Origin of the sequence: Ancylobacter sp. SL191 (genome assembly GCF_026625645.1) — a bacterium.
GTDB lineage: Bacteria > Pseudomonadota > Alphaproteobacteria > Rhizobiales > Xanthobacteraceae > Ancylobacter.
The window spans coordinates 2,290,094-2,347,487 of sequence record NZ_CP113056.1; the positions used below are offsets into that span (position 1 = coordinate 2,290,094).

The 57,394-nt window shown below is 68.0% G+C and carries 49 protein-coding genes (2 of these 49 cut by a window edge); 28 read left to right on the forward strand and 21 right to left on the reverse strand.

The annotated features are described in order from the left end of the window. The 4 genes from OU996_RS10325 to OU996_RS10340 form a co-directional block, all read right to left on the reverse strand. A protein-coding gene (locus OU996_RS10325) for a hydrolase (RefSeq protein WP_267585503.1) crosses the window boundary here: on the reverse strand, positions 1-50 show its beginning. 604 nt of this gene lie to the left of the window's left edge; the window shows 50 of its 654 coding nt (coding positions 1-50); its start codon is at positions 48-50; the stop codon falls past the left edge of the window. A 117-nt stretch (positions 51-167) separates the two neighbouring features. Further along, the gene (locus OU996_RS10330; RefSeq protein WP_267585504.1) at positions 168-557 is read right to left on the reverse strand and encodes a response regulator transcription factor; all 390 of its coding nucleotides are present in this window, start codon (positions 555-557) and stop codon (positions 168-170) included. A gap of 93 nt (positions 558-650) precedes the next feature. Further along, a complete protein-coding gene (locus tag OU996_RS10335; RefSeq protein WP_267585505.1) occupies positions 651-1,283 on the reverse strand; it encodes a response regulator transcription factor in 633 nt (210 codons plus the stop codon). A gap of 11 nt (positions 1,284-1,294) precedes the next feature. After that, the gene (locus tag OU996_RS10340; protein WP_267585506.1) at positions 1,295-2,905 is read right to left on the reverse strand and encodes an ATP-binding protein; all 1,611 of its coding nucleotides are present in this window, start codon (positions 2,903-2,905) and stop codon (positions 1,295-1,297) included. Between the two features lie 351 nt (positions 2,906-3,256). Here OU996_RS10340 and OU996_RS10345 point away from each other — a divergent pair, with 351 nt between their 5' ends. The 6 genes from OU996_RS10345 (at position 3,257) to OU996_RS10370 (ending at position 11,524) form a co-directional block, all read left to right on the forward strand. Beyond that, on the forward strand, positions 3,257-4,270 hold the full coding sequence (locus tag OU996_RS10345; protein ID WP_267585507.1) for a Bug family tripartite tricarboxylate transporter substrate binding protein: 1,014 nt from the start codon (positions 3,257-3,259) through the stop codon (positions 4,268-4,270). Positions 4,271-4,377: 107 nt separating this feature from the next. Beyond that, the gene (locus OU996_RS10350) at positions 4,378-4,881 is read left to right on the forward strand and encodes a tripartite tricarboxylate transporter TctB family protein (RefSeq protein WP_267585508.1); all 504 of its coding nucleotides are present in this window, start codon (positions 4,378-4,380) and stop codon (positions 4,879-4,881) included. Between the two features lie 19 nt (positions 4,882-4,900). Further along, on the forward strand, positions 4,901-6,418 hold the full coding sequence (locus tag OU996_RS10355) for a tripartite tricarboxylate transporter permease (RefSeq protein ID WP_267585509.1): 1,518 nt from the start codon (positions 4,901-4,903) through the stop codon (positions 6,416-6,418). A 10-nt stretch (positions 6,419-6,428) separates the two neighbouring features. Further along, complete coding sequence (locus OU996_RS10360) at positions 6,429-7,715, forward strand: LVIVD repeat-containing protein (protein WP_267585510.1); 1,287 nt, start codon at positions 6,429-6,431, stop codon at positions 7,713-7,715. A gap of 5 nt (positions 7,716-7,720) precedes the next feature. Beyond that, positions 7,721-7,978: a hypothetical protein gene (locus OU996_RS10365; RefSeq protein ID WP_267585511.1), complete on the forward strand. Its 258-nt coding sequence runs from the start codon at positions 7,721-7,723 to the stop codon at positions 7,976-7,978. 300 nt (positions 7,979-8,278) lie between these two features. Then, positions 8,279-11,524: an autotransporter domain-containing protein gene (locus OU996_RS10370; protein ID WP_267585512.1), complete on the forward strand. Its 3,246-nt coding sequence runs from the start codon at positions 8,279-8,281 to the stop codon at positions 11,522-11,524. Positions 11,525-11,540: 16 nt separating this feature from the next. Here the strand turns inward: OU996_RS10370 and OU996_RS10375 are convergent, their stop codons facing one another. Together OU996_RS10375 and OU996_RS10380 are read right to left on the reverse strand one after the other, a co-directional pair. Further along, complete coding sequence (locus OU996_RS10375) at positions 11,541-12,443, reverse strand: proline iminopeptidase-family hydrolase (protein WP_267585513.1); 903 nt, start codon at positions 12,441-12,443, stop codon at positions 11,541-11,543. A gap of 86 nt (positions 12,444-12,529) precedes the next feature. Further along, positions 12,530-13,303, reverse strand: coding sequence for a helix-turn-helix transcriptional regulator (locus OU996_RS10380; protein ID WP_267585514.1), 774 nt, complete (start codon positions 13,301-13,303; stop codon positions 12,530-12,532). A 116-nt stretch (positions 13,304-13,419) separates the two neighbouring features. Between OU996_RS10380 and OU996_RS10385 the strand changes: the two genes are divergently transcribed. The 5 genes from OU996_RS10385 to OU996_RS10405 are packed head-to-tail and all read left to right on the forward strand — an operon-like array spanning position 13,420 to position 19,441. Then, complete coding sequence (locus OU996_RS10385) at positions 13,420-14,310, forward strand: proline iminopeptidase-family hydrolase (protein ID WP_267585515.1); 891 nt, start codon at positions 13,420-13,422, stop codon at positions 14,308-14,310. Positions 14,311-14,322: 12 nt separating this feature from the next. Continuing rightward, on the forward strand, positions 14,323-15,261 hold the full coding sequence (locus OU996_RS10390) for an ABC transporter permease (protein WP_267585516.1): 939 nt from the start codon (positions 14,323-14,325) through the stop codon (positions 15,259-15,261). After that, positions 15,258-16,085 (forward strand): ABC transporter permease, encoded by an 828-nt coding sequence (locus OU996_RS10395; protein WP_267585517.1) that lies wholly within the window; start codon positions 15,258-15,260, stop codon positions 16,083-16,085. Before OU996_RS10390 ends, OU996_RS10395 begins: the two co-directional genes overlap by 4 nt. Continuing rightward, on the forward strand, positions 16,082-17,857 hold the full coding sequence (locus tag OU996_RS10400; protein ID WP_267585518.1) for a dipeptide ABC transporter ATP-binding protein: 1,776 nt from the start codon (positions 16,082-16,084) through the stop codon (positions 17,855-17,857). Before OU996_RS10395 ends, OU996_RS10400 begins: the two co-directional genes overlap by 4 nt. Before the next feature lie 54 nt (positions 17,858-17,911). Continuing rightward, the gene (locus OU996_RS10405) at positions 17,912-19,441 is read left to right on the forward strand and encodes an ABC transporter substrate-binding protein (protein ID WP_267585519.1); all 1,530 of its coding nucleotides are present in this window, start codon (positions 17,912-17,914) and stop codon (positions 19,439-19,441) included. 103 nt (positions 19,442-19,544) lie between these two features. Here the strand turns inward: OU996_RS10405 and OU996_RS10410 are convergent, their stop codons facing one another. The 4 genes from OU996_RS10410 to OU996_RS10425 form a co-directional block, all read right to left on the reverse strand. Next, positions 19,545-20,222: an HAD family hydrolase gene (locus OU996_RS10410; protein WP_267585520.1), complete on the reverse strand. Its 678-nt coding sequence runs from the start codon at positions 20,220-20,222 to the stop codon at positions 19,545-19,547. Further along, a complete protein-coding gene (locus OU996_RS10415) occupies positions 20,219-21,727 on the reverse strand; it encodes an FGGY-family carbohydrate kinase (RefSeq protein ID WP_267585521.1) in 1,509 nt (502 codons plus the stop codon). Before OU996_RS10415 ends, OU996_RS10410 begins: the two co-directional genes overlap by 4 nt. A gap of 116 nt (positions 21,728-21,843) precedes the next feature. Continuing rightward, on the reverse strand, positions 21,844-22,644 hold the full coding sequence (locus OU996_RS10420) for a BtpA/SgcQ family protein (RefSeq protein ID WP_267585522.1): 801 nt from the start codon (positions 22,642-22,644) through the stop codon (positions 21,844-21,846). Positions 22,645-22,703: 59 nt separating this feature from the next. After that, positions 22,704-23,591 carry a DeoR/GlpR family DNA-binding transcription regulator gene (locus tag OU996_RS10425; RefSeq protein WP_267585523.1) on the reverse strand — a complete coding sequence of 296 codons (888 nt, stop codon included), beginning with the start codon at positions 23,589-23,591 and terminating at the stop codon, positions 22,704-22,706. A gap of 173 nt (positions 23,592-23,764) precedes the next feature. Between OU996_RS10425 and OU996_RS10430 the strand changes: the two genes are divergently transcribed. The 10 genes from OU996_RS10430 (at position 23,765) to OU996_RS10475 (ending at position 34,649) form a co-directional block, all read left to right on the forward strand. Continuing rightward, the gene (locus tag OU996_RS10430; protein ID WP_267585524.1) at positions 23,765-24,565 is read left to right on the forward strand and encodes an SDR family NAD(P)-dependent oxidoreductase; all 801 of its coding nucleotides are present in this window, start codon (positions 23,765-23,767) and stop codon (positions 24,563-24,565) included. A 116-nt stretch (positions 24,566-24,681) separates the two neighbouring features. Further along, entirely contained in the window at positions 24,682-25,818 is a 1,137-nt protein-coding gene (locus tag OU996_RS10435; RefSeq protein ID WP_267585525.1) for an ABC transporter ATP-binding protein, read from the forward strand. Positions 25,819-25,838: 20 nt separating this feature from the next. Further along, positions 25,839-26,636, forward strand: a complete 798-nt coding sequence (locus OU996_RS10440; RefSeq protein WP_267585526.1) for a carbohydrate ABC transporter permease — start codon at positions 25,839-25,841, stop codon at positions 26,634-26,636. 85 nt (positions 26,637-26,721) lie between these two features. Then, entirely contained in the window at positions 26,722-28,002 is a 1,281-nt protein-coding gene (locus OU996_RS10445) for an extracellular solute-binding protein (RefSeq protein ID WP_267585527.1), read from the forward strand. Between the two features lie 180 nt (positions 28,003-28,182). After that, entirely contained in the window at positions 28,183-29,064 is an 882-nt protein-coding gene (locus OU996_RS10450; protein WP_267585528.1) for a carbohydrate ABC transporter permease, read from the forward strand. 149 nt (positions 29,065-29,213) lie between these two features. Beyond that, the gene (locus OU996_RS10455) at positions 29,214-30,029 is read left to right on the forward strand and encodes a DeoR/GlpR family DNA-binding transcription regulator (RefSeq protein ID WP_267585529.1); all 816 of its coding nucleotides are present in this window, start codon (positions 29,214-29,216) and stop codon (positions 30,027-30,029) included. Between the two features lie 143 nt (positions 30,030-30,172). Next, the gene (locus OU996_RS10460) at positions 30,173-31,186 is read left to right on the forward strand and encodes an ABC transporter substrate-binding protein (RefSeq protein WP_267585530.1); all 1,014 of its coding nucleotides are present in this window, start codon (positions 30,173-30,175) and stop codon (positions 31,184-31,186) included. Positions 31,187-31,210: 24 nt separating this feature from the next. Next, positions 31,211-32,251: an ABC transporter ATP-binding protein gene (locus OU996_RS10465; protein WP_267585531.1), complete on the forward strand. Its 1,041-nt coding sequence runs from the start codon at positions 31,211-31,213 to the stop codon at positions 32,249-32,251. Further along, positions 32,248-33,930 (forward strand): ABC transporter permease subunit, encoded by a 1,683-nt coding sequence (locus OU996_RS10470; protein WP_267585532.1) that lies wholly within the window; start codon positions 32,248-32,250, stop codon positions 33,928-33,930. The genes OU996_RS10465 and OU996_RS10470 overlap by 4 nt, the downstream gene beginning before the upstream one ends. Beyond that, complete coding sequence (locus OU996_RS10475) at positions 33,927-34,649, forward strand: HAD family hydrolase (protein WP_267585533.1); 723 nt, start codon at positions 33,927-33,929, stop codon at positions 34,647-34,649. Before OU996_RS10470 ends, OU996_RS10475 begins: the two co-directional genes overlap by 4 nt. Positions 34,650-34,655: 6 nt before the next feature. Here the strand turns inward: OU996_RS10475 and OU996_RS10480 are convergent, their stop codons facing one another. The 6 genes from OU996_RS10480 to kdpF all read right to left on the reverse strand — a co-directional run bounded on the left by OU996_RS10480 (position 34,656) and on the right by kdpF (position 42,683). After that, complete coding sequence (locus OU996_RS10480; protein ID WP_267585534.1) at positions 34,656-35,339, reverse strand: response regulator; 684 nt, start codon at positions 35,337-35,339, stop codon at positions 34,656-34,658. Beyond that, on the reverse strand, positions 35,336-38,053 hold the full coding sequence (locus OU996_RS10485) for a sensor histidine kinase (RefSeq protein ID WP_267585535.1): 2,718 nt from the start codon (positions 38,051-38,053) through the stop codon (positions 35,336-35,338). Before OU996_RS10485 ends, OU996_RS10480 begins: the two co-directional genes overlap by 4 nt. A 9-nt stretch (positions 38,054-38,062) precedes the next feature. Then, entirely contained in the window at positions 38,063-38,644 is a 582-nt protein-coding gene (gene kdpC, locus OU996_RS10490; protein ID WP_267581550.1) for a potassium-transporting ATPase subunit KdpC, read from the reverse strand. 122 nt (positions 38,645-38,766) lie between these two features. Further along, positions 38,767-40,833, reverse strand: a complete 2,067-nt coding sequence (kdpB, locus tag OU996_RS10495) for a potassium-transporting ATPase subunit KdpB (RefSeq protein WP_267581551.1) — start codon at positions 40,831-40,833, stop codon at positions 38,767-38,769. 23 nt (positions 40,834-40,856) lie between these two features. Next, a complete protein-coding gene (gene kdpA / locus OU996_RS10500; RefSeq protein ID WP_267581552.1) occupies positions 40,857-42,566 on the reverse strand; it encodes a potassium-transporting ATPase subunit KdpA in 1,710 nt (569 codons plus the stop codon). 30 nt (positions 42,567-42,596) lie between these two features. After that, positions 42,597-42,683 (reverse strand): K(+)-transporting ATPase subunit F, encoded by an 87-nt coding sequence (kdpF, locus tag OU996_RS21440; protein ID WP_420712757.1) that lies wholly within the window; start codon positions 42,681-42,683, stop codon positions 42,597-42,599. 298 nt (positions 42,684-42,981) lie between these two features. Here kdpF and OU996_RS10505 point away from each other — a divergent pair, with 298 nt between their 5' ends. Continuing rightward, positions 42,982-44,088: a YihY/virulence factor BrkB family protein gene (locus tag OU996_RS10505; RefSeq protein WP_267581553.1), complete on the forward strand. Its 1,107-nt coding sequence runs from the start codon at positions 42,982-42,984 to the stop codon at positions 44,086-44,088. Between the two features lie 6 nt (positions 44,089-44,094). Here the strand turns inward: OU996_RS10505 and OU996_RS10510 are convergent, their stop codons facing one another. Further along, entirely contained in the window at positions 44,095-45,807 is a 1,713-nt protein-coding gene (locus OU996_RS10510; protein WP_267581554.1) for a GMC family oxidoreductase, read from the reverse strand. Further along, positions 45,807-46,517 carry an HAD-IA family hydrolase gene (locus tag OU996_RS10515; protein WP_267581555.1) on the reverse strand — a complete coding sequence of 237 codons (711 nt, stop codon included), beginning with the start codon at positions 46,515-46,517 and terminating at the stop codon, positions 45,807-45,809. Before OU996_RS10515 ends, OU996_RS10510 begins: the two co-directional genes overlap by 1 nt. Before the next feature lie 114 nt (positions 46,518-46,631). Here OU996_RS10515 and OU996_RS10520 point away from each other — a divergent pair, with 114 nt between their 5' ends. From OU996_RS10520 to OU996_RS10540, 5 genes are all read left to right on the forward strand, one after another. Then, the gene (locus OU996_RS10520) at positions 46,632-47,597 is read left to right on the forward strand and encodes a LysR family transcriptional regulator (RefSeq protein WP_267581556.1); all 966 of its coding nucleotides are present in this window, start codon (positions 46,632-46,634) and stop codon (positions 47,595-47,597) included. A 553-nt stretch (positions 47,598-48,150) separates the two neighbouring features. Continuing rightward, the gene (locus OU996_RS10525; RefSeq protein ID WP_267581557.1) at positions 48,151-49,254 is read left to right on the forward strand and encodes an ABC transporter ATP-binding protein; all 1,104 of its coding nucleotides are present in this window, start codon (positions 48,151-48,153) and stop codon (positions 49,252-49,254) included. Between the two features lie 55 nt (positions 49,255-49,309). Next, positions 49,310-50,356 (forward strand): ABC transporter substrate-binding protein, encoded by a 1,047-nt coding sequence (locus OU996_RS10530; RefSeq protein ID WP_267581558.1) that lies wholly within the window; start codon positions 49,310-49,312, stop codon positions 50,354-50,356. A 194-nt stretch (positions 50,357-50,550) separates the two neighbouring features. Next, positions 50,551-51,807, forward strand: coding sequence for an ABC transporter permease (locus OU996_RS10535; RefSeq protein WP_267581559.1), 1,257 nt, complete (start codon positions 50,551-50,553; stop codon positions 51,805-51,807). Positions 51,808-51,812: 5 nt separating this feature from the next. Continuing rightward, positions 51,813-52,640 (forward strand): ABC transporter permease, encoded by an 828-nt coding sequence (locus OU996_RS10540; RefSeq protein ID WP_267581560.1) that lies wholly within the window; start codon positions 51,813-51,815, stop codon positions 52,638-52,640. Positions 52,641-52,720: 80 nt separating this feature from the next. Here the strand turns inward: OU996_RS10540 and OU996_RS10545 are convergent, their stop codons facing one another. Continuing rightward, positions 52,721-54,016, reverse strand: coding sequence for an NAD(P)/FAD-dependent oxidoreductase (locus tag OU996_RS10545; RefSeq protein ID WP_267581561.1), 1,296 nt, complete (start codon positions 54,014-54,016; stop codon positions 52,721-52,723). Positions 54,017-54,055: 39 nt separating this feature from the next. Further along, complete coding sequence (locus tag OU996_RS10550) at positions 54,056-55,384, reverse strand: NAD(P)/FAD-dependent oxidoreductase (RefSeq protein ID WP_267581562.1); 1,329 nt, start codon at positions 55,382-55,384, stop codon at positions 54,056-54,058. 223 nt (positions 55,385-55,607) lie between these two features. On the opposite strand from OU996_RS10550, the gene OU996_RS10555 reads away from it, so the two are divergent. Continuing rightward, the gene (locus OU996_RS10555) at positions 55,608-57,212 is read left to right on the forward strand and encodes a gamma-glutamyltransferase family protein (protein WP_267581563.1); all 1,605 of its coding nucleotides are present in this window, start codon (positions 55,608-55,610) and stop codon (positions 57,210-57,212) included. 20 nt (positions 57,213-57,232) lie between these two features. On the opposite strand, the gene OU996_RS10560 is transcribed toward OU996_RS10555, so the two are convergent. Continuing rightward, positions 57,233-57,394: the end of an FAD-containing oxidoreductase gene (locus OU996_RS10560; RefSeq protein WP_267581564.1), read on the reverse strand. It continues 1,227 nt past the right edge of the window; the window shows 162 of its 1,389 coding nt (coding positions 1,228-1,389); the start codon falls outside the window, past its right edge; the stop codon is at positions 57,233-57,235.

Genomic DNA, 57,394 nt, shown 5'->3' on the forward strand with positions numbered 1-57,394 from the left:
TTGGTCGCGTCGATCAGGGCCTTGCCGGGGGTGGGGGTTGCGGTGGGCATGGGACTCGTCCTCGGATCCTCGTGGCGACAGCGGACCGTAGAAGTCGAGACGCGGTGGCAACAATTGTCCGGGGGAGGGGGGAGCCTAGCGCCTGAGGATAGGCCGACCGCACGCTCTCAGCTCATGCACGAGGTGAGCAGGGCGAGCAGGCGCTCGGGCTCCAGCGGCTTCGGCAGATAGCCGAGCGCGCCATATTGCAGGGCGCGCGCCTCGGTCGGCGCGTCCGGCGAGCCGACCATCACGATGACGGGCACCGGCAGGCCCCGCCCACGCAGCGTGTGCAAGAGGCCGAGCGCGGTCATGCCGGGCAGCCGCATCTCGCTGAGAATGGCGCGGATCTCCGCGATCCACGGGCAGGCGAGCAGATCGGCGGGGGTGGCGAAGGTGCAGGCGGCAAAGCCCAGCGCGTCAACGAGATCGGCAATGGCCGCCCGATGCGCCGGGCTGGTGTCCAGGATGGCGACGAGATCGCGCTGCCTTTCGCTGCCGGGCCTCGTGTCCGCCATCTGTCTCGCGGCTCCCCGCGGCGGACGACACGCCGCCGGGTACCAGCATCAGGCGCGTGAACGCGCGCCGCAACTATACGCCGGGGTAGTGGTCTACGCCTTCGCGGTATCGCGGCCGGTATCCTCGGCCAGCCGGTCGGCGATGCGCACCAGCTCGATCAGCGAGCGGGCCTTGAGCTTCTGCATGATCTGGGCGCGGTGGACCTTTACCGTCACCTCGCTGAGATTGAGGCCGAAGGCGATCTGCTTGTTCATCTGCCCGCTGGCGACGAGCGGCAGGATTTCCCGCTCACGCGGCGTCATGGCGCTGTAGCGGCGGCGCAGATCCGCCAGCGTGGCGTCCTTGTCGCGGCGGGCGCGGTCGAGCTCGATGCCCTGATGCACGGCGTCGAGCAGATCCTGGTCGCGGAACGGCTTCATCAGGAACTCGATGGCCCCCGCTTTCATCGCCGCGACCGACATCGGCACGTCGCCATGGCCGGTGATGAAGATCACCGGCGTGGCGATCTGCCGGCGGCGCAGCTCGCGCTGGAATTCCAGCCCGCTGGAACCGCGCAGGCGCACGTCCAGCACCAGGCAGCTCGGGCGCTCGGGCTTCTCGGCGTCCAGAAAGGCCTGCGGGGACTGGAAGGTCGCCACCTCATAGCCTTCCGAGGCCAGAAGGCTCTCGAGGGAGGCGAGCACGTAGCGGTCGTCATCCACCACATAGACCATCGACCGGGTCATTTCCCGACCTCCTATGCGTTGTCATGTGCCGGCAGGATGGCCGATGGCAGCGAGAATTGAAAGACGGCGCCTGTCGTTCCGCCCGGCGGCGTGGGTGCCGCCCACAGCCGGCCGCCATGCGCCTCGACCACGGCGCGGCAGAACATCAGCCCCATGCCCATGCCGCCCGCCTTGGTGGAAACGAAGGGGTCGAACAGGGTCTGCGCCACCTCGGGCGCGATGCCCGGCCCATTGTCCTCGACGCTGACCAGAACCTCGTCCGGGTCGCGGTGGCAGGTGCGGACCACGACCTGGCGCGGCCATGTCCCGCTGCCGCGCAGCGCGTCCATGGCGTTCTCGATCAGGTTGCGCAGCACCTGCCCGAGCTGCACCGCATTGCCGATGACCGGCGGCAGGTCGTCCGCCAGGACCGCGCGGATCTCGATGAATTCATGCGTCGATTCCGAGCGGGCGACCTCCACCGCGGCCGCGACGAGGCCGTTGAGGTCCAGCTCGGTGCGTTCCTGCAGCTCCTTGGTGAACATGGAGCGGATGCCGGTGACGATGCTGCTGGCGCGGTGGCCGTCCTCGACGATGTGGCGCAGCGCCGCCTCCGCCCGGTCGAGGCGCGGCTCGCTCTTGACCAGCCAGCGCAGACCGGCATTGGCGTTGGTGATCATGCTGGTGAGCGGCTGGTTGATCTCATGGGCGATGGAGGCCGACAGCGCCTCCATGGCGGTGAGCCGGCTGCGCCGCAGGCGCCGCTCGGCGGCGATGGTCCGGGCCAGCCGGCCATAGACCTGCGTGCTCTCCACCAGCAGGACGAGGAGCACGATGGACGCGGCGAGGAGCCCGTAGAGCCGCCCGGCCCACCAGCCGACGCCGAGGCGCACGCCGCCACCGAGGAAGGAGATCAGCAGCAGCTCGACCGCCAGCGAGAACATCACCAGCGCCACCCAGATGTCGAGCTGGCTCTGGCGGCGGGCCAGCAGCAGGGCGATGACGAGCAGATAGAGGCTGAGGGCGGCGATCGGCACGATCTGCCAGAGGGTCGCGACGTTGCGGCTATCCCGCATGAAGAGCGGCAGCGCCTCGCTCCCCCCGATGATCGCCGCCAGCAACAGCGCGGCGCCGCCGAGGACGAGGGCCAGGCTGAGGGCGATATGGTGGCCGGTGGCGGTGCTGGCCCGCGTCGCCCGTGGGGCCAGCGCGTAGGCCAGCACAAACAGCGGAAAGCCGATCCGGCGCAGCGCGGCGATGGCAGCCGTGGTCTGCAGGCCCATGTCGATGCCGTAAGCCGTGAACACGCCGGGAAAGGAGATCGCCCAGGCCGGCACCAGCACCGCCGAGAACAGATAGCCCGAGGCAAGACAGAGCAGCGCCGGCGAACGGCGCAGGCTGTAGAGCGCGAACAGCAGCGCGGCGGTGATGAGTTCGAGCAGCAGGATCGCCGCCGCATAGGCGGGCAGCAGCATTTCGGTGTGATAGGTCGGCAGGCGCGCGAAGGGCATGGTGAGCGCGAAGCTGGCGACGATCAGCAGCGACAGCGCCACCGCCACGCCGATCCAGGTGCCCTTTGCCAGCGAGGTGACGAGCGGCGACTGCACCGCCGCGCCGAGCGCGCTCTCATCCTTGTTCGGCACCGGGCCCCCGTCATCTCCGCCGCGCCGTTCGTCAACCGAGCAACAGGCGCGGGCGCCAGCCTAACATGCCGCCGCCGGCAGCGCCGCTTTCGCTGTGGGAGAGATGAGGAAAGCACCCATGTTTCCTACCCATACTCTATCAAATCAGCCATACCAATACGGCATTGGTTCATGCCAAATCGTACATTTTAATGTACTTATCGGTCTATGGCGGCGGGTTTAAGCCTGAGAGGTTGACTAAAGGTTCAACCAATATATAACCAAATAAAAATCGGTATGGTTCGATCCAGCCGGCGGGCCGCGAACGGTCCGGCAAGATCACGGCGCGTCCAGCGCCTCGGGAGGAAGCCAATGACCATCACTTTCGATCGTCGTCAGATTCTCGTCGGCGCGGGCGCCCTTGCGGCGCTGGGGCCAAGCCTCGCGCTCCCGCGCGCCCAGGCCGCCGACGGTTTCCCCGCCAAGAACATGCAGGTGCTGATCCCGACCGGGGAGGGCGGCGGCGTCGATCAGGCGGCACGCGCCTTCAACCGCATCTGGAGCAAATATCTCGGCGCCAATTTCGAGTATTCCTACTTTCCGGGCGCCTCCGGGCAAGTGGGGTACGAGGTGTTCGTCGCCAAGCGCGAGCCGGATGCTTACAATATTCTCTTCGGGAATATCGGACCGGAAATGATCATGTACGCGACCCAGAAGGTCAAGTACAAGTACCCGGAAGATTTCACCTATATCGGCAGCATGGATGTCGATGATTCGGTGATTTGGGTTGCTGGCAACAGCAAGTTCAAGACCATTGGCGATCTGGTCGAGGAGGGCAAGAAGCGCGAGATCACCCTTTCCACCAGCCGCCTGCCGCACCCGTCCACCATCGGCGCGCTGGCGCTGGCGGAGGCCACCGGCATGAAGGTGCGCATGATCCCCTATGGCGGCGGCGGACCGGCCCGCTCGGCGGCGATCACCGGCGAGGTGGATGGCTGCGCGACCTTCCTGTCCTCCTCGCTCGGGCTCGGCGATCAGGCGCGCTTCCTCACCGTGTTCAACGAGACCAACCGGACGCCGGAGCTGACCAATAATGCCCCGCCGGTGAACCAGGCGCTCGGCACCAAGATTCCCCCGCTCTCCGGCCAGCGCGCCATCGCCATCCACACCAAGGCGGTCGAGGCCTATCCCGACCGGGTGAAGAAGCTCTCCGACACCTTCAAGCAGGTCTTCGCCGATCCCGACTACAAGACGGTCGCCGAAAAGGCCGGCACGCCCTGGGAGTTCATCCAATACGGCGACGCGGCCTCCTGCCAGGAATCGGCCAAGGAGTTCGTGGAACTCGCCGAGCGCTTCCGCCCGCTGCTCACCGCCTCGAAGGGCTGAGCCGGCGCGCGCCGCGTGCGGGGGCCTTGCGGCCCCGTGGCCGCATTGCTGCGGCGTCCTGCCCGGCGGGTCCGGGCTTTTTCCGCATCACCGCGCAGGACATCGCCATGCATGAGAACCGTGACGGCAAGGTCGCGACCGGTGCCGACTGGATCATCCCCGGCCTCGGCGCCGCCTTTGCCACCTATTACCTCTATTCGATCAAGGATCTCGACTGGGAGGCCAAGGTCTCCGGCGTGTTCTGCGCCGTGGTGCTGTTCCTGCTTATCGGTATCTTCACCCTGCGCACGCTGATCGGGCTGGCGCGCGGCACGCATTATGTCGAGTGGCGCAGCCTGTGGGAGACGCGCCAGCTCGCCATCATCCGTGGCGCCCTGTTCGCCCTGACCGTTGCTTCGGTGGCGATCATCCCCTGGGCGGGCTTCACCATCTCCACCTTCCTGTTCCTGTTCTTCGCCTTCCTCTGGCTGCAGCGCATGAGCGCGCGCAATGCCGCGATTACCGCCGGCGCGCTCGCGCTCGGCGGCTACATCCTCTTCATCCTGATCCTGCGCACCGCGTTTCCGACCGGCCCCTTCGAGCGCCTTGTCGCGGCGCTGACCGGCCTGTGAGCCGCCCGAGGGGGCCGTCATGAATCTCAGCTTCAGCCTGCTCGCCGACCAGTTCCTGCTGAATTTCAGCTATCTCTGGCTGATCGTCATCGCGACGACCATCGGCATCATCATCGGCGCCATGCCGGGCTTCGGCTCGGCCAACACCATCATCATGCTGCTGCCCTTCACCCTGGCGGTGGATGTGGACGTCGCGATGATCTTCATGGTGTCGCTGTTCGTCGCCTCGCATATGGGCGGCGGCATCACCTCGATCCTGCTCAACATTCCCGGCAATGGCGGATCGGCGGCGACCTGCCTCGACGGCTATCCCATGGCCAAGAAGGGGCTCGGCCAGCAGGCGCTGGTGCTCTCCTTCGTCGCCTCGACGGTGGGCGGCATGGTCACCGCGCTGCTGTCGATCTTCCTGCTGCCCTACATCGCGCGCCTCGCCTACTACATGCACAGCGTCGAGATGGTGGTGATCCTCCTGTTCGGCATCACGCTGATCGCCTCGGTCGCCTCGGACAACATGCTGAAGGGCCTGATCGCCGGCTTCCTCGGCCTGCTGATCGGCGCCATTGGCGCGGATCACATCTACTCCACGCCGCGCGGCACCTTCGGCTTCATCGAGCTCTATGACGGCGTGCCGCTGATCGCGGTGCTGATCGGCGTCTTCGCCATCTCCGAGGCGCTGATCATGATGGAGCAGAGCTCCGTGCTCAGCGAAACCGGCATGCAGATGATGAAGCAGTCGGGCTGGAAGGAGACCTGGGAAGGCGTGGTCATGTCGTTCCAGCGCACCTGGCACATGATCTGGACCGGCATCATCGGCCTCATCATCGGCATCGTGCCGGGCGCGGGCGCCTCCATCGCGGCCTTCGTCGCCTATCAGCAGTCGCGGCTTTATTCCAAGACGCCGGAGAAATACGGCACCGGCATTCCCGAGGGCGTCATCGCCCCGGAATCGGCGAATAATGGCTGCGCCTCGGGCGACCTCATCCCGCTGCTTGTCATCGGCGTGCCCGGCGGCACGACGGCGGCGGTGATGCTGATCGTGATGACCTATCACGGCGTGCAACTCGGGCCGCGCCTGTTCATCCAGAACCCCGGCCTCGGCTATGGCGTGTTCATCACCATGCTGGTCGCCTATGCGGTGATGCTGTTCACCACCCTGCCGCTGACCCGCTGGGTCTCCAAGCTGGTGATGATCCCGACCCCGGTGCTGGCGCCGATCATCATCGCCTTCACCCTCGTCGGCGCCTTCGCCCCGCGCGCCTATATGTTCGACCTGTGGCTCACGCTGCTATTCGGCGCCGTCGGCTATGTCTGCCGCAAGACCGGCTTCAACGTCGTCGCGCTGCTGATCGGCGTGATCCTCGGGCCGATGCTGGAGGCCAACGTGATGCGGGCGCTGCGCATCAGCGGCAACGACCCGTGGGTGTTCTTCTCCTCGCCGGTCGGCAACATCCTGTGGGCGGCGCTCGCCATCTCCCTCGCCATCCCCTCCATCGTGCAGTGGCGGCGCAACCGCGCCACCCGCATCGCCGCCGCGTGAGGGCCGGCCGATGACCGTGCGCATGCCCGCGACGCCGCTTGCCAGCGCCAATATCCGCCCTCTCGCCCGGCTCGACCTGCCGGGCGGGGGCGAGGTGACGATCAAGGATGGCTACGCCTTCATCGGCCACATGTCGCCGCCCGATGGCACGACCATTCTCGACATACGCGACCCCTCCGCGCCGCGCATCGTCGCCCGGCTGGCGCCGCCGGACCCGTTCTCCCACACCCATAAGGTGAAGGTGGCGGGCGATCTGATGATCACCAATGTCGAGCGGCAGCGCCGGCATTTCTACCGCAAGGGTGAACGGCTGGAGGCCGCCGCGGCGGAGCTGGCGGCCCGCCTCGGCCACGCGCCCTCGGAAGCGGAGCTGGCGGCCGCGCTGGGCGTGGCGCCGGCCGACATGCCGGAGCTGCGCGCCGGGCTCGCGCGCGGCTATGAGGCCGGCGGCTTCCGCGTGTGGGACATCGCCGACCCCGCCGAACCGCGCCTGCTCGCCTCTGTGAAGACCGGCGGCATCGGCGTCCACCGCTTCGACATGGACGAGCGCTACGCCTACATTTCCACGGAGATGGAGGGTTATGTCGGCAACATTCTCGTCATCTACGACCTTGCCGATCCCACCCGCCCGCGTGAGGTCTCCCGCTGGCACATGCCCGGCCAGCATGTCGCGGCGGGCGAGACGCCCAGCTGGCCCGGCCAGCGCCACCGCCTGCACCACGCGCTGCGCGTCGGCGACATAATGTGGGCGTCGTGCTGGTATGCCGGCGCTTTCACCATCGACGTGTCCGACATCACGCGGCCGCGCACGCTGGGCAGTTACAATTACCACCCGCCCTTTCCCGAGCCGACGCACACGCTGTTCCGTCTCGCCGCGCCGATCGCCGGGCGGGACATCGCGCTGATGATCGACGAGGAGCATGATCATACCCCCGGCCAGCCGCATGCCTTCCTCTGGGTGATGGATGCGTCCGACCCCGCGGCGCTTCAGCCGATCTCGACCTTCCACGTGGCGGAAAGCGCTTCGCCCTATGCGCGGGCCGGCGGGCGCTTCGGCGCGCACCAGTTCCAGGAGCGGCAGGTCGGCAGTCTCGTCTTTGCGAGCTGGTTTGCCGGCGGGCTGCGGGTGATCGACCTCGCCAATCCCGAAGAGCCACGCGAGGCCGGCCATTTCATCCCCGCGCCGGCGGCCGGTCACAAGGCGCCGCAGAGCAACGACGTCGATGTCGATCCGCGCGGCATTGTCGCCCTGCTCGACCGCGACCGGGGGCTCGACCTTCTCGCCTTCGAGGACTGAGCGCCATGTGCACGGACTGTTTCGACGAGGATGAGGACGATAGCGGGATCGCGCCGGAGGAGATCACCCGCCTCGCCCGCCATATCGAGGCAGAGATGAGCGGGCCACCGCTGACGCCCCGCATCTGGGCGGTCTATCTCGGAGAGGCAAGCGGCGCGCTGGACTGGAAGAGCCTCGAGCGCATCGGTCGCGCCCTGGAAGGCGCCCGGCTGGTTGCGGCGATTGCCCATATGCCACGCCCGACCGAAGGTCGCGGGCGGTGAGAACGCTGGCCTCCCGATGCGCAGCCTCTGAGCGACGTCGTCCCTCAAGCGCTCCGTTACGGGAGGTGACAGTACGTATCTGATGGTATCCAATAACGGCGCAACGTTGCGACGCGCAGCGTCGTGCCAAGGGGCCGTGGGGGATTGAGAGTGTCGCGTCGGCAGCCGGCCGGCGGGCCGCTGTCCTGTCCGTAAGTGCCCCGAGCGGAGGGGAGCGGCGGGGTGGCCTATCGGAACGCGGGTTTGCGAATGCGCGGGCGCGGCGCGTTTGCGAGCGGTGTGTCGGCGCTGGCGCTTTTCATGGCCGGTGGGCTGGAGCCCGCGTGGGGCCAAAGTTGGTCGAATTACGACGCCTACACCCAATCCTACACCATCAATTACGCGCCGGGCTCCGGGGTCAGTGACGGCGCGTTGCGCGTCAATGTCGAGGTTGCCGGCAATCCGCTGACCGTTCAGCTCGATACCGGCTCGCGGGGCTTCTGGATCAACCAGCGTTATGCGCCGGCGGACGTGACCTCCGGCGTGCCCGGCTACATCTTCTATTGGAGCAGCGGCATCGCCCATAAAGGCTATTGGGCGCCGCTGGAGGTGACCTTTACCGATGCGGTGGCCAGCGGCGGGGCCAGCGTCACGGCGACGGCCACCGTGCCGGTGCTCATCGTCACCGAGGCGGTCTGTCTGCCCGGCAACTGGCCGAATGCCTGCAACCCCAACGTGCCTCTCACCATCGGCGACGGCTTCATGGGCATCGGCTTCGACCGCACCGGCCACGGCACCGGCTACGGCACCGATGTCATCGACCCGTCGGGGCCAGGAACCAGCGACAATCTGCAGATCGTCAATCCTTTCCTCAACCTCTCGGACATGACGGCCGGCACGATGCGTTCGGGCTACATCCTGTCCGAACAGGGGATCACGCTCGGCCTGACGCCGAGCAACACCGCCAATGGCTATCAGGGCAGTTCCTCGCCCTATGCCTATGCCCAGCTCGTGCCGACCGGCACGCCATCGGTTGCCGGCGCGCCACCGGACTGGCAGGTGATGAGCGGTTCGGTGGTCATTCAGGGCCAGACCTATGAGAGCCAGCAGGCGGTGGTGGATATCGGCATCACCAATATGCTGCTCACCACCGACGCGTCGTCCTTGCCGGGTGAGGTGACGGAGGACGGGCAGCTTTATCTGTCGAGTGCCACCGGCACTCTGCAGGTCAATCTGCTCGGCGTGCCCGGACTGGTCGGCTACAGCTTCCACGTGCCGGATCCGCCCGCTGGTGGTGGCCTTCCACCGGGCCACAGCTCGGTGACGCCCTCCAATGTCGCGCTCTCCCCGGCGCAGGATGTGTGGTGGACCGGGGAGGCCCCGGCGACGCTGGTCAATACCGGCATCTACGCGCTCAACGCCTTCAACTACCTCTACGACGCCGATGGCGGCTATATCGGGCTTCAGCTCAATGGCTCGGCGCAGACGTCCAGCGCCTTTTTCCAGCCGGTGATCTCGGCCATCGGTACGCTGTCGCTGGCCAACGCGTTCTACACCGACCTGCCGGTCTATCTGCGTGGCGATAGCACCGTGGATACCAGCACCACGGCTATGTTCGCCGGCGACTTCACCGGGCCGGGCGGCCTGACCATCACCGGCGGCGGCGTGGTGACGCTGGCGGGAGCCGCGACCCATGACGGCGGCACCGAGGTCGCGGCGGGCACGCTGGTCATCACCGGAGCGCTGGCGGGTGACGTCTATGTCGATGCCGGGGCCACTTTCAGCAATAGCGGCAACTATGTCGGCTCTCTCGCCACCAGCGGGACCGTGACGAACACTGGCAACATGGTGGCGGGCGTCGCCGTGCTGCCGGGTGGCCTCTTCACCAATGATGGCACGCTGCTCGGCGCGGTGATGAATGTCGGCACGGTGGAGAACGCGGGCATTCTCGCCGGTGATGTCGCCAATAATGGCAGCTTCATCAATGATGGCGTTGTTTCCGGCACCCTGTTCAACAATGGAACCCTGTCCGGCAACGGCACGGTCGGCACGCTCAACGTGCTCGCCGGTGGCGTCGTGGCACCCGGACATTCCATCGGCACGGTGACGGTGACGGGCGATCTTCTGCTCGAACCCGGGGCGATCTATGTGGCCGAGCTTGGGGCGCCTGGCCAGAGCGATCTCATCACCGTGGGAGGCACCGCGACGATCACGGGCGCGGTGCTCGAGCTGCTGCCGGATGCGAGCTTCGCCCCCGCACTCGGCGCAAGCTACACCGTGCTGGAGGCGAGCGGCGGGATCACCGGCAGCTTCACTCTGGGCTCGTCCGTCACCGCCCTGATGGGCACCGCCAGCTCGGCGCTGCCTTTCCTGACGCCGGCCTTCTCAAGCGCCAGTGACGGGGTCGCCTTCGAACTCGTGCGCAGTGCCGTGCCCTTCGCGGCGCTGGCGCAGACGCCAAACCAGCGGGCGGTGGCGGCTGCAGCCGATACGTTACCGACCAGCGATCCGCTAGCCGCGCAGATCATCGCGCTGTTCGGCAGCGACGTGCCGGCGGTGATGAACAGCCTGTCGGGCGAGGCCTATGCGTCCGCCCAGAGCGTGCTGCTCGACCAGGCGAGCTATGTGCGCAGCGCCATCCAGAGGCGTTTGCGGCAGGCGGAGGCGGGGGCGCAGGCCGACGGGCCGGGGCCGCAGCTCGCCACGCTGATGGGGCTCACCCTGTGGGCGGAAGCCTTTGGCGGGCTTGGTGATTTCGATGGATCGACCGGCGTGTCCGGCGTCGACAGTACCATCGGCGGCTTCACCGGCGGCGCCGATGCCGACTGGGGTGGCTGGCGTACCGGCCTTGCGGTCGGCTATTCCCGCTCGACCTTTGACGATGACGGCGTGGCGTCGTCCGGCAGTTCCGCCAATTACGATATCGGCCTCTATGCCGGCCGGCGGTTTGAGGTGGCGGGGCCGGGCGAACTGGCGGTCAATCTGGGCGCTGCGTATACGTGGCATGATATTACCATGAGCCGCAGTGCCAGCCTGCCGGCCGGTAGCCAGGCACTCGGGGCGGATTATGGCGGCTGGACCGGACAAGTGTTCGGCGAGGTGAGCTACCCCATCGCCTATCAATGGGCTGGCCGCGACGCGACGGTCGAGCCCTTTGCCGGCCTTGTCTGGCAGCGGCTCTCGACCGAGAGCTTCACCGAAAGCGGCGGTTCGGCGGCGCTGGCGGGCGAGGCGTCGAGCTTCGAGACCGTGAATTCGGTGCTCGGCCTGCGCGGCTCGGTCCGGTTCACGCCCGGAGGTGGCAAGCCGCCGCTGGTGCTTTCCGCCGGCCTTGGGTGGCAGCATGCCTTCGGTGACATTATACCGTCGCAGGCTCTGGCCTTCGCCTCGGGCGGCGCCGGCTTCAGCGTGACCGGCGTGCCCTTGGCGCGCGACGCGGCGCTCGTCGAGCTCGGCCTCGCCACGGCGATGACCGAGAGCGTCGAGATCGGCGTGTCCTATCGCGGCCAGCTCGCCAGCGACGTCACCGACAATGCGGTGAAGGCGACGTTGCGCTGGGCGTTCTGAGGTAAACGGGCGTCGCTCAGTCGTGCGTCTTCAGGAACTGGGAGACGACCGCGAGGCACGCTTCCTTCTCTTCCACATGCGGCATGTGGCTCGACTCCGGGAACAGCGTCCAGGCGCAGTTCGGTACGCGCTCGCGGTAGGGACGCACCACTTCCGGTGTCGCCTCGTCATGCGCGCCGGAGATCAGCAGCGTCGGCGCCTCAACGAGGTGCAGCCGGTCCTCGATAGTCCAGTCCTTCATCGTGCCGATGACGTGGAATTCCGTCGGCCCGTTCATGTTGCGGTAGACGGTGTTGTCCTGATCCATCGCCGCGAAGGTGCGCGCGACATCGTCCGGCCAGGGCGTCACGCGGCAGACATGCCGGTCGTAGAACACGCGGGACGCGGTAATATATTCCGGGTCGGTCAGCGTGCCCGCCGCCTCGTGCCTCAAGAGCGTTTCCTGCACGTCGGCCGGCAGGTCGCGGCGCAGGCGGTTCGCCTCAGATACCCAGGTGTGCATGTTGGCGGGCGAATTGGCGACGATGAGCGCCTTCAACCCGGCCGGGCGGCGCACCGCGTGCTCGGCGCCGAGCATCCCGCCCCAGGACTGGCCGAGAAAGGCGTAGCGGCCGGCAATGCCGAGATGGGCGAGCAGCGCGTCGAGCTCGGCGAGGAACAGATCGACCGTCCAGAAGTCCGGCCCTTTCTCCGGCAAATGGGTCGATTTGCCATTGCCGAGCTGGTCGTAATGGATGACGGCGCGGCCATCCAGAACGCTGATTCCCTTGAAGGAATCGACATAATCATGCGTGCAGCCCGGCCCGCCATGGGCCACCACCAGCGGCAGGGGCCCGCTGCCGAGATCGCCCGTCACGCGGTACCAGGTCTCGTAACCCCGGAAGGGCATGCGCCCTTCCATGCTCGCCACGGCACTCATGCCGATTCTCCTGCGGCTCATCGTTCGATAGCGCAGGAAAATAGAAAGTCGCAGCCGGGCGCGGCAGCTATCAGAAGTGAGGGGTTCTAGTCGAGCAGGCGCAGCCGGGCGGCGCGCACGGCGGCCTGGGTGCGGTTCTTGGCTTCCAGCTTTCGCATGGCGGCGTTGAGATGCATCACCACCGTCGGCACGGAACGGCCGAGAACGCGGGAAATCTCCTTGGCGGAGAGCCCATCGGCGGCGTGACGCAGGCATTCGCGCTCGCGAACGGTAAGATGCGGCAGGCCTTCGATGCGGCCCTCGACGCTGCGATTCTGGGCGGCGTGCTGGAAGAGGTGGGCGATCAGGCCGAAATCGCCGAGGCAGGCGGGGGCCTCGCGCTCGGTGAAGCGCCCATCGCCGCAGCGAATGCCGGTCACCGTCGCGTAGTCGCCGCCGGGCAGGTGAATCGGTACGGTAACACCGGCGCTCAGCCCGCGCTCCGTGAGGAAATCGGCTACCGGGGCGGCGTCCTCGGTCATGAAGCGGCTGATCAGCGTCTGCGCCCGCTTGTCGTAGTTCCACACGAAGGGGCGGGTGGTGCCGAGGGCCACCTTCTGCACCGGGTCGAGCCGGAAATAGCCATGGCCGAACCAATAGTCGCGCATGGTCTCGTCGACATTGCGCAGCTCCAGCACAGTGGGCAACATCTGCTGGCCGCTCAGGTCATAGCGGGCGGGCGTGTAGTCGTAGATCAGCGTGTCGAAGCCAAGCGCGCCGACCGCCTCGAACAGGATATCCACCTGTGCGCCCAAGGACTTGGCGGCACCGAACCGCGCCTCCATGGCCTCGATATGTGTTGCGCTCTGCGCGCCCATCATGATGCGCCTTCCTGCTGCGACAGCCGCTGAACCTATCACTTCTGATAGCTGGTTTGGACTCCTGATTTCTCTAGGAATTGAGCATGCCTCATTGTTGAGCAGGGATTGGCAGCACTATGTGGCGCGAGATCGAGCCGGACCAGCGGCAGGACATCACGGTCGATGGCCACCGGATCGTCACTTACAGCTTCGGCACGGGCGCGGAGACGGTGCTGCTGCTGAATGGCGGGCCGGGCCTGCCCAGCGACTATCTGCGCGAGGCGCATTCCTGCCTGATCGACCAAGGCTACCGAGTGGTAACATTTGACCAGCTCGGCACCGGCGCCTCCGATCGCCCGACCGATGAGGGGCTGTGGACCATTGCCCGCTATGTCGAGGAAGTCGAGGCGGTGCGCACGGCGCTCGACCTCGGACGGGTGCATCTGCTCGGCCATAGCTGGGGCGGCTGGCTCGCCATCGACTACGCGCTGACCTATCCTAACGCGTTGAAAAGCCTGATCCTTGCCGACACGGTGGCGGACATGCCGCATCTCGTCAGCGAGCTGGAAAAGCTGCGCGCGGCGCTGGGGCCGGAGACGGTTGCCATGATGCAGAAGCACGAGGCGGCCGGCACCTTCGACCACCCGGAATATCAGGCAGCGATTACCCTACTAAATTACCGCCATGTCTGCCGCCTGCCGGAATGGCCGGCGCCGGTGAAGCGCTCGCTGGATGACTGGAACATGGGCCCCTACATGACCATGCAGGGCCCGAACGAGTTCCTCTACACCGGCAATCTCAAGGACTGGAACCGCATCCCGGAGCTTCACCGTATCACAGTACCTACGCTGATCGTGGTCGGCGAGCGGGACGAACTCACGCCGGCCTGCGCGATGAAAATGAAGCACGCGCTGCCGCAGGCGCGGCTCAATCTCGTGCTCAATGCCAGCCATATGCCGTTCTATGAGAACCCGGCCGGCTACTACCCGGTCCTGCTTGATTTCCTCGCCAGCGCCTCGGGCGCGTGACGCATCCCGGACATGCACCGCTATTCCTTCATCCTCCGGCGTCCGCTGCAGTTTCTGCCGGTGATCTTCGGCGTCAGCCTCGTCACCTTCATCCTGGTGCGGCTGATCCCCGGCGACCCGGCGCGGGTGCTTCTGGGGGCGCGGGCGACGCCGACAGCGATCGCCAACATCCGCGCGCAATATGGGCTCGATGAGCCTATCTGGCTGCAATATCTCTATTTTCTCCGTAACCTCGTCCATGGCGAGATGGGCACCTCCATCGTCTACAAGATCGACGTGCTCCGGCTGATCGCGACCCGCATCGAGCCCACCTTGGCGCTGGTGCTGGCGAGTGTCGTGCTCTCCATCCTGATCGCCGTGCCGCTCGCAGCGCTCGCCGCCCGCAATCAGGGCCGGCCGATCGACCACGCCATCCGCGTCGTCTCGACCTTCGGCATCGGCTTTCCGCCCTTCTGGCTCGGGCTGATGCTGATCATCCTGCTGGCCGTCACAGTGCCGATCTTTCCGGTGTCTGGGTACGGTGACACGCTCGGCGACAAGCTCGCCCATCTGTTCCTGCCCGCCCTCACCATCGCTTTGTCGCTCTCCACCGTGCTGCTGCGCTCGCTGCGGGCGGCGATGATCGACTGGCTGAAATCGGATGTGGCGACCGCGGCGCGGGCGCGCGGCATGCCGGAATCCATCGTGTTCTGGCGCCATGTGCTGCCCAACGCCATCGCCCCCTCGATCAATCTGCTGGCCGTGAACATTGGCTGGCTGATCGGAGGCAGCGTGGTGATTGAGAGCATCTTCGCCCTGCCGGGCATGGGCCAGCTTCTGGTCCGGGCGATTTTCTCAAGGGATTACATGGTGGTACAGGGCGTCGCCATGGTGTTCGCCTGCGCCACCGTGCTGGTGAACTTCATCGCCGACATCGCCACCGTCGCCGTCGACCCGCGGGTGAAGCTGTGAGCGCCCCGCTTCTCACCACGCTCCGGCGCAACCCGACGCTGATGGCGGGGCTGGCCATCATCGGCCTGTTCGCCCTCGCGGCGCTCGCCGCGCCGGTGATCGCGCCCTATGACCCAATCTTTCAGGACGCCACGGCGCGGCTTCAGGCGCCCTCGCTGGCCCATCCCTTCGGCACCGACAATTTCGGCCGCGATATCCTCTCGCGCATCATCCATGGCGCGCGGGTGGATTTGCAGATGGCCGCCATCGGCGTGCTGTTCCCGTTCCTCATCGGTACGGTGATAGGCGCGGTGGCCGGCTTCTTCGGCGGCCTCATTGATGCCCTGCTGATGCGGCTGATCGACATCATCCTCGCCTTCCCCTTCCTCGTGCTGATGCTCGCCATCATCGCCATCCTCGGACCGGGATTGTCGAGCTTTTACATAGCGATGGCGCTGGTCGGCTGGGTCTCCTACGCCCGCCTCATCCGCGCGCAGATCCTCGTTCTGAAGACCGCCGACTATGCGGTGGCGGCGGTGAGTCTGGGCTTTTCCCGCCCACGCGTGCTGTTCCGCCACCTCCTGCCCAATGCCGTCGCCGGCTCGGTGGTGTTCTGCATGTCGGATGCGGTGCTGGTGCTCTTGTCGGGCGCGGCGATCTCCTATCTCGGCCTTGGCGTCCAGCCGCCGACGGCGGAGTGGGGTATCATGGTAGCGGAAGGTCAGTCCTTCCTGTCGCAGGCCTGGTGGATCACGGTGTTTCCCGGCCTCTCCATCGTCGTGCTGGCCTTCGGCTTCTCGCTGATCGGCGATGCGCTGGGCGAGCTGTTGGGGGTGCATCAATGAGCACGCCCGGCACCCCCAACCCGCTGCTGTGCGTCCGCGATCTCACCGTCACGGTGCGGAGCGAGGAGGGCACGCGCACGCTGATCGACGGCGTGTCGCTCGATCTCAATCGCGGCGAAGTGCTTGGTCTTGTTGGCGAAAGCGGATCGGGCAAGAGCCTCTTGTGCCGTTCGCTGGTGAAGCTTCTGCCCTCCCGCGCGCTGGCCATCACCGGTGGAACGGTGGAGCTGGACGGGCGCGACATCACCCAGGCGGATGCCGCCGCCATGGAGCAGATCCGCGGCGGCGCCATCGGCATGATCTTCCAGAACCCCACCAGCCATCTCGACCCGGTGATGCGGGTGGGGGACCAGATCGCGGAAGGGGTAATATTTCACCGCAGGCTCGACCGCGCGGCGGCGAAGGCGGAGGCCATCGCCATTATGGGGCAGGTCGGCTTCACCGATCCGCCGCGCCAATATGGCAACTATCCTCATGAATTCTCAGGCGGAATGCGCCAGCGGGCGATGATCGCCGTGGCGCTGGCCTGCGATCCCGACATTCTCATCGCGGACGAGCCGACGACCGCGCTCGACGTCACCATCCAGGCGCAAATCCTGCGTCTTCTCATGGAGTTGCGGGAGAAGCGCGGGCTCTCCATCATCCTCATCACCCATGATCTCGGCGTCGTCGCGCAGACCTGCGACCGCATCGCGGTGATGCGGCAGGGGCGGATCGTCGAGACCGGCCCGAAGCGGCATCTTCTTACCGCTCCGACGCATCCCTACACCCGCGCCCTGATCGCCAGCCACCCCTCCATGCCGGCCCTTGAGGCGGTGGCCGGTCAGTGCAGTGAGGTGGACGATCAGGCCAGTCAGACCAGCCAGATGACCGGTCAGGCCAGTGTGTCCACGCCCGCCGCAACGCCCGCTGGCGCCCCTGTTGCACCTCCTGCCGCCCCCCTCCGCCCGCTGGTCGAGATCGACGAACTTCAGGTGCGCTATCCCATCGGTGGCGGCTGGTTCACCCGGAAGCGGCACTTCAGCGCGCTGGCCGGCGTCTCCTTGCAGATCATGCCCGGCGAGACGGTGGGCATTGTCGGGGAGAGCGGCTCCGGCAAGTCGACGCTGGCGCGCGCCATGCTCGGCCTCGCCCCGATCTCCGACGGGCATGTGACTTTCGACGGCGACAGCCTGCGCCTCAAGCCCGGCCCGACGCTCGCCCGGATGCGGCGAGAGGCGGCGATGGTGTTCCAGGATCCCTACAACTCGCTCAACCCGCGCTTTACCATCGGCGACAGCCTTGCCGAGGTGCTGCGCGTGCAGGGCAAGGTGCCGGCCGCCGCCATTCCCGCCCGCGTCGCGGAATTGCTGGCGTTGGTCGAGCTCGACCCGGCGCTGGCCGGGCGGCGGCCGCGCGAGCTCTCCGGCGGCCAGTGCCAGCGCGCCGGCATTGCCCGCGCGCTGGCGGTCGATCCCCGTCTGATCGTCGCGGATGAATGCGTGGCGGCGCTGGATGTCACCATCCAGGCGCAGATCATCGCGCTGTTCCAGCGGCTGGTGGCGACGATGGACCTGACGCTGGTGTTCATCGCCCATGACCTCGCCATCGTCCGTAACCTGTGCGCGCGGGTGGTGGTGATGCATCACGGCCGCATCGTCGAGGAGGGGCCGAGCGCCGAGGTCTTCGCCCGGCCGCGCGAGGCCTACACCGCCGCCCTCATCGCCGCCATTCCCGACATCGACCCGGACCGGCCGCTTCTGGCCCCGGCGCCGACCGTGCTGTCCCCCTGACGTCTTTGCTTCCCGACTTGCCGTTCTCACCAACAAACCTTCCGAGGAAGAACGATGAAAACCGCCTTCAGGACATCCCGCCTCGCGGCCTTCGCCGCGCTGCTGTGCCTCTCCACCAGCTTCGCGCCGGTCGGCGAGGCTCATGCGGCGGGCGTGCTCTCCATCGCCCGCAACGAAGATTCCACCACCTTCGACCCGATCAAGTCGGCGCAGAATGTCGATAACTGGGTGTTCTCCAACGTGTTCGACGTGCTGGTGCGGGTCGATGCCACCGGCACCAAGCTGGTGCCGGGCCTCGCCGAGAGCTGGAGCGTCTCGGATGACGGGCTGACCTACACCTTCAAGCTGCGCGACGCGAAGTTCTCCGACGGCGCCCCGGTCACCGCCGAGGACGCGGCCTATTCGCTGATCCGCATCCGCGACGACAAGGGCTCGCTCTGGTCGGACAGCTTCAAGATCATCGACACCGCGACCGCGTCTGATGCCAGGACGCTGGTGGTGAAGCTCAAGAGCAAGTCGGTGCCGTTCCTGTCCATGATGGCGCTGCCGAACGCCTCGGTGCTGCCGAAGAAGCTGGTCGAGGGCGCCGCCGCCGATACGTTCGCCGAGAAGCCGGTCGGCTCGGGCGCCTTCAGCCTGGTCGAGTGGCGCCGCGGCGACCGCATCATCCTGAAGAAGAACCCGAATTACTGGGACGCCGCCAAGGTGAGCCTCGACGGCGTGGAATGGCTGGTCATTCCCGACGACAACACCCGCATGCTGAAGATCCAGGCCGGCGAGGTGGATGCCGCCATCACCGTGCCGTTCTCGCGCGTCGCCGAGCTGAAGAAGAACGCCGACCTCACCGTCATCAGCGATCCCTCGACCCGCGAGGACCACATGCTCATCAACCATGAGCATGGCGCGCTGGCGAAGAAGGAGGTGCGTGAGGCGCTCGATCTCGCCATCGACAAGAAGGCGATCGTCGAGGCCGCGACCTTCGGGCTGGGCGAGGTCGCCTATTCCTATGTGCCCAAGGGCTCGCTCTACCACTATGCCGACAATCTCCAGCGCCCCTATGACCCGGAGAAGGCCAAGAAGCTGCTGGCGGATGCCGGCGCCTCCGGCCTCACGCTCAACTACATCGTCAATGCCGGCAAGGAGACCGACGAGCAGATCGCCGTTCTCGTGCAGCAGCAGCTCTCCAAGGCGGGCGTGACGGTCAATCTCCAGAAGGTCGATCCCAGCCAGAGCTGGGACATGCTGGTGAACGGCGATTACGACATCTCGGTGATGTACTGGACCAACGACATTCTCGACCCGGACCAGAAGACCACCTTCGTCCTCGGCCACGACACCAACCTGAACTACATGACCCGCTACAAGAACGAGGAGGTCAAGGCGCTGGTGGAAGCCGCGCGTCTGGAGACCGATCCGGCGAAGCGCGAGGCCATGTATGTGACGCTGCAGAAGATGGCCAAGGCCGACGTCAACTGGATCGACCTCTATTACAGCCCCTATATCAACGTCACCCGGAAGAACATCTCCAACTTCCACCAGAACCCGCTCGGCCGCTTCTTCCTCGAAGAGACCGTGAAGAACTGACGGGGAAAGCTTCACGCGCCACGCCTTCACGCGTGACGCATCAAACGGAAATGGCCGGCGGTGACGCCGGCCATTTTGCGTTGGGGGGCTATGATCCGGCCGGTCAGGCGGGCGGGAACAGCGCCAGCACCTGGTCAATGGCCTCGATGGCGTGGTCGATATCGTCAAACGCCGCGCTGCCATAGCCGATGACGTGCAGCCCGGCGGCGCGGGCGGCGCGGGCGCCGGCGAGGCTGTCCTCCACCGCCACCACCTGGTCCGGCGGCAGGCCGAGGCGGGCGCAGGCGCGGGCATAGGGCTCCGGGTTCGGCTTGCCGTGCTCGACATCGTCGAGGCTGATGGAGAAGGCGAGCTTATCGGCGATGCCGAGCGCGTCGATATTGGCGTCCACCACGCGGCGGCTGGAATTGGAGACGCAGGCCTGCGCCACGCCGCGCCCGGCCAGCGTGCGGATGGTGGCGACCGCGCCGGGCAGCAGCATCAGCTCGGCGCGGTTCTCGACATAGAAGCGGTTGATGGCGGCGATCCACTCGGCCTCCACCGTGCTCTCCGGCAGGCGCGGGCGCAGGATTTTCCAGACATCGCGAATATGCGTGCCGCAGAACGCCTGATCCGGCAGGTCCGACAGGTCGGCGCCGAGCTCGCCGCAAATGGTGAGGAGGGCGCGGTGGTGCAGCGGCTCGCTGTCGATCAGCGTGCCGTCAATGTCCCAGGCGACGGCGCGGAAGCGGCGGGCATCGTTCAGGCGGGCATCGTTCAGGCGGGCATCGTTCAGGCTCATGCTTTGGCCTTTCCAGCCGGCGCCGACAGGCGGCGGTAGAGGTCGCGGTAGCGGGCATAGCCAGCGCGGTAGGTCTTGGTGTTGGCGAGGTTGGGTTCTATCACCTCATCCTCGCTGACGAAGCGAGAAATGCCGGCCCAGTCGGCAAGGCCGACGCCCACCGCCGCCGTCCAGGCCGCGCCGAGCGAGGAGCCGGGATGGCCCTTGAGGCGATGCACCGGCTGGCCGAGCACATCGGCGACGATCTGCATCCACACGCGGGAATTCGAGCCGCCATCGGAAACCATGACGCGGGTCGCCGCATGGCCCATGTCGCGGAGCACCTCGACATGGTGCGCGCCGGCATAGGCATAGGATTCCAGCAGCGCCCGCCAGAGATGGCCGATGTCGTGCGAGAGGGTGAGCCCGTCAATCACGCCGCGCGCGGCGGGATCATGGATCGGGGTCTTCTCGCCGAGGAAATAGGGCAGGATGGTCAGCCCGTCCGCCCCGGCCGGGCGCGTCGCGGCGAGCCGGTCGAGATGCTGGTGCAGGCTCAGCCCGGCGCGGGCGGCGGCGTCCGCCTCGCCGCCGGCGAAGTTGCGCACGAACCAGTTCAGCCCCGAGCCGCCGGTCGCCATGCAACCATTGGGCATATAGAGGCCGGGGATGAGGTGATAATCGAGATAGAGCCGCGGATCGGGCTTCACCTGATCGGTGGCGACGAGAATATCCACCGCGCCGCCGAATTTCAGCAGGATGTCGCCTGTGCGGGTGACGCCGGCGCCGAGCGCCGAGGCGATCATGTCCGCCGCGCCGCCAATGACCGGCGTGCCGGCGGCAAGGCCGGTCGCGGCCGCGCCCTCGGGGCTCACATGGCCCATGATCTCGTGCGAGGCGGTCTTGCGCGGCACGGCGCTGCGCGGAATGCGCGCCCAGGCGACCAGCTCGTCGTCGATCTCATGGCGGGAGACATCGACGAAGCCGGCCTCCAGCGCCCAGTTCTGCTCCACCGCCCGCTCGCCGGTGAGGCGCCAGTTCACATAATCATAGGAACCGAAGACGGTGGCGATGCGGGCGAAAATGTCCGGCTCGTGCCGGGCGATCCAGCGCAGCTTGGCGGTGACGAGCTGCTGGTTGATGCCATTGCCGGCCTTCTTGATGAAGGCGGCCTCGTCCTTCTCCGCGCGCAGTTCCGCGACTTCCGCGCCGCAGCGCCCGTCGCTCTGCTGGATGGAGGGGCGCAGTACGCGGCCGTCCGCATCCAGCAGCACCACGGCGGGCAGCATGCCGGTGACGCCGATGGCGGCGATCTCCGTGGGGTCGATGCCGATGGAATCGATGAGCTCGTGGGTGATGGCGCCGACATTCGCCCACCACTGCGCCGGGTCTTCCTCCGCCCAGCCGGCATGGGGCGAAGACAGGGTGACCGGGCGCGAGACGACGCCGAGCACCTCACCGGGCAGGCGCAGCAGGAAGCCGATGGTGGAGGTGGTGCCGATGTCGAGGCCAAGAACACAGGTCATTGGGCTGAGCTCATCGGGGGAGAACCTCTCGGGCGCGGTGGGCAAGGTCAATGCCGGAAAAAGACGTCATCCCGGCGACGGCGTGAGCCGGCCGGGATGACGGGGAGCGCGGGCGATCAGCGGATCGCGTTCACCACATCCATGAAGCGGGCGACGCGGCCGGCTTCCACCGGGTTCCAGGTGTTGCCGTCGACTTTGAAGTGGGTGCCGATGACGACGCCCGAGGCGACCGAGAAGATGTCGCGGATATTGTCGATGTTCACGCCGGTATTGGCGAAGATCGGCACGTCCTTGACCGTCTCGGCGACCTTGCGCAGATGCGACTGGTCGGCCGGCTGGCCGGTGAGCGGGCCAGAGACCAGGATGGCGTCGGCGAGCGAGGAGAACACCGCGCTCTTGGCGCGCAGCTCGATCGGGCGCTGGTCGAGCGAGTGGGCGAACTCGGCGTTGATGTTGAAGAGCATCTTCATGTCGTCGCGCTTCAGGTCATGGCGCAGCCGCGCCGCCTCGGCCGCGTTCGGCTCCCACAGGCCCATGTCGGAGGCGAACAGGCCGGTGAAGATCTCGCGCACGAAGCTCGCGCCGGTGATCGAGCCGATGGCGACGGTGGCGACCGGATCCCACAGATAGTTCACGCCGAACGGCACCTTCAGGCTCGGCTTCACCGCCTGCACGATGGCGCTCATGGCGGCGATGGAGGCCGGCGAGCCCTTGAAGACATAGGGGCGGTCGTTCTCATTGCCGAACATGATGGCGTCGACGCCGCCAGCCTGCAGCTTCTCGACATCGGCGAGCACGCCCTCGATCAGCTTGTCGAGGCCGCCATCGGCGTCATAAAGCGGCGCGCCGGGCAGGGCGCCGATGTGGGCCATGGCGATGACGACCTTCTTCTTGTCGCCGAAGCACTCGAAAACCATGCGATTCACTCCTTGAGAACAGGCAGGCGGCGCCGTGGCGCCGGAACGGGACAGCGCCGTCAGGCGCCGGAGACGGGTGAGGCGATGCGCACATCCACCCGCGCGGCCGCGAGGGCGGCGGCGATGCGCGGGGGCGGCTCGGCATCGGTGACGAGCATGTTGATGTCGGCGAAGGCGCCGACCTGAACCAGCGACATGCGCTGGAACTTGGCGCTGTCGCAGAGCAGGATCTTGAGGCCCGAACGGCGCAGATAGACGCGCTTCATGTCGGTGTCCTCGAAGGAATAGTCGAAGAACCCCTCCGCCGTGATGCCGGAGGTGCCGATCACCGCCGCGTCGAACCACAGCTTTTCGAACTGGGCGACGGCGGTCGGGCCATAGACCGACATTTCCTCCGGCCGCACGCGCCCGCCGGCGACGTAGATCTCCGGGCCGGCGCCATCGAGCGCGGTGGAGACGCGCAGGCTGTTGGTGAAAATCTTGAGATGGGCGACCTCGCGCAGATGCGCGGCCATCAGGAAGGTGGTGGTGCCGACATCCAGCGCCAGCGTGCGGTAGCCGGCGACGATGTTGGCGGCATAGGCGGCAATCGCCGCCTTGGCGTCGGCCCCGCGACGCAGGCGCGCGTCGAAGCTCGGCTCCTCGCTGTCCATGGCGACGCTGGCGGGCATGTCGTTGAGCACCGCGCCGCCATGCACGCGCACGAGGCGCCCCTCGCGCTCCAGCTCGACCAGATCGCGGCGGATGGTCATGTCGGAGACGCCGAGCGTGGCGGCGAGCGCGCTGACGCTGACCGAGCCGGCGAGGCTGAGTTGGTCGAGAATGCGGGCGTGGCGGGTGGGCGAGAGCAGGCGCTGGCGCTCATCGCCAGCCTCGGCCCGCGCTTCCGGCGGGACGGGCAGGGGCGGCTCGGTCCTGTGAGTGTCGGGCAGTCGGTCCCCGGCCATGCTCGCTCCTGCTCAATTGGACGTCCCGGTCGCGCCAGTGGCGGCTTTGCGGACCCGGATACGCCCCGGCGTCGGGAATCTGTAGCCGAGAGATCGAACATAATCAAACACATTTTAGCCCTTGATGTGCGTTCATGTTTGTTACATTCTCCCGACAACCTCAGGAGCCGAACATGATCCCGTTGACCGCGCCGACCCCCGTCTATGCCGAGCTGAAGGGCCGCAAGGCCTTCGTTACCGGCGGGGCGACGGGTATCGGGCGGGCGATCTGCGCGGCGCTGGTGAAGCAGGGCGTTGAGGTCGCGATCGGCGACATCAATCTCGACGCGGCGCAGGCGGCGGCGTCCGCCCTCGGTGCCGGCACGGTGGCGGTGGCCATCGATGTGCGCCGGCGCGAATCGGTCGAGGCGGGCTTCACCGCGGCGCTCGAGGCGCTCGGCGGCTGCGACCTGCTGATCGCCAATGCCGGCGTCTCCACCATGAATCCGGCGCTCGACCTCACCGACGAGGAATGGGATTTCAACTTCGATGTGAACACGCGCGGCGTGTTCCTCACCAACCAGATCGCCGCCCGGCACTTTGTGGCGCAGGGCAAGGGCTGCATCGTCAACACCGCCTCGCTGGCGGCGAAGGTCGGCGCGCCGCTGCTGGCGCATTACTCCGCCTCGAAATTCGCCGTGCTCGGCTGGACGCAGGCGCTGGCCCGCGAGCTCGCGCCGAAGGGCATCCGCGTCAATGCGGTGTGTCCGGGCTTCGTCGCCACCGGCATGCAGAGCCGCGAGGTCGAGTGGGAGGCGAAGCTGCGCGGCGTCACCCCCGAGCAGGTGGTCGCGGACTACATCGCCCAGACCCCGCTCGGCCGGCTGGAGCACCCGGAGGACGTCGCCGATGTCGTCGTCTTCCTCGCCTCCGAGCAGGCGCGCTTCATGACCGGCCAGGGCGTGAACGTCACCGGCGGCGTCTACACAACCTGATGCGATTCCTTACAGGCGGCCCCAGCGGGTCGCCTGTTTGCGTTAGGCGAAATGTTTGAATTTGTTTCTTCTGGCGGTCGGTCGCGCACAGGCCGGCGCCGGACAAGGGAAGTCTGATGGCGTCGATCGAACTCGATCATGTCTCCAAGCTCTACGCCAACGGCGCCTATGGCGTGCGGGACGTGGACCTGACGATTGAGGATGGCGAATTCGTCATCTTCCTCGGCCCGTCGGGCTGCGGAAAATCCACCACGCTGCGCATGATCGCCGGCCTCGAGGGCATCACCTCGGGCGATCTGCGCATTGGCGGGCGCAGCGTGACCAATGTGCCGCCGCGCGACCGCAACATCGCCGTCGTCTTCCAGTCCTACGCGCTCTACCCGCATATGAGCGTGCGCGAGAATATGGGCTTCGGCCTGAAGATGCGCGGCGTCGCCCGCCCCGTCATCGAGGAGAAGATCAAGGAAGCGGCCGGCCTGCTCGGCCTCACCTCCTATCTCGACCGCAAGCCCGCCGCGCTTTCCGGCGGCCAGCGCCAGCGCGTCGCGCTCGGCCGCGCCATTGTGCGCGATCCCGTCGCCTTCCTGCTCGACGAGCCGCTGTCCAATCTCGACGCGCAGTTGCGCGCCGAAATGCGGCTCGAACTCGTGAAGCTGCACCGCCGGCTCGGGCGCACCATCGTCCATGTCACCCATGACCAGGTGGAGGCCATGACCATGGGCGACCGCATCTGCATCATGCGCGACGGGCGGATGATCCAGGTCGGCAAGCCGCTCGATGTCTATGCCGACCCGGTCGACACGTTCGTGGCCCGCTTCCTCGCCACGCCGCCGATGAACCTCATCCCGGCGCGGCTGGAAGGGCAGGGCGACGGGCTGGTGGTGCGCGCCGACGGGCTGAACATCGCCGTCCCCGCCCAGCACCGCGACGCCTATGCCCCGGCGGCCGGGCGCGCGGTGATCTTCGGCCTGCGGCCGGAAGACCTGCATGAGGCTCCCGCGCCCGGCTACCAGCCGATCGAGGTGACGGTGGTGGCGATGGAATCGCTCGGCGTCGAGAACATCCTCGTCGGTCAGCTCGTGGGCACGCAAGGCGGCGCGCCGGTGGAAGTCGCCGCCCGCCTGTCGCGCCATTTCACCGCGCCGGTCGGCGCCACCGTGCCGCTCTATGTCGATGCGCGGCCCATGCATCTGTTCGACCCGGAGACGACGCGGGCGCTGCCCCGCCCCTCGCTCCGGCGCGTGGCCAACTGAGCGGGCGGGGGAACGGGATCATGCGGCGCATCGCTCTCCATGCCGGCCTTTTCTTCACCTGCGCCGTCATCCTCATTCCGCTGCTCTGGGTGGTGCGCACCAGCTTCCTGCCCGAATCCATGTCCTACTCGCCGGAGCTGATGCCGGCGGCGACGCTCGACAATTACGTCGCGCTGTTTACCTCCACCCGCTACGGCCAGTCCTATCTCAACAGCCTGATCGTTTCCGTCGGCTCGGTGATCGTCGCGCTGCCCTTCGCCTGCATGACCGGCTATGCCTTCGCCCGCTTCAAGACCAGCGGGCAGGGCGGGCGCTTCGCGGTGCTGGCGACGCAGATGCTGCCCCCCGTCGCCATCGTGCTGCCGGCCTTCGCGCTGCTGCGCATGGTGGGGCTGACCAATTCGCTGACCGGCCTGATCATCGTCTATGCGGCGATCAACCTGCCCTTCCTCATCTGGGTGCTGATGGGGTTCTTCGAGGGCATCCCGGTCGATCTCGAATGGGCGGCGCAGACCGATGGGGCGACGCCCTGGGGCGCGTTCTGGCGCATCGTGCTGCCGGTCTCGTTGCCGGGCATCGCGGCGGCCGGCGTGCTCGGCTTCATCATGACCTGGAACGAATTTCTCTTCGCGCTGGTGCTGAGCGGACCGCAGACGGCCACCGTGCCCGTCGCGCTCGCCTCGCTGCAGACCTCCAATGGCGTGCAGATCGCCAAGGTCTCGGCGGGCGTGGTGCTGGCGGTGCTGCCGCTGGTCATCGCCTCGCGCTTCATCCAGCGCTTCATCGTTCAGGGCCTCACCTTCGGCAGCGTGAAATGACCGCCGCCGGATACCGACCGCCGTGCCTTCCGGCACGCGCCAAGCCAGCGGGCGAACCCGCTCCAGACGGAACAGGAGAGACGACATGCAGATGAGACGCCGTATCGTCCGGGCGCTGCTCGGCGCCAGCATGCTGGCCGCCGCCAGTCCCGCCTTCGCCGACCCGATCACCCTGCGCGCCCTCATGGAGGACGTGCCGGAGACGCAGATCATCGAGAGCCTGCTGCCGGAATTCACCAAGGAAACCGGCATCAAGGTCGAGTTCGAGAAGATCGGCTATGGCGACATGCACGACAAGCTGGTCGCGCAGCTCGTCGCTCCCGAAAGCTATTACAACGTGCTGGAGGTCGACTTCCTCTGGGCCGGCGAGTTCCCCGCCGCCGGCTGGCTGGAAGATCTCAACCCCTATGTGCAGAAGTCCGGCTTTGACCTGAAGCCGTTCATCCCCTCGATGCTCGATCTGCTCGGCCGCACCCCGGACGCGCTGCCGATCCTGCCCATGTACAATTACTCGATGGGCCTGATCTACCGCACCGACCTCATCAACGATGCCAAGGTCAAGGCGGACTACAAGGCCAAGACCGGCAAGGAGCTGGCTCTGCCGGCGACGCTCGCCGACTATGTGGCGCTGTCGAAGTTCTTCAAGGCGCAGGGCGGCGACGTGGTCGGCGCGGCCATGCAGGGCCAGCGCGGCGACCCGAACGCGATGGAGTTCTCCAACTACCTGTTCTCCTCGGGCGGCGCCTATCTCGACGGCAGCCGCAAGGTGGTGCTGAACAGCGAGGCGGGCCTCACCGCGCTCAAGCTCTACGCCGACAACATCCAGAACGGCGCGCAGCAGGGCGCCCTCTCGGCCACGCTCGACGACACGATGCGGCTGATGTGCGCGGGCAAGGCATTCAGCATGGTCACCTATTGGTGGATGCTGCCGCAGCTCGACAATGCCGAGAAGTGCCCGGCGGTGGCCGGCAAGCTGGCGCTCAGCGTGATGCCGGGCGGCCATGGCGAGAGCGGCGGCTGGGGCTGGGGCATCCCGAAGAACACCTCGGATGAGTCCAAGGCCGCGGCCTGGAAGTTCATCGAGTGGGTGCAGGGCAAGAAGACCTCCATCGCCCGCGCCATGCAGGGCCATGCGCCGGTGCGCTCGGACGTGTTCGAGGACGCGGCGGTGCTGAAGAAGTACCCGTTCTACAAGACCGGTCTCGACATCGTCGCCACCGGCAAGTCCTTCCCGATCTTCGCCTATTCGGCGCAGTACGAGGACGTGCTGGGCACCCAGCTCTCGCTCGCCGCCGGCGGGCAGGCCAAGCCCGAGGAGGCGCTGAAGGCGGCTGCCGATGGCCTGACCCAGCTCATGAGCAAGTGAGCCTGTTCGCCTGAACATCGCGCGGGGGCTGTCGTGCAGCCTTGCGGTCCCCGCGTCCTCTTCCTCGCATCCGCGAGGCATCTCGGCCGACCCCTTCAGGCCACGGTGCGCCGGCCTCCCCCTCGGTCCGGCGCACCGTTCTTTTCCGAAGTTTCACGCAAGATCCAGGGACTCTCACCTATGGCACGACCGGCTTTCGCGGATCGGGACTGGCGCACCGGCTGGGCCTTCGCCGCGCCGGGGCTGCTGACGCTCGCCGTGGTGATGGGCTTCCCGCTGGTCTATGCGGGCCTGATCTCGATCTCCTCGCTCACCTTGCTGAAGCCGATGCTGACGCCCTATGTGGGGCTGAAGAACTTCATCGTGGTGATGAGCGAGCCGATCTTCTGGAGCGCGGTCTGGCTCACCATCAAATACTCGGTCGTCACCGTCGCCGCCGAATTCGCCATCGGTCTCGGCATCGCCCTGATGCTGAACCGCACCGTGACGATGAAGCCGGTCTATTTCGCCGTGCTGACCATTCCCATGGCGATGTCGCCGGTGAGCGTGGCGCTGATCTGGCGCATGCTGCTCCAGCCCAATCTCGGCATCGTCAACCAGACCTTGGAGGCGATGGGCCTGCCGCGCGTCGACTGGCTGGGCGATCCGGGCCTTGCGCTGTGGACCATGGCGGCGATCGATGTGTGGCAGCAGACCTCCTTCGTGGTGCTGATCCTCGCCGCCGGCCTCGCCGCTTTGCCGCGCGATCCCTATGAGGCGGCGGAGGTGGACGGGGCGAGCCCGTTCCAGCAGTTCTGGTTCATCACCCTGCCCATGCTGCGGCCGGTGGCGGCGATTGCCGTCATCATCCAGCTCATCAACGAGTTCCGCACCTATGACCTGCCCTACATCCTCACCAAGGGCGGGCCGGGGAATGCGACGGAGGTGCTGAGCTTCTTCGCCTATCGCCGCGCCTTTCTCGGCCTGCACCTCAATGAGGGCGCGGCGGCCGCCTTCGCGCTGCTGCTGATCGTGCTGAGCCTCACCGTGCTGTTCTTCGCGGCGCTGGAGCGGCGGCGCTGAGCCGCCGCGTGAGATGCTTGACCGTGCGGCGGCGCTGAGCCGCCGCGTCTGGAACCGTGCCTGCGGCGGCGCTGAGGCAGGCCCGGCTTGAAAGCGGGGGCGCTTCGGCGCCATAAGGGCGTGTCCTTTCCTGCGCGCCCGGTCCAGCGATGAACATCTCTCCACCTGCCCCCCGGCCCGGCGTTCCCGAGCCGGTGGCCGGCGACAAGAAGAGCCGCCGGCAGAACGCGGTGCTGCTGCTGCTGGAGCAGGTCGGCTACGCCTCGGTGGAGCAGCTCGCCGAGCGTTTCGGCATCACCACCCAGACCGTGCGGCGCGACATCGCCGAGCTCTCTGCTGCCGGCAAGGTGCGCCGCTATCATGGCGGCGCCGCCATCTCGATGGCCGCCATCGACGCGGTGACCTACCGCCAGCGCCGGGTCGAGCGCGTCGAGGCCAAGCGCCGCATCGCCGCCCGCGTCGCCGAGCTGATCCCGGACGGCGCCTCGCTGTTCCTCGACACCGGCACGACCTGCGAGACGGTGGCGGAGGCGCTGGTGGCGCGCTCCAACCTCAAGGTCGTCACCTACAGCCTGCGCGCGGCGACGCTGCTGGCGGATCGCACCGATTTCACCATCGCCGTGCCCGGCGGCTTCGTGCGCAATGTCGATGGCAGCGTGTTCGGCGAGGGCGCGGTGGACTTCATCCGCCGCTTCCGCTTCGACGTGGCGATCATCGCCGTCTCCGGCGTGGAATCGGACGGGCGGCTCTCCGATGACGACCATAACGAGGTCGCGGTGGTGCGGGCGGCGATGAAGCTGGCGCGTTCGATCATCCTCACCGCCGACAGCAGCAAGTTCGACCGCACGGCGCTGGTGGAGCTGGGCAATGTGGCCGATGTCTCGGCCTTCGTGACCGATGCACAGCCCGGCGGCGCGCTCACCGCGCTGATGGCGCAGGCGGGCGTGGAACTGCACATATCCTGAGCGCGCGCCGCATCGAAGTTGGACTTTACACCCCGCTGATTCGATTCTAGCGTTCGGAATGTTGGAAATATTACATTTTGATCGACATTTGATCGAAATGAGACTTTCCGGCGCAAAGAGCCAATAAAAACCGGAGTGGGACCATGCTGACGATGAAGGCCGGGCGTGCGCTGCTGACGGCAGCCGCTCTCACCATGCTGGGGGGCATCGCCTCCGCCGAGACGATCACGGTGTACACCGCCTATGAGGAGGACGAGGCCGCGGCCTTCCTTGCCGAGGCGAAGAAGTCGCTGCCGGACCTCGACGTGAAGATGCTGCGCATGTCCACCGGCGACCTCGCCGCGCGCATCATCGCCGAATCCGGCAACCCGCAGCATGACGTGCTCTGGGGCTTCGCCGTCACCTCAATGGTTGATCCGCGCATTGCCGCGACGCTCGAGCCCTACAAGCCGAAGGGCGTCGAGGCGATCGCCGAGCGGTTCCGCGACAAGGACGGCAAGTGGTTCGCCGTCACCGGCTACATGGCCGCCTTCTGCGTCAACAAGGACCGCCTCGCCGCCAAGGGCCTGCCCATGCCGACCTCCTGGGCCGACCTCACCGACCCGAAGTTCAAGGGCGAGGTGGTGATGCCGAACCCGGCCAGCTCCGGCACCGGCTATATCCAGGTCGACTCGCTGCTGCAGATGATGGGCGAGGAGAAGGGCTGGGCCTTCCTCGAAAAGCTCGACAAGAACGTCGCGCAGTACATCAAGTCCGGTTCCAAGCCCTGCAACGCCGCCTCGGCCGGCGAATATGCGGTGGGCGCTTCCTTCGAGCTGCGCGCCATCAAGAACATCGAGGAAGGCTACCCGATCGCCATGGTGATCGCCTCGGAAGGCGCCGGCAACGAGCTGGAGGCCAATGCGCTGATCGCCGCCTCCAAGCACAAGGACGCCGCCAAGCGCTTCCTCGACTGGACGGTGAGCAAGAACGCCGCCGATTCCTACTACAAGTGGAAGGCCATCGTGACCGTGCCCGGCGGCACCATGCCGGAGCGCTTCATCAAGGCCGGCCTGCCGGCGGATGTCTCCAAGGTGCTGTTCCCGGTCGATTTCGCGGCCGCGGCCAGCGAGCGGGCGCGCATCATCGAGACCTGGCAGAAGAAGTTCGAGCGCTGATCGCGGGGCGGGGGAGATACGGCCATGAGTCTCGCGATCCGGGAGGTGTCGAAACGGTTCGCGGGGGTCACGGCCCTCGACCGTGTCTCCCTCGACGTGCCGAACGGCACCTTCGTCTGCTTCCTCGGCCCCTCCGGCTGCGGCAAGACCACGCTTCTGCGGGTCATTGCCGGGCTGGAGAGCGCCGATAGCGGCGAGATCCGCCTCAACGGGACGGATCTCATCCACACACCCGCCAAGGACCGGAATTTCGGCATCGTCTTCCAGTCCTACTCGCTGTTCCCCAATATGAGCGCGGCGCGCAACGTGGCCTATGGCCTCGAATGCCGCCGCTGGCCCAAGGCCGAGATCGGCCCGCGCGTCGATGCCATGCTCAAGCTGGTGCATCTGGCCGAGCACGCGCCGAAGCTGCCCTCGCAGCTCTCCGGCGGCCAGCAGCAGCGCGTGGCGCTCGCCCGCGCCATGGCGCCCGATCCGGGCCTCCTGCTGCTCGACGAGCCGCTCTCGGCGCTCGACGCCAAGGTGCGCGAGGAATTGCGGGTGGAGATCCGCGCCGTGCAGCGGCGGCTCGGCATCACCACCATCATGGTGACGCATGACCAGGAGGAGGCGCTCGCCATGGGCGACCTCGTCGTGGTGATGAGCCGGGGCGTGATCGAGCAGGCCGGCGCGCCGCGCGAGCTCTACGACAACCCGGCGACGCCCTTCGTCGCCAGCTTCATCGGCGGCATGAACATTCTCGAGGTGACACCGGGGAGCGAAGGCCGCCCGGTCTTCGCCGAGGTGCCGCTGGTCGTCGCCAACTCTGCCACCGGCGCCGCGCGCAGCGTCGGCCTTCGGCCCGAGCAGGTGGTGATCGGCGGGCCGGAGGCGCGCGGCGAGAACATCGTGCCCGGCCGCATCCTCGATGTCGCCTTCCTCGGCAATCTTACGCGGGTCTCCGTCGAAACCCCCGCCGGCGGCGCGCCGGTGATCGCCGAGCTGCATGGCCGCTCGCGCGTGCCGGCGGCCGGCCAGGCGGTGACGCTGCATCTGCCGGCCGATGCGCTGCGGGTGCTGGCATGAGCGTGATGTCGGACGCCTATCCTGCCGCCGGTCGCCGCCGCTGGTTCACCGATGCGCGGGTCTCGCGCCTGCTCACGGCGGCGGTCGCCCTTCCGCTCGCTTTGTTCTTTCTGCTGCCGCTGCTGTCGATCCTGCTGCGCAGTTTCGACACGGCAGCGGGCTTCGGCCTCGGCAATTTCGCCGCGACGCTGTCCACCGCGCGGTTCTGGGAGCTGGTGCGCAACAGCGTCGCCATGTCGGCGCTCGCCACCGTGCTCGCCGTGTCGCTGGCCTATCTCTACGCCTATGGCATCCAGCGCACCCAGGTGCCCGGCAAGAGCGTGCTGCGCATCATCGCGCTGATGCCGCTCTTCGCGCCGTCGCTGGTGCAGGCGCAGGGGCTCATATTGCTGCTCGGCCGCAATGGCGCGCTGAACCGCTTCTTCGATGCGGGAATCGAGATCTACGGCTTCTGGGGCACGGCGATCGCCAACCTGCTCTACGCCTTCCCCTATGCCTTCCTCATTCTCTCCGCCGCCCTCGCCATCGCCGATGGCCGGCTCTATGAGAGCGCCACCGTGATGGGGGCCGGGCCGCTGCGCATCTTCCGTACGGTGACGCTGCCGGCGACCCGCTTCGGCCTCGCGGCGGCCGGTTTCGTCGTCTTCACGCTGGTGATGACCGACTTCGGCAATCCGATGGTGATCGGCGGCGATTTCAACGTGCTCGCCACCGAGATCTACAACCAGGTGATCGGCCAGGCGCAGTTCGGGCTGGGCGCGGTGATCGGCGTGGTGCTGCTGGTGCCGGCGGTGATCGCCAAGGTGCTGGAAAAGCGCCTGACCCGCGCCCAGCACGCGCTGCTGACCGCGCAATCGGTGCCGCTGGTGATACGCCCGAGCTGGCGGCGCGACCTCGGCTTCGGCGTCTATCTCTACACCGTGGCCGCGCTGATGCTGTCCGTGGTCGGCGTGGTGATCTTCGCCAGCTTCGTGCGGCTGTGGCCGTACAACATGCAGCTCACGCTGAAGCACTACCAGTTCGACGTGCAGAACGGCATCGCGCCCTTGTGGAACAGCATCGCCGTGGCGCTGGCGACGGCCCTGCTCGGCGTGCTGCTGGCGGGCGCGGCGGCCATTGTCGTCAACAAGTTCCGCAATTCCTTCACCGGCGCGCTGTCGCTGCTGGCGGTGCTGCCCTCGGCGGTGCCGGGCATGGTGCTCGGCCTGGGCTATGTGCTGACCTTCAACAACCCGATGAACCCGCTGAACCTGCTCTATGGCGGCTTCGCGCTGATCATCATCCTCAACGTCTATTACAACCACAGCCAGGCCTTCCTCATCAGCTCCACCAGCCTCGGGCAGATTGGCGGCAGCTTCGACGAGGCCTCGACCATGCTCGGCGCGGGGGTGCTGCGCACGCTGTGGAAGGTGACGCTGCCGCTGATCTGGCCGACGCTGCTGGGCATCGGCGTGTTCTATTTCATGCGCGCCATGGTCTCGCTCTCGGCGGTGATCTTCCTCATCACCCCCTCGACGCAGGTGGCGGCGGTCTCCGTGCTCCAGCTCACCGATCGCGGCGCGGTGAACCAGGCGGCGGCCTTCTCGGTCTGCATCATGGCGGTGGTGGTGGCCTGCCTGCTGCTGGTGCGGCTGGTGCTCGTGCTGGCAGGCGTGCGCAACGTGACGCTGATCCGATGAGCGAGGCGCGTATGCTGCGGGCCATCCTGTTCGACAAGGACGGGACGCTGCTCGACTATGAAAAGACCTGGGGCGGCATCAACCGCGCCGCCGCCGCGCTCGCCGGGGCGGGCGATCCCGATCTCGCCGCGCGGCTGCTCGATCTCGGCGGCGTCGACCGGTCGAGCGGGCGCACGCGGGCCGACAGCCTGCTCGCGGCCGGCAATACCCGCGAGATCGCGCAGGCCTGGGTGGCGGCCGGCAGCCCGCATGAGGTGGGGGCGTTGACCCGCCAGCTCGACGATCTGTTCACCCAGTCGGCCGCCCTTGCCGTGCCGGTGACCGACCTTGCCGCGCTGTTCGGCCGGCTGACCGCGCGCGGGCTGGTGCTCGGCATCGCCAGCAGCGACAGCGAGGCCGCCATTCTCGCCACGCTGCGCACCTTCCGCATTGAGGCCCATGTGCGGGTGGTGATCGGCTATGACAGCGGCTTCGGCAGCAAGCCGGGGCCCGGCATGGTGCTGGGCTTTTCCGCCCTGACCGGCATCGCCCCGACGGAGATCGCGGTGGTCGGCGACAATCTGCACGACATGGAAATGGCTCGCGCCGCCGGGGCGGGCTGGCGCATCGGCGTGCTCACCGGCACGGGGAGCCAAGCGAGCCTCGCGAGCGCCGCCGATCTGTGCCTGCCGAGCATCGCCGCGCTGGAGAGCGACTTCCTGCCCGCGCCCGTGGCGTGAAACCGGTTACCCGCCCATGCGGTAACCGACGCCCGGCTCGGTGACGATCAGCGCGGGATTGGTCGGGTCGTCCTCGATCTTGGCGCGGAGCTGGCCGACATAGACCCGCAGATATTGCGTGTCGTGCTCATGCGCCGGGCCCCACACCGCGCGCAAGATGTGGCGGTGGGTGGCGACCTTGCCGCCATGGCGGGCAAGGAAAGCGAGGAGGTCGAACTCCTTCGGCGTCAGCTTCACCTCCGCCCCCTCGCGGGTGACGCGGTGGCGGGGAATGTCGATCTCGACCGCGCCGAGCCGCAGCACCGGCGTCTCGCCCTTCTCCTGCATGCGGTGGCGCAGCGCCGCGCGCAGCCGGGCCATCAGCTCGCCCATGCTGAAGGGCTTGTTGATGAAGTCGTCGGCGCCGAGGTCCAGCGCCTCGATCTTCTCGGCCTCGCGGTCGCGGGCGGAGAGCACGAGGATGGGTACCGCCGACCATTCGCGCAGGCGGCGGATCACCTCCTTGCCGTCCATGTCCGGCAGGCCGAGATCGAGGATCACCGCGTCCGGCCGGCGATTGGCGACCTGGGCGAGGGCCTGCATCCCGTCCTCCGCCCGCAACGCCTCATAGCCGTTCGCGGCGAGTGCTGGCGCCATGAAGCGGTGGATCGCCGGTTCGTCATCGACCACCAGAACCGTGCCCGCGCTCATGACGGCTCCTCCGCTCCCGCCTCCTGCGCCGCCTGTGCCGGCAGCGGCAGGCGCAGCGCGATGCGCGTGCCGTTGCGCTGGCCGGGCGCCGGGCTGCGGGCGGAGACCGAGCCGCCATGCGCCTCGACCACGCCGCGGGTGATGGCAAGGCCCAGCCCCGAGCCGTCGCCACCATCGCCGGCCCCGCGCGGGGCGCGCACGAACTTCTCGAACACATGCGGCAGCGTCTCGGCGGGGATGCCCGGCCCGTCATCGGTGACGGCGATGACCATCTGACCCTCGATGACGGTCGCGGAGAGGCCGACGCGGGCGGTCGGCCCGGCATAGCGCACCGCATTGGCGACGACATTGCCGAGCGCCTGGTCCATCAGGTTCGGGTCGGCCTCGATGAGCGGCAGGTCGGGCGCGGCGGTGACGACGAAACGCTGCGTCGCCCCGCGCTTCTTCACCGCCGCCACCGCCCGGTTCATCAGCTCCACCACATCCACCCAGTCCCGCCTCATGTCGAGCGCGCCGGCTTCCAGCCGCGTCATGGAGAGCAGGTTGCGCACCATGAGGTCGAGATTTTCCGCCTCGTCGCGCATCTGCGCCAGAAGATCCTGCCGGGCCTCGGCGGGAATGTCCGGGCCGTAGTCGAGCAGGCTGGTGGCGGCGCCGAGGATGGAGGCGAGCGGCGTGCGGAAATCATGACTGATCGAGGCGAGCAGGATGTTGCGCACCCGCTCGGTCTCCGCCGCCGTCCGCACCCGCGTGACTTCTGCCGACAGGCGCGTGCGCAGCAGCGCGGCGGCGGTCTGTTCGGCCAGGGTGCCCAGCAGACCCTCGCTCTCCGTGTCGAGCGGCGGGGCGGCGCTGTCCTGCTCGATGCCGATGACGCCGATGCGCGAGCTGCCGGCCGGGCTGCCATCCGTGCCGCCGAGCGGGCGGAACAGCCAGGGCGCGGTCGGCAACGTGCCGGTGCCCGCGCCCGCGGGCTCGCCGCGCTCATAGGCCCAGGCGGCGGCGGTCATGGAGGCGGTGTCGAGCCGGTCTTCCGGCGGCCAGGCGGCGGCAATGGCGAGGCCGGTGTCGCGCCCGACCAGAATGACGCTGGCGCGCCCGAGCGTGGCGTGCAGCTCCACCGTCGCGGCCTCCGCCACCTTCGCCTCGTCCGGCAGGGCGGAGAGCTTGCGGGTGAAATCATAGAGCCGCCGTGTTGCCCGCATCCGCCGGGCGGCAAGGCGCGCCTGCTCGCGCGCGCGGCCGGCGATGGCGGAGATGATGATGGCGACGATGAGGAAGATCAGCAGCGCCAGCAGCTCATGCGGGCGCGCCACGGTGAAGGTGTCGACCGGGTCGATGAAGAAAAAATTATAGGCGAGGAAGGACAGGCCCGAGGCAAGAATCGCCGGCCAGACGCCATGCAGCAGCGCCGGCAGCAGCACGGCGAGCAAATAGAGCATCGACACGTTGGGCAGCGTGACGAAGCGTGTCAAGAACAGGCCGAGCACGGTGGCGGCGGCGACGCCGAGCGTGGCGGTGACGTAGCCGAGAACCGGGCCGACGGGCGGCAGGCGCTTCAGCCAGTCGGGTGCGGCATCGCGGCTCTCGGCGGTGACCACATGCACGGCGATGCCGTCGCTCGCCCGCACCAGCGCATCGGCCAGCGAGCGCCGCAGCGGCAGCAGCCAGCGCCGGCGCGCCTTGCCGACGATGATCTGGGTGACGTTCTCGAAGCGAGCGACACGCAGCACCTCGCCGGGAATGTCGTTGGCGACCAGCGCCCGCGTCTCCGCCCCCAGCGTCTCGGCGAGCCGCATGCCGGCGTCGAGCCGCGCGCGCTCATGGGTCGGCAGCACATGGCCGGGCCGTTCCACTGTGACGGCGAACCAGCGCGCGTCGAGCAGGTCGGCGAGACGTTTGGCCTCGCGCACCACCCGCTCGGCCGCGCTGTCCGGCCCGACGCAGACCAGCAGCCGCTCGCCGGCCGCCCACGGCCCGGCAATCGCCGAACCCTGCATGCGCTCGACGAGATCGCTGTCGACGCGGGCGGCGACGCGGCGCAGCGCCAGCTCGCGCAGGGCGGTGAGGTTGCTCGGCTTGAAGAAGCTCTGCACCGCGCGGGTGGCGGTGTCCTCGACATAGACCTTGCCGTCGGCGAGGCGCTTGATGAGCTCGTCCGAGGGTAGATCGACGAGGATGATCTCGTCCGCCTTCTCCAGCGCCCGGTCCGGCACGGTCTCGCGCACCCGCACACCGGTGATGCGCTGGACCACGTCGTTCAGGCTCTCCACATGCTGGATGTTGAGCGTGGTCCACACATCGATGCCGGCGGCGAGCAGATCCTGCACGTCCTGCCAGCGCTTGGGGTGGCGCGAGCCCTCGACATTGGAATGGGCGTATTCGTCGACCAGCAGCAGCGAGGGGCGGCGGGCGAGAGCGGCATCGAGATCGAATTCCGGCACCAGCCGGCCGCGATAGGCGATGCCCTTGCGCGGGAGGATCTCCAGCCCCTCGACCAGCGCCTGCGTCTCCGCCCGTCCATGGGTCTCGACGATGCCCGCCACAACGTCGCGGCCGCCCGCGCGGGCGGCGCGGGCGGCGTTCAGCATCGCATAGGTCTTGCCGACCCCCGGCGCGGCGCCGAGGAAGATGCGCAGCTGGCCGCGCGCCTCGCGTTCGGCGGCGGCCAGCAGGGCTTCCGGGTCGGCGCGGGAGGGTTTTTCCGCGCTCATTGCGGGGCTCTATTGCGGGCGCGGCGCCGGGGCGCTGGCATCGAGCGCCAGATTGAGGGCGAGAACGTTGACGCGCGGATCACCGAACACTCCGAACTGCGGTCCCTCTATGTGCGCGTTCACGAGATCGCGGACAAGCGCCGGCTCCACCTTGCGGGCGGCGGCGACGCGCGGCACCTGCGCCAGCGCATAGGCCGGGGAGATGTGCGGATCGAGCCCGCTGCCCGAGGTGGTGACGGCATCGGCCGGGATCGGGCCGGTGAGGCCGGCCGCGCGCAGCGCGTCGGCATCCGTCTTCAGCCGCTCGGCCAGCTTGGCGCTGGTCGGCCCCAGATTGGTGCCGGAAGAGGCCGAGGCGTCATAGCCGTTGCCCGCCGCCGAGGGGCGCGGGTGGAAATAGGTCGCGCCGGCGAAACCCTGGCCGATCAGTGACGAGCCGACCACGGTGCCGTCGCGGGTGATGAGCGAGCCGCGCGACTCGCTGGGGAACAGCGCCTGCGCAGCCTCGGTCATGGCGAGCGGGTAGGCGATGCCGGTGAGGAGGGTGAAGGCGATGAGCAGCGTCAGTGCCGGGCGAAGATGGGTTAGCATGATGAAGTTCCTTGTCATTCATCGGCGTCATCCCGGACGGCCGAAGGCCGATCCGGGATCGCTGGAAATCGGAGAACGATCCCGGCTCTGCGCTTCGCTTCGGCCGGGATGACGAAGACGGGTCAGGCAAGGCCGAGCGCGGCGACGGCGAGGTCGATGAGCTTGATGCCGATGAAGGGCAGGATGACGCCGCCGCCGCCATAGAGGGCGAGGTTGCGGGCGAGCACGGTGGCGGCGGGCTGGGCACGGTAGGGCACGCCGCGCAAGGCGAGCGGGATCAGCGCGATGATGATGAGCGCGTTGAAGATCACCGCCGAGAGAATGGCGCTCTGCGGCGAGTGAAGCCCCATCACATTGAGCAGGCCGAGTTCCGGGATCGCGGCGATGAACAGCGCCGGGATGATGGCGAAGTACTTCGCCACGTCATTGGCGATGGAGAAGGTGGTGAGCGCGCCGCGCGTCATCAGCAGTTGCTTGCCGATGCCGACGATCTCTATGAGCTTGGTCGGGTCGCTGTCGAGGTCGACCATGTTGCCGGCCTCGCGCGCCGCCTGGGTGCCGGACTGCATGGCGACGCCGACATCGGCCTGGGCCAGCGCCGGGGCGTCATTGGTGCCGTCGCCGCACATGGCGACGAGCCGGCCATGGCGCTGCTCGGTGCGGATATAGGCGAGCTTGTCCTGCGGGGTGGCCTCGGCGATGAAATCGTCGACGCCCGCTTCCGAGGCGATGGCGGCGGCGGTGACGGGGTTGTCGCCGGTGACCATCACCGTGCGGATGCCCATGCGGCGCAGCTCGGCGAAGCGTTCCTTGATGTCGGGCTTCACCACATCCTTGAGGTGGATGACGCCGAGCAGGCGGCCATTCTCCGCGAGGCCCAGCGGCGTGCCGCCGGAACGGGCGATCTTGTCCACCGCCGCGTCAAAAGCGGCGATGCCGGTGGAGGCGTTGGCATCGACCGAATGGACGAAGCGCTTCACCGCGTCGACCGCGCCCTTGCGGATGCGCCGCCCGGTGACATCGACGCCGGAGAGGCGGGTGGCGGCGGTGAAGGGCACGAAGCTCGCCCCCGCCATCGCCGCCGTTTCGGTGGTGATGCCGTATTTCTCGCGCGCCAGCTCCAGGATCGAGCGGCCCTCGGCGGTCTCGTCGGCGAGGCTCGCCTGCACGGCGATGAGCGCCGCCTCGGGCTCGCTAATGCCGGGCACCGGGATGATCTCCGAGGCCATGCGGTTGCCGAAGGTGATGGTGCCGGTCTTGTCGAGCAGCAGCGTGTCGACATCGCCCGCCGCCTCCACCGCGCGGCCGGACATGGCGAGCACATTGTGGCGGATCAGCCGGTCCATGCCGGCGATGCCGATGGCCGAGAGCAGGCCGCCAATGGTCGTGGGGATCAGCGTGACGAGCAGCGCGACCAGCACCGGCACCGGCACGTCGGCGGCCGAATAGCGGCCGAGCCCGGCGAGCGAGACGACGGCAATGAGGAAGATCAGCGTCATGCCGACGAGCAGGATGGAGAGCGCCAGCTCGTTCGGCGTCTTCTGCCGCTCGGCGCCTTCCACCAGCGCGATCATGCGGTCGAGGAAGGAGGAACCGGGCGCGGCGGTGATGCGCACGACGATCCAGTCGGAGATGACGGTGGTGCCGCCGGTGACCGCCGAGCGGTCGCCGCCGCTCTCGCGGATGACGGGCGCGCTCTCGCCGGTGATGGCGGCCTCGTTCACCGAGGCGATGCCCTCGACGATCTCGCCGTCGCCGGGAATGAGGTCGCCGGCTTCGACCAGCACGTGATCGCCCAGCTTGAGGTCGAGGGCGGAGACGCGCTCGACATTGGCGCGGTCGGTGGCGCTGCGCATGCGCTTGGCCACCGTGTCGGTGCGCGCCTTGCGCAGGGAATCCGCCTGGGCGCGGCCGCGCCCTTCGGCGATGGCCTCGGCGAAATTGGCGAACAGCACGGTGAACCACAGCCAGGCCATGATCTGGCCGGTGAAGGCCAGAGGATTGCCGACGAGGAAATCGCGCAGGAACAGCACGGTGACGAGGGCCGCCACCACCTCGGTGACGAAGATCACCGGGTTGCGCATGAGCAGGACGGGGTTGAGCTTGAACACCGCGTCGCGCAGCGCCCGCCCGATCAGCTCGGGCGAGGCGAAGGCGGAGCCGGTCTTCGCAGGATTATGCGTGGACATGAGAGGTCTCCGGTCGCGGTCGTTCAGAAGGTCTTGCCGGCCAGCATCTGCACCTGCTCGGCGATGGGGCCGAGGGCGAGAGCGGGGAAGAACTGGAGACCCCCGAGGATGAGGATGACGCCGGTGAGAAGGCCGACGAAAAGCAGCCCGTGGGTCGGGAAGGTGCCGGAGGAGGCGGCGAGCCGGGTCTTGCCGGCGAGCGAGCCGGCGATCGCCATCATCGGCACGATATAGGCGAAGCGCCCGAGCAGCATGGCAAGGCCCAGCGTGGTGTTCCACCAAAGCGAGTTGGCGGAGAGGCCGCCAAAGGCCGAGCCGTTATTCCCCGCCGCCGAGGAGTAGGCGTAGAGGATTTCCGACAGTGCGTGCGGGCCGGCATTGCCGAGCCCGGCCAGCGCGTCCGGCAGCACGGCGGCTACGCCTGAGAAGCCGAGAATGGCGGTGGGCAGGATCAGCACGGCGAGAATGGCCATCTTCACCTCCTTCGCCTCGATCTTCTTGCCGAGATATTCCGGCGTGCGCCCGACCATCAGGCCGGCGACGAAGACGGCGATGATCGCCATGACCAACAGGCCATAGAGGCCGGAGCCGACGCCGCCCGGCAGGATCTCGCCGAGCTGGATCATGAACATCGGCACCAGCCCGCCGAGCGGGGTGAAGGAGCCGTGCATGGCGTTCACCGCGCCGTCCGACAGGCCTGTGGTGACGGTGGCGAACAGCGCGGAGGCGGCGAGGCCGAAGCGGACCTCCTTGCCCTCCATATTGCCGCCCGCCGGGTCGAGCCCCGCCGCGACCAGCGAGGGGGTGCCGGCCGCTTCCGCCCAATAGGCGACGGCGACGCCGGCGATGAGGATGATGGCGATGACGCCGATCAACGCGCGGGCCTGCCGGCGGTCGCCGACCAGACGGCCGAAGGCGAAGACCAGCGCGGCGGAGATCACCAGCATCTGCCAGATTTCCAGCGCGTTGCTGAACGGCGTCGGGTTCTCGAAGGGGTGAGCGGCATTCACATTGAAGAAGCCGCCGCCATTGGTGCCGAGCTGCTTGATCGCCATTTGCGAGGCGACGGGGCCGACCGCGATGGTCTGCTGCGCGCCCTCCAGCGTGGTGGCGGCGACGCTTGCGTCAAGCGTCTGCGGCACGCCCATCGCCACCTGCGCGAGGCCGGTGATGATGGCCAGCGGCAGCAGGATGTAGAGCACCGAGCGCGTCATATCGACGAAGAAATTGCCGAGGCCGGGCGCGTTCGAGCGGGCAAAGGCCCGCACCAGCGCGACGGCGAGCGCAAGGCCGGTGGCGGCGGAGAGGAAGTTCTGCACGGTGAGCCCGGCCATCTGGCTGAACAGGCTCATCGTGGTCTCGCCGCCATAGGACTGCCAGTTGGTGTTGGTGACGAAGCTCACCGCCGTGTTGAAGGCGAGGTCGGGCGACAGCGCACCGAAGCCCAGCGGGTTCAGCGGCAGCAGGCCCTGAAGGCGCAGCAGCGCGTAGAGCAGGACGACGCCCGCCGCGTTGAAGGCGAGCATGGCGAGCGTGTAGCCCAGCGCGCTCTGCTCGGCCTTGGGGTCGACGCCGGCAAGGCGATAGAGGCCACGCTCGAGCGGGCCGAGCACGGGCGAGAGCAGGGTGCGCTCACCGGCGTACAGCCGCGCCATAGTGGCGCCGAGCGGCACGGCGGCGATGAGGACGAGCGCGAGGATGATGGCTATCTGGAGCCAGCCGAGAGCGGTCATGGCGAGGGACTTTCAGGGAGGGAGGGCGCGTCAGAACTTCTCGGGCTGCAGCAGCGCGAGCACGAGATAGACGGCGAGGGCGAGGGCGACAGAGGCGCCCAGAAGGAGATCAAGCATGGCCTAGCCTCGCGCGGTGTAGCGGGCATAGGCGGCCATCAGCAGGAAGAAGCCGAGGGCGATGGCGAGGTAGATAAAATCCAGCATGTTCCAGGTTCCTGGTTGGGCCGGTCTCTCATCTAGGCGGGGGCGGATAAGCGTTCGATCCGGAATGCGGCGACCCGCCATAAGGAAGGCATAAAGGCCGCCGGCCGCGCGTTACCGTCGCGTGTTCGCCCTTCGGTCGATGCGGTGCTGCGCAACCCTTCGGCGCTTTCGGGCTTATCCCCTGCACAGGTAGCGGGTGGGGGAGGGAAACATGGGACGACGGACGTGGATGCGTGCGGGTGGCGGGGATGTGCTGCTCGCGGGAGCCGCCTTCGTGCTGGGCGCGGCGCTGGTTACACGCTGGCCGGTGCCCCTGCGCCGGGAAGGGCAGGCGCCTGCTTCGCTGCCCGCCGTGCCGCTTGCCGCCGCGCTGCATGATGGGCGCGGCCGCTTCGCTGACAGCCCGGCGGAGCTGCCGGCCCGCGCCTGGCGCGATGTGTTCTGGCGCGTCTATGCCGGTTTCACCGAGGACCGGGTGCTGGCGGTGGCGGGCGGGGTGACCTTCTACACCATGCTGGCGCTGTTTCCCGCGCTCGCCGCCTTCATCTCGCTGTTCGGCCTTTATGCCGAGCCGGTGGCGGTCATTCGCGAGCTCGACCAGTGGCGCGGCATCCTGCCGGGGGCGGCGGTGGAGATCATCAGCGGGCAGATCGAGCGCATCGCCACCGGCAGCAACCGCACGCTCGGCTTTGCCTTTGCGCTGAGCCTCGTCATCGCGCTGTGGAGCTCCAATGCCGGGATGAAGGCGCTCTTTGATGCGCTCAACATCGTCTATGGCGAGAGCGAGAAACGCAGCTTCATCCGGCTGAATGCCGTGTCGCTGCTGTTCACTTCCGGCGCGCTGGCGCTGATGCTGCTCGCCATGGGTGCGGTGGTGCTGCTGCCGCTGGTGCTCGCCCTGCTGCCGGGCCTGCCCGGCGAATTGCTGATCCGCTGGGGCCGCTGGCCGCTGCTGTTCGTCGCGGTCAGCATCGGGCTGGCGCTGATCTATCGCTACGCGCCGAGCCGCGAGCGCCCGCGCTGGCAATGGCTCAGCGTCGGCAGCGTGTTCGCGGCCAGCGCCTGGCTCGCCGGCTCCATGCTGTTCTCCTGGTACGCGGCGAACCTCACCGATTTCAACGAGACCTATGGCTCGCTGGGCGCCATCATGGCTTTCATGATCTGGGTGTGGATCTCCATCATCGTCGTGCTGGTGGGGGCGCAGATCAACGCCGAGGCCGAGCACCAGACGGCGCGCGACAGCACCACCGGCGCGCCGCTGCCGCTGGGGCTGCGCGGCGCGACGATGGCCGACACGGTCGGGGAATCGCCGGCCTGACGAGTGTCAGCCGCCCGCCCGCATGAAGCCGGCGATGCGCTCGGCGATCATGATGGTCGGCATGTTGGTGTTGGCGCGCGGAATGGCCGGCATGACGGAAGCGTCCGCCACGCGCAAGCCCGCGACGCCGATCACCCGGCCCTGCGCGGTGGTGACGGCGGCGGGATCGTCCGCCCGGCCCATGCGGCAGGTGCCGCTCGGGTGCCAGGTGCCCCCGACATTGCGACGCACGAAATCGGTCAGCGCGCCCGCGTCATTGAGCAGGTCGGCGATGGTGATGCCTTCGGTGACGACCGCATGGATCAGCGCCGCGCGTAACGGGCCGGCGGCGTCGAGCAGCGCCGCGAGAGTGCCGCGCTGGAGCGCGTTCCACCGGCCGGGCACGGCGATCTTCGCCACGCGCGGCGTGTAGCTCGCCGGAAAGACCACATCGCGCGCCCCATCGAGCGCGGGGTCGAGCAGGGCCTGCGCGCCCCGGCGCAGCGCGTCGCACAGCCGCTGGAGATCGCGCGCGTCGCTGAGCATGCGGAAATCGACCAGCGGCTCGCGCGCCGGATCGGCCCCGGCCAGACGCACGCTGCCGCGCGAAAAACTCTTATTGACCCAGAAGAACAGGCAGCCCGTCCGCCGCCCGACGCTGTGCCAGCCGGCGCGCGAGAGGATGGCGGCGTGCATGTCGCCCGGCGGGGCGCCGGGAAGGTCCGAGGTGTAGCGCCAGATCGCCTGCTCATGGTGCTCGGCGCCGTTGCGCTCGCGAAAGGCCGGCGGCAGCCAGGTGGCAACGGCGATGGAGGGGTGCTCCATGAGGTTGCGCCCGACGCCCGGCCGGTCCGCCACCACGCCGATGCCGAGCGCCTGCAGTTCCTCCGCCGGGCCGATGCCGGAGCGCAGTAGCAGCGCCGGCGAGTGGATGGCGCCGGCCGCGACAACGACCTCGCCGGCGGTGATGGTGACGGGGCCCGCCGGGCCATCGACCACCGCGCCGGTGACGCGGCGCCCTGCCATGAGCAGGTGGTGGGCCTGATGGCCGGTGATGATGCGCAGATTGGGCCGGGCGCGGACCGCGGGCGTGAGATAGGCCAGCGAGGTCGGCTGGCGCCGGCCCTCATCGTCCACCGCCACCGCGCCGCGATAGGTGCCGTCGAGCCACGCGCCGTTCTGGTCGAGCTGGATCGGGTGGCCGCGCGCCTCCAGCGTCTCCATCACCCGTCGGACGAAGGGCGAGAGCGCGCCATCGCCGATGCGGCGCACGATGATCGGCCCGTCCGTGCCGTGCAGCGGGCCGGAAAAGTCGCGGTCCGCCTCCATGGCGCGAAACACCGGCAGGCAGTCGCGCAAACCCCAGCCTTCCGCGCCCAGACGCTCCCACTCGTCGTAATCGTCCGGCGCGCCGCGGTTGGCCATCAGCGCATTGATCGCCGAGCCGCCTCCGAGCAGGCGCGCCTGCTCATAGCGCCGGGGTTCGCGCGGCGCATTGCCGGCGCCCATCAAGGCATTGAGCCCCGCCCAGATGTTCGACGTGTCGAGATAGGCGCGGCCGGGGTAGCGCCCGGCGATGTCCGCCGGGATGTCGGCGCGGGTGATGTCGCGCCCGGCCTCGATGAGGATGACCTGCCGCCCGGGCTCCTCCGACAGCCGCGCCGCCAGCACGCAGCCGGCGCTGCCGCCGCCAAGGATCAGCGTGTCGCAGGCGAGGGAGACCGGGGCGGCGACCGGCATCAGGCGCCCGCGCGTTCGGCGTCGACCGCGTCGGCGAGCTGCTTCAGCGAGGAGAGATGCAGGTCGGGCGTGGTGAAGCTCTTGGGCGCGGGCGTGCCGCCATAGCCGACAAGCCCTTGCCGCCGCTCGATCCAGCACACCGTGTAGCCCTCAGCGCGGGCGACGCCGATGTCGTGATGCTGGCTCTGCGCGACATGCAGGATCTCGTCCTGCCGGTAGCCGAAGGCCGACTGGCGGCCGAGATTATAGGAGAAGAAGCGCGGATCAGGCTTGGCGCAGCCGGCCTCGTCGCAGGTCACGCTGTCATGGAACGGGTTGCCGAGGGTGGCGGAATAGGCGGAGAAGACGGTGCGGTCGGTGTTGGTCATGGCGACCAGCCGGTAGTTGTGGCGCAGGCGCTTCAGCGCCTCGACCGAGTCCGCGAAGGCCGGCCAGCGGAACACGGCGAGCTGGAACGCCTCGGCGGTCGTCTCGTCATTGGCGAAGCCGCACTCATTGGCGACGTAGAGGTAGACGTCCTTCATGGCGAAGGAGGAACGGCCGTGGAAAGCGTCCCGCCCGCGCGTGTAGGGCCCGAAGATCTCGTCATCCGTGGCCGCTTCCGCCTTCGGGCCACCGAGCGTGCGCATGGCATTCAGAACGCCGGTCTCGAAGTCGATCAGCGTGCCGACGACATCGAACGTCATGACCTTGAAATCGGTGAGTTTCACGGAGAACTCCGGTCGGTAGGGCGCAGCAGCGCCGGGCTTCGATGGCGGCCAGCAGAGCAGCGGGGGCGTCCTGCTTCAATTGAAAAAAGCTTGGGCAGGCGTTACATCATGTAAATGCGTAAGATCCGCCTGATGTTGCCGTCGATGAACGGCTTTTTCACTTTCGAGGCCGCGGCCCGCTGCGGGAACTTCGCGCGGGCGGCGGAGGAGCTGAATGTGACGCCGGCGGCGGTCAGTCGCATGGTCGGGCGGCTGGAGGAGCATATTGGCTTCCCGCTGTTCGACCGGCTGCCCGGCGGGGTGGCGCTGACCGAGCCGGGCCGCATCCTGCATGAGGCGGTAGGGCGCGGCTTTTCCGGTATCGAGAGGGCGTTGCAGGAAATCGAAGACCGGCGGATCGGCATCGAGACGGTGACGCTGTCGGTCTCCACCGGCTTCACCACGCACTGGATGATGCCGCATATGGCTGAACTAAAAAGGGATTTTCCCAAGCTGGAGCTGCGCTTCCAGCTCATCATGTCGGCGCTGGGCGGGCCGGTGCATGATGTCGATCTCGGCATGCGCTTCGTCGACCGGGCCGATGCCCGCCATGAGCTGAGCTACATCATGCCGGAGATCGTGCTGCCGGTGTGCAGCCCTTCCTATGCGGAAGCGGGGGTGGAAAACGGGCGGAGTGTCAGTGCAGTCAGGCGGACGATCAGGGTAATCCGGCTGAGCGAGGCCGAGCCGGACTGGTCGCATCTGCTGCCGCCCGAGGCGATGGACCCGCCGCCCGAGACGATGGACCTCGACGATTATGGAATCGTCGTGCAGGCGGCGATGCTCGGGCAGGGGGTGGCGCTCGGCTGGCTGAACGTGGTCGGTCACGGGCTGCGGACCGGTGCTCTGATACCTTTCGGCGGCCGCGCCAGCGCCACGGGGCGCCAGTGCCAGTTCATGCGGCTGCGCGACAAGCCGCTGCGCCCCATCGTGGCGGATCTGCGCGACTGGATCACCCGGCGGCTGCGGGCGGATATCGACGCGGTGGCGGGACACCACCCGGACCTGGGTCTCGACGGGCTGCTCCGCAACACAATGTAAACCCGCCACGGCAGCGGGATCGCCCCGAAAATCATCACATGCGCGCTTTCGCGCCACTCGCTTGGGCGGACGTCGCTTTAAGACAACGGGGGTGACGGCTTCCACCTGCCAAGGAGCGCCGCAAGCCCCTAGCATGAGCGTGGCCGTCCTGGCCTTCGCACCCCCGGCACGTGACGCGGATCGTGTCATGACGCAGGGTGGCGCGGGGCCGGAGGCCTAAAAATAAGCGCGCCTAGTTCTTCAGCAACAGGCGCTGTCCGGTGTGCCATACCATCGGACAACAGGGTGGAAGCCGACCCGAGCGGGGCCCCATGGGCACGCAATGCCGGGCCCATGCCGTCATGACGGCGAACCTTCCATAACCTATTGAAATACATCTATCTTTTTTGACGATGGGGTGCTCAAGTAGGGCGTTCGGCGGCCCATGAGGGCGGTTGGCACGGTGCTTGCGGAAGACAGGGGGCTCGCTCCGGCGGGTGGAAACACATGAACGCCTGACAAACGTGCCCGGGAGGAGCGGCCAATCCTCCCCCGCCAGTGCTGAGGAGCATCCATGAGGCTTCCCGTGAGTGCCAACGATAGCTTTGTCGAATTTGCCGGCGTTCAGAAGACCTATGACGGTGAGATTCTTGTCGTGAAGGATCTCAGCCTGCGCATCCGGCGCGGGGAATTCCTGACCCTTCTCGGGCCCTCCGGCTCGGGCAAGACCACCACCCTGATGATGCTGGCCGGCTTCGAGACGCCGACCTCCGGCGACATCATCCTCGATGGCAACCGCATCGACGCGCTCCCCCCGGAAAAGCGCGACATCGGCATGGTCTTCCAGAACTATGCCCTCTTCCCCCATATGAGCGTGGCGCAGAATGTCGGCTACCCGCTCAAGGTGCGCGGCCTGCCCAAGGCCGAGATCGCCGAGCGCGTGGCCAAGGCGCTGGGCATGGTCGAGCTGGGCTCCTTCGCCGCCCGCATGCCCGGCCAGCTCTCGGGCGGCCAGCAGCAGCGCGTCGCGCTTGCCCGCGCGCTCGTCTTCGAGCCCAAGCTGGTGCTGATGGACGAGCCGCTCGGTGCGCTCGACAAGCAGCTGCGCGAGCACATGCAGATGGAGATCCGCCATCTGCATGAGCGGCTCGGCATCACCGTGGTCTATGTCACGCACGACCAGAGCGAGGCGCTGACCATGTCCGACCGGGTGGCGGTGTTCAATGCCGGCATCATCCAGCAGGTCGCCCCGCCCTCCGAGCTTTATGAAAGCCCGTCCAACTCCTTCGTCGCCCAGTTCATCGGCGAGAACAACCGCCTGCCGGGCCGCATCGAGGCCGCCAGCGGCGATGTCTGCACGGTGGTGCTGGGCAATGGCGACACCGTCACCGCGACGCTGACCAGCGCCGCCGGCGTCGGCGAGAAGTGCCTGCTCTCCATTCGCCCCGAGCGGGTGAAGATCGCCCCCGCCGAGGGCGTGGTCGACAACCGCTTCGAGGCTGAAATCGCCGAGATCATCTATCTCGGCGACCATGTCCGCGTGCGCTGCCGTCTCGACAGCGGCGCCGAGGTCGTCGTCAAGGTCAGCAATGTCGAGGACCGGCCGGTGCTCGACATCGGCTCCCGCATACCGCTCGGCTGGCGCGCGCAGGACTGCCGCGCCCTCGACGCGGCCTGACCCTGCTTTCTGCCGATCACCCGTTTTGCCAACAACCGACCCAAAGGGAATGTCCATGCAGATCAAGTCGTTGACGATGACCCTGTCCGCTCTCGCGCTGTCCGCGAGCTGCGGCGCCGCCTTCGCGGCCGACAGCCTGACCATCACCTCCTGGGGCGGCGCCTACCAGAAGAGCCAGGAAGAGGCCTATTACAAGCCCTTCACCGCCAAGACCGGCGTGAAGATCACCCAGGAAGAGTACAATGGCGAGGCGGCCCGCATCCGCGCCATGGTCGAATCCGGCAACACCACCTGGGATGCCATCGACGTCGACGCCGCGACCGCGCAGCAGGGCTGCGACGAGGGCTTCCTGACGCCGATCGACTACTCGAAGTTCGGTGGCAAGGAAGCCTTCGTGAAGGGCTCCACCTTCGAGTGCGGCATCCCCACCATCATCTACTCGACGATCTACGCGTATGACGCGGACAAGATCAAGGACGGCCCGAAGACCATTGGCGACCTGTTCGACACCAAGAAGTGGCCGGGCAAGCGCGCGCTGCAGAAGACCCCCTTCGGCAACCTCGAATTCGCGCTGATGGCCGAAGGCGTGCCGGCCGACAAGGTCTACGCCACGCTGAAGACCAAGGAAGGCGTCGACAAGGCGTTCAAGAAGCTCGACACCATCAAGAAGGACATCGTGTGGTGGGAGGCCGGCGCCCAGCCGCCGCAGCTGCTCGCCTCGGGTGAAGTGGTGATGGCGACCGCCTGGAACGGCCGTATCTTCAACGCCAACAAGGTCGACAAGAAGAACTTCAAGATCGTCTGGGACGGCCAGCTGATGGACTACGACCTCTGGGCGATCCCGAAGGGCGTGAAGGATCTCGACGCGGTCTACAAGTTCATCGAATTTGCCTCGAGCCCGGAAGCCCAGGCCGAGCAGACCAAGTACATCTCCTACGGCCCGGCGCTGCTCGCCGCCACGCCGAAGATCGCGCCGGACATCCTGAAGGATCTGCCGACCGCGCCGGAGAACTCCAAGACCGCGCTCGCCAACGACCCGGTCTTCTGGGGTGACAACAAGGAAGAGCTGCTGAAGCGCTTCAATACCTGGGTTGCTCAGTGACCCACTTCGCCTGAGCCGGGCCGGCAGGGGGAGCACCCGCTCCCCTGGCGTGCCGGTGCCGGCCCCCGCTGCACGGGGGATGAGAACGCCGGCCGGGGGCCTCGCGGCGCCCCGGCCGAACGAACCGATCGGCCCGGACGCGCGCGGCACACGCCCGCCAGAGCCGGCCGACACCAGCCGAGGGGAAGTATCGAATGGCTGTAGCCGCCCTGGAAGGCGGCGCCGTGACCGGCGTCGACCGCACCTCGCTCAAGACCAAGCTGAGACGCGCCGAGCGCCTGAACCGGGCCCGCTCCTTTTCGCTGGTCGCGCCGCTTCTGCTTTTCGTGCTGGCGGTGTTCGCCCTGCCCATCGGCCTGATGCTGGTCCGCGCGGTCGAGAACACGGAAGTGCGCGAGAGCCTGCCCAAGACCATGCTGTCGCTGCAGGCCTGGGACGGGCAGGCGACGCCGGGCGAGGATGTGTTCGCCGCCTTCGCCGACGACCTCACCCAGACCCAGAAGGACCGCACCACCGCGCTGGTCGGCAAGCGCATCAATTACGAGGTGCCGGGCGCGCGCTCGCGCTTTCTCAAGGCCGGCCGGCTGATCGACGCCGGCGGCGGCGGGCCGTGGAAAGAGAAGTTCCTGGCCACTGACGCGGAATGGGGCTCGGTCGAGTTCTGGGCCATCATGAAGCGGGCCGGCGCGACGCTGACGCCCTATTACCTGCTCACCTCGGTCGACCTGCGCCAGGACGCGAACGGCGCGGTGATGCGCAATTTCGCCGACCAGTCGATCTTCCTCGACATCTTCTACCGCACCATCTGGATCAGCTTCATGGTGACGCTGGCGACGCTGGTGCTCGGCTATCCGGTGGCGCATCTCTTGGCGATCCTGCCGCCCAAGCATGCCAACATGCTGATGATCCTGGTGCTGCTGCCCTTCACCACCTCGATCCTGGTGCGCACCACGGCGTGGATCGTGCTCTTGCAGAGCAATGGCGTGCTGAACGACTTCCTGCTGGCGCTCAACATCACCACGGAGCGGGTGCAGCTCATCTTCAACCGCTTCGGCACCGTGTTGGCGATGACGCACATCCAGCTGCCCTTCACCATCCTGCCGATCTATTCGGTGATGAAGTCGATCCCCGCCTCGCATCTGCGCGCCGCGCGCTCGCTCGGCGCCGGGCCGCTCACCGCCTTCGTCTCGGTCTACATGCCGCAAACCCTGCCCGGCGTCGGCGCCGGCTGCCTGCTCACCTTCATTCTCTCGCTCGGCTACTACATCACCCCGGCGCTGGTCGGCGGGCCACAGGACCAGATGGTGAGCTATTTCGTGGCGCTCTACACCAACAAGGAAATGAACTGGGGTCAGGCTTCCGCCCTCGGCGCCATCCTCCTGATGATCACGCTGGTGCTCTATGCGGTGTTCAACCGCGTGGTCGGCATCGACAAGGTGAAACTGGGCTGACCGACATGCTTGCACCGTCTTACGCCACGCCGCGCGAGAAGCTGTCCTACCTGATCTTCGCCGTGTACTGCACGCTGGTCTTCCTGTTCCTGGTCGGGCCGATCCTCGTCATCATGCCGCTCTCCTTCTCGAGCGAGCCGTGGTTCACCTACCCGCTGCCGGGGCTGAGCCTGCGCTGGTATGAAGACTTCTTCTTCAACGAGCGCTGGCGGGTGGCGCTCTATAACAGCGCCTTCGTCGCCTTCTTCTCGACGCTGATCGCCACCGGCCTCGGCACGCTCGCCGCGCTCGGCCTGTCGCGCGGCAACGTGCCCTTCGCCGGGCTGATCCTGTCGATCCTCATCTCGCCGATGATCGTGCCGGTGGTGATCGTGGCGGTGGCGATGTTCTTCGGCTTCGCGGCGGTGGGGCTGAACAACACCTATCTCGGGCTGATCCTCGCCCATGCCATTCTCGGCACGCCCTTCGTCGTCATCACCGTGACGGCGACGCTGACCGGCTTCGACCGCTCGCTGACACGCGCCGCCGCCTCGCTCGGCGCCTCGCCCTGGACCGCCTTCCGCACCGTGACCCTGCCGCTGATCGCGCCGGGCGTGACGTCGGGCGCGCTCTTCGCCTTCGTCACCTCCTGGGACGAGGTGGTGGTGGCGCTGTTCCTGTCGAGCCCGGATCAGCGCACCTTGCCGCGCCAGATGTTCTCCGGCATCCGCGAGCAGATCTCGCCGACCATCACCGCGGCGGCGACCTTCCTGGTCATCTTCGCCGCGCTCCTGATGATGACGCTGGAACTGCTGCGCCGCCGCGCCGAGCGCCTGCGCGGCACGCCGGCCTGATCTTTCCGCGTCCACGAAAAAGCCCCGGAACGCGGCCGCGTTCCGGGGCTTTTTCTTTGGCGAGGTTCAGTGCGCGCGGATCAGTGCGCGAAGGTCTCGCGCAGACGGTCCCATTTCAGCCTTGTCTTGACCGCGAGCGGCCAGGCGGCGTGGCCGAGGATGGGGCGGATGCGGGTGACCGGCAGGTCGAGCGTCTCCGGCCCGCCGCCGGCCGCGCGCCGCGCCAGCATCCGGCCGGTCGCGGTCGCCATGGCGACGCCGCGGCCATTATAGCCGAGGCCGATATGCAGCCCGGCCTCCGGCTCATGCAGATGCGGCAGGTGATCCCAGGTCACGGCGACCTGCCCGTTCCAGCGATGCGTCCACTCGAACGCCCGGAGCACCGGGAACAGCCGCGTCGCGTGGTCGACCAGCGCGGTGTAGTCCACCGGCGCGCTCGCCTCGCGCAGCACGCTGCGCCCGCCCATCACGAAACGGCCGGCATCGTCGAGGCGGTAATAGACATAGGATGAGGACATCTCGTAGAGCACCACGCCGTTCGGCATGATCGGCGCGCGCACCTGCGCCGGCAGCGGCTCGGTGGCGGTGATCGAGGAGAACACCGGCACCACCGAGCGGCGCAGCCCCGGCCAGAGATCGTCGCTATAGCCGTTGGTGGCGAGGATGACGCGCTCGGCCCGCACCGTCCCAGTGGGCGTGGCGATTTCCCAGCCGCCCGTCCCGCGCGTGAGCTTCACGGCCGGCGTGTCGGTGAAGATGCGCGCGCCGGCCTTCAGCGCCGCGCCGGCAAGGCCGCGCACATAGCCGAGCGGGTTCACCTGCCCGCCGCGCCGGTCATGCGCGCCCATCCGATAGGCGCCGGTGCCGGTAAGCGCCGCCATTTCCTTGGCGTCGGCGAGGACCACATCCGCCCCGCGCGCGCTCCATTGCCGCTGGAAGCTGCGGATGCCGGTGGCCGCGGTTTCGGAGATCGCCGCGCGGAGCGTGCCGCCGCGCTGCGGCGCGCAGTCGATGCCGTGCTTGGCGATGAGGTCGAAGACCAGCTGCGGCGCCTCGTCGCCGAGCTTCACCATCCGCCCGCCGAGATCGGCGCCGAAGGTGGCGACGAGATCTTCCGGCTCCCATTTGAGGCCGGGATTGACCTGCCCGCCATTGCGGCCGGAGGCGCCCCAGCCAATGGCGCTGGCGTCGAGCACCACCGTTTCCACCCCGGCTTCCGCGAGGTGCAGCGCGGCGGAGAGGCCGGTGAAGCCGGCGCCGACGATGGCCACCTTCGCGGTGACGTCGCCGGTGAGCGCCGTGGTTTCCGGCGCGGGGATCGCGGTCTTCGCATAGAGCGAGCGCGGCAGGGGGCGGCGGGCAATGGTCTGTGCCACGGCGGGGGTCTCCGGTGCGTTCAGGCTGATAAGGCGGGGTCAGAGCCCCGCCATGGGACGCGGGCGCGAGCCGTCGAAGAAGCGCGACAGCCGGTAGGGGCGCGGATCGGCGATCGGCGCCATGTCGGTGACGATGTCCGCCACGAGATGGCCGGCGCCCGGCCCGATGCCGAAGCCATGGCCGGAAAAGCCGGTGGCGACGACGAGGCCGCTGACGCCCTCGGCCGGCGAGATGACCGGCACGGCATCGGGCGTGGCGTCGATGAAGCCGGCCCAGCTCTGCACCATGCGCGCCTCGCCGAACATCGGGAAGCGGCGCTTGAGCGCGGCGAAGGCCTGATCGAGATAGCCCTCGTCGGGCGCCGGATCGAGCACGCGCGCGGCCTCATAGACCGAGGGCTGGTCGAAGGGGCGCGCGCCCGCCTCGCTCCATTCGGTGAGGAAGCGGGAATCGAGCCGCAGGCGCAGCGAGGCGAATTCCATCTGCAGCGCCGGCAGGAAATCCAGGCAGAAGCGGAAGCTGTCCGGCACGATGGGAACGACATTCACATGGCCATTGGCGATGGTGTAGCCGCCATCCTCGCGCCGGCGCATGGCAAAGTCGTGGTCCCACAGCGCCGGAACCGGGCCGCCCGGCACGGGCGAGGTGCGCATCACGCTGGCGCGCACCTTGAGCTGCGGCAGGTCGATGCCGACATCCTTGAGGATGCGCCGCGTCCAGGCGCCGCCGGCCACCACGATGTTCGAGGTGACGATACGCCCGCGCTCGGTGATGGCGGCGATGACCCGGCCGCCGCCGGTCTCGATGCCGCGCACCGCACAATCGGTGAGGATCACCGCGCCCTTGCGGCGGGCCGCCTCGGCAATGGCGGGAGCGGCCTTTTGCGGCTCGGCGCGCCCGTCCGAATCGCACCAGAGCGCCCCTTTCGGCGGGGCCGTGTCGCCGGGCATGACACGGGCGATCTCGGCGGCCGTGAGCATCTGCGCCTTGATGCCGGCGGGCGCGGCCTCGCGCACCCAGCTCTCGAAGGAGGCTTCCTTCTTGGCGTCATTGGCGGCGAACAGGATGCCGGTGGTGGTGAAGCCGGTCGGCGCGCCGATATGTTCGTCCATGCCGCGCCACAGGCGCAGCGCCTCGCGGATCAGCTCGAATTCGCGCGGGTCGCGCTTGGCCTGGCGGCACCAGCCCCAGTTGCGGCTCGATTGCTCGCCGGCAATGTGGCCCTTCTCGCACAGCACGACCTTGAGGCCGCGTTCGGCGAGATAAAGCGCGCTGGTGGTGCCGATGATGCCGCCGCCGACAATGACGACATCGGCGGTGGTGGGGACGACGGGATCGGAAGCGACGGGGACGACCTGGGGGCCCATGGGACGGGGGACTCAACTGTGAAGGGGCGGGCGCATTGGAGGCCCGCCGGGCCGAGAAAGCCAGCAAAAGCGGTGCCACTCCCCCCTCAGACTTTGGACGCTGCGGCGTGTCGCCGCCGACCCGATGCGCCGCCGCCACAGCCGCCTTGCCCGGATCGTGCTAGAGAAGGGCACCGTACCTGCGGGTACGCCCGTGATCCCCAGCCCGAGCAGGACATCTCCCGTGATTTCGACCCGCCGCCCGGAATTTTTCGGCCCTGCGCGCCCGACCTTGTTCGCGCGCGATGCCGCGATTGCCACCTCGCACCCGCTCGCCACTGCGGCGGGGCTGGAGATCCTGCAGGCGGGCGGCACCGCCATGGATGCGGCGCTCGCGGCGGTGGCGGCGCAATGCGTGGTCGAGCCGGCGATGACCGGCATTGGCGGCGACTGCTTCGTGCTCTACGCCCCCGCCGGCAAGCCGACCGTCGCCATGAACGGCAGCGGGCGCGCGCCGATGGCGGCGAGCGTCGCCGCGCTGAAGGCGGCCGGGCTCACCACCGAAATTCCCCGCACCAGCGCCCATGCCGTGACCGTGCCCGGCGCCATCTCGGCCTGGATGAAGCTGCACGCCGATTATGGCCGGCTGCCGCTCGACCAGCTCTTCGCCCGCGCCATCGACTATGCCGAGAATGGCTACCCGGTGGCCCAGCGCGTCGCCTTCGACGGGGCGGACGAGGCCGCGCTGCTGGCGCAGGAGCCCAACGCGGCCGCCGCCTTCCTCAAGGATGGCGTCCCCTATGCGGCGGGCGACCGGCACGCCCAGCCGCTGCTCGGCCAGCGCCTGCGCGAGATCGCCGCCCATGGCGCGAGCGCCTTCTATGAAGGCAAGGTGGCCGAATCGCTCGTGGCCTATCTCCAGAGCCTTGGCGGGTTGCACACGCTCGACGATTTCGCGGCGATGAAGGACGCTGCGTTCTACACCACGCCGATCTCCACCGAGTTCCGCGGCTACACGGTCGAGGAATGCCCGCCGAACGGGCAGGGGCTGTTCGCGCTGCTGTTGATGAACATCCTCGCCGAGTTCGACCTCGGCCCGGATGTGTCGCTGGCCGACCGCATCCACCTCCATGCCGAGGCGACCAAGATCGCCTATCACAACCGCGACGCGCTGCTGGCCGACCCCGCCGCCATGACGGTATCGGTGGCGGAGCTGTTGTCGAAAGCCACCGCCAAGCGCCTCGCCGCGCAGATCGACATCGCCCGCGCCCGCCCGCCGGCGCTGTGGGACGAGCCCGAGCACAAGGACACGGTCTATGTCTGCGCGGTCGACCGCGACGGCAACATGGTGTCCTTCATCAACTCGATCTTCCACGCCTATGGCTCGACGCGGATCGACCCGCAGACCGGCGTGCTGCTGCACTCGCGCGGCGCCTCGTTCCGGCTGATCGAGGGGCACCCGAACGCCATCGCGCCGGGCAAGCGCCCGCTGCACACCATCATTCCCGGCCTGCTGCGCCGGAATGGCGAGGCGGTCGGCGTGTTCGGGGTGATGGGCGGGCACTACCAGTCCGCCGGGCAGGCGGCGCTGCTGTCGGGCCTGTTCGACCGGGGGCTCGACCCGCAGAGCGCCATCGACGCGCCGCGCTCCTTCGGCTTTGACGGCACGCTCGAGGTGGAGCCCGCCGTGCCGGAGGAGGTCCGCGCCGACCTCGCTTCGCGCGGCCACACGGTGAAGCTCGCGGTGGAAGGCATTGGCGGCGGGCAAATCATCGTCCGCGACCCCGCCACCGGCTTCCTGATGGCCGGCTCCGACCCCCGCAAGGACGGCTGCGCACTGGGGTTCTGAGGGCGGTTCAGTCCGCGGTTTCAGACTTCCGGACGCAGATCCGCCAGAAGCGTGGGGATGAGCTCGGAGACGGTGGGGTGAATGGGCACGGCGCGCTGGAAGAAGCGCGCCGGCAGATCGGCGTTCATTGCGTCGAGCAGGCCGTGGATAGCTTCGTCGCCGCCCGTGCCGAGGATCGCCGC

What these genes read in the sequence shown, in the direction of transcription:
- OU996_RS10330 (WP_267585504.1), bottom strand. Translation starts at nt 557, where the DNA reads ATGGCGGACACGAGGCCCGGCAGCGAAAGGCAGCGCGATCTCGTCGCC.
- OU996_RS10335 (WP_267585505.1), bottom strand. Translation starts at nt 1,283, where the DNA reads ATGACCCGGTCGATGGTCTATGTGGTGGATGACGACCGCTACGTGCTC.
- OU996_RS10345 (WP_267585507.1), top strand. Translation starts at nt 3,257, where the DNA reads ATGACCATCACTTTCGATCGTCGTCAGATTCTCGTCGGCGCGGGCGCC.
- OU996_RS10350 (WP_267585508.1), top strand. Translation starts at nt 4,378, where the DNA reads ATGCATGAGAACCGTGACGGCAAGGTCGCGACCGGTGCCGACTGGATC.
- OU996_RS10355 (WP_267585509.1), top strand. Translation starts at nt 4,901, where the DNA reads ATGAATCTCAGCTTCAGCCTGCTCGCCGACCAGTTCCTGCTGAATTTC.
- OU996_RS10360 (WP_267585510.1), top strand. Translation starts at nt 6,429, where the DNA reads ATGACCGTGCGCATGCCCGCGACGCCGCTTGCCAGCGCCAATATCCGC.
- OU996_RS10365 (WP_267585511.1), top strand. Translation starts at nt 7,721, where the DNA reads ATGTGCACGGACTGTTTCGACGAGGATGAGGACGATAGCGGGATCGCG.
- OU996_RS10370 (WP_267585512.1), top strand. Translation starts at nt 8,279, where the DNA reads ATGGCCGGTGGGCTGGAGCCCGCGTGGGGCCAAAGTTGGTCGAATTAC.
- OU996_RS10375 (WP_267585513.1), bottom strand. Translation starts at nt 12,443, where the DNA reads ATGAGTGCCGTGGCGAGCATGGAAGGGCGCATGCCCTTCCGGGGTTAC.
- OU996_RS10380 (WP_267585514.1), bottom strand. Translation starts at nt 13,303, where the DNA reads ATGATGGGCGCGCAGAGCGCAACACATATCGAGGCCATGGAGGCGCGG.
- OU996_RS10385 (WP_267585515.1), top strand. Translation starts at nt 13,420, where the DNA reads ATGTGGCGCGAGATCGAGCCGGACCAGCGGCAGGACATCACGGTCGAT.
- OU996_RS10390 (WP_267585516.1), top strand. Translation starts at nt 14,323, where the DNA reads ATGCACCGCTATTCCTTCATCCTCCGGCGTCCGCTGCAGTTTCTGCCG.
- OU996_RS10400 (WP_267585518.1), top strand. Translation starts at nt 16,082, where the DNA reads ATGAGCACGCCCGGCACCCCCAACCCGCTGCTGTGCGTCCGCGATCTC.
- OU996_RS10405 (WP_267585519.1), top strand. Translation starts at nt 17,912, where the DNA reads ATGAAAACCGCCTTCAGGACATCCCGCCTCGCGGCCTTCGCCGCGCTG.
- OU996_RS10410 (WP_267585520.1), bottom strand. Translation starts at nt 20,222, where the DNA reads ATGAGCCTGAACGATGCCCGCCTGAACGATGCCCGCCTGAACGATGCC.
- OU996_RS10415 (WP_267585521.1), bottom strand. Translation starts at nt 21,727, where the DNA reads ATGACCTGTGTTCTTGGCCTCGACATCGGCACCACCTCCACCATCGGC.
- OU996_RS10420 (WP_267585522.1), bottom strand. Translation starts at nt 22,644, where the DNA reads ATGGTTTTCGAGTGCTTCGGCGACAAGAAGAAGGTCGTCATCGCCATG.
- OU996_RS10425 (WP_267585523.1), bottom strand. Translation starts at nt 23,591, where the DNA reads ATGGCCGGGGACCGACTGCCCGACACTCACAGGACCGAGCCGCCCCTG.
- OU996_RS10430 (WP_267585524.1), top strand. Translation starts at nt 23,765, where the DNA reads ATGATCCCGTTGACCGCGCCGACCCCCGTCTATGCCGAGCTGAAGGGC.
- OU996_RS10435 (WP_267585525.1), top strand. Translation starts at nt 24,682, where the DNA reads ATGGCGTCGATCGAACTCGATCATGTCTCCAAGCTCTACGCCAACGGC.
- OU996_RS10440 (WP_267585526.1), top strand. Translation starts at nt 25,839, where the DNA reads ATGCGGCGCATCGCTCTCCATGCCGGCCTTTTCTTCACCTGCGCCGTC.
- OU996_RS10445 (WP_267585527.1), top strand. Translation starts at nt 26,722, where the DNA reads ATGCAGATGAGACGCCGTATCGTCCGGGCGCTGCTCGGCGCCAGCATG.
- OU996_RS10450 (WP_267585528.1), top strand. Translation starts at nt 28,183, where the DNA reads ATGGCACGACCGGCTTTCGCGGATCGGGACTGGCGCACCGGCTGGGCC.
- OU996_RS10455 (WP_267585529.1), top strand. Translation starts at nt 29,214, where the DNA reads ATGAACATCTCTCCACCTGCCCCCCGGCCCGGCGTTCCCGAGCCGGTG.
- OU996_RS10460 (WP_267585530.1), top strand. Translation starts at nt 30,173, where the DNA reads ATGCTGACGATGAAGGCCGGGCGTGCGCTGCTGACGGCAGCCGCTCTC.
- OU996_RS10465 (WP_267585531.1), top strand. Translation starts at nt 31,211, where the DNA reads ATGAGTCTCGCGATCCGGGAGGTGTCGAAACGGTTCGCGGGGGTCACG.
- OU996_RS10470 (WP_267585532.1), top strand. Translation starts at nt 32,248, where the DNA reads ATGAGCGTGATGTCGGACGCCTATCCTGCCGCCGGTCGCCGCCGCTGG.
- OU996_RS10475 (WP_267585533.1), top strand. Translation starts at nt 33,927, where the DNA reads ATGAGCGAGGCGCGTATGCTGCGGGCCATCCTGTTCGACAAGGACGGG.
- OU996_RS10480 (WP_267585534.1), bottom strand. Translation starts at nt 35,339, where the DNA reads ATGAGCGCGGGCACGGTTCTGGTGGTCGATGACGAACCGGCGATCCAC.
- OU996_RS10485 (WP_267585535.1), bottom strand. Translation starts at nt 38,053, where the DNA reads ATGAGCGCGGAAAAACCCTCCCGCGCCGACCCGGAAGCCCTGCTGGCC.
- kdpC (WP_267581550.1), bottom strand. Translation starts at nt 38,644, where the DNA reads ATGCTAACCCATCTTCGCCCGGCACTGACGCTGCTCATCGCCTTCACC.
- kdpB (WP_267581551.1), bottom strand. Translation starts at nt 40,833, where the DNA reads ATGTCCACGCATAATCCTGCGAAGACCGGCTCCGCCTTCGCCTCGCCC.
- kdpA (WP_267581552.1), bottom strand. Translation starts at nt 42,566, where the DNA reads ATGACCGCTCTCGGCTGGCTCCAGATAGCCATCATCCTCGCGCTCGTC.
- kdpF (WP_420712757.1), bottom strand. Translation starts at nt 42,683, where the DNA reads ATGCTTGATCTCCTTCTGGGCGCCTCTGTCGCCCTCGCCCTCGCCGTC.
- OU996_RS10505 (WP_267581553.1), top strand. Translation starts at nt 42,982, where the DNA reads ATGGGACGACGGACGTGGATGCGTGCGGGTGGCGGGGATGTGCTGCTC.
- OU996_RS10510 (WP_267581554.1), bottom strand. Translation starts at nt 45,807, where the DNA reads ATGCCGGTCGCCGCCCCGGTCTCCCTCGCCTGCGACACGCTGATCCTT.
- OU996_RS10520 (WP_267581556.1), top strand. Translation starts at nt 46,632, where the DNA reads ATGCGTAAGATCCGCCTGATGTTGCCGTCGATGAACGGCTTTTTCACT.
- OU996_RS10525 (WP_267581557.1), top strand. Translation starts at nt 48,151, where the DNA reads ATGAGGCTTCCCGTGAGTGCCAACGATAGCTTTGTCGAATTTGCCGGC.
- OU996_RS10530 (WP_267581558.1), top strand. Translation starts at nt 49,310, where the DNA reads ATGCAGATCAAGTCGTTGACGATGACCCTGTCCGCTCTCGCGCTGTCC.
- OU996_RS10535 (WP_267581559.1), top strand. Translation starts at nt 50,551, where the DNA reads ATGGCTGTAGCCGCCCTGGAAGGCGGCGCCGTGACCGGCGTCGACCGC.
- OU996_RS10540 (WP_267581560.1), top strand. Translation starts at nt 51,813, where the DNA reads ATGCTTGCACCGTCTTACGCCACGCCGCGCGAGAAGCTGTCCTACCTG.
- OU996_RS10550 (WP_267581562.1), bottom strand. Translation starts at nt 55,384, where the DNA reads ATGGGCCCCCAGGTCGTCCCCGTCGCTTCCGATCCCGTCGTCCCCACC.